This is a genomic window from Roseobacter sinensis, from assembly GCF_025755255.1.
GTDB lineage: Bacteria > Pseudomonadota > Alphaproteobacteria > Rhodobacterales > Rhodobacteraceae > Roseobacter > Roseobacter sinensis.
The window spans coordinates 1-57,138 of record NZ_JALIEB010000014.1; the positions used below are offsets into that span (position 1 = coordinate 1).

At 62.4% G+C, this 57,138-nt stretch carries 52 protein-coding genes; 10 read left to right on the forward strand and 42 right to left on the reverse strand.

Going from position 1 to position 57,138, the window contains the following annotated elements:
* Positions 1–858: 858 nt before the first annotated feature.
* The 12 genes from MUB52_RS17885 to MUB52_RS17940 form a co-directional block, all read right to left on the reverse strand.
* Positions 859–1,590 (reverse strand): Crp/Fnr family transcriptional regulator, encoded by a 732-nt coding sequence (locus MUB52_RS17885; RefSeq protein ID WP_263845520.1) that lies wholly within the window; start codon positions 1,588–1,590, stop codon positions 859–861.
* On the reverse strand, positions 1,587–2,171 hold the full coding sequence (locus MUB52_RS17890) for a c-type cytochrome (protein WP_263845521.1): 585 nt from the start codon (positions 2,169–2,171) through the stop codon (positions 1,587–1,589). Before MUB52_RS17890 ends, MUB52_RS17885 begins: the two co-directional genes overlap by 4 nt.
* Positions 2,155–2,604 carry a copper chaperone PCu(A)C gene (locus MUB52_RS17895; protein ID WP_263845522.1) on the reverse strand — a complete coding sequence of 150 codons (450 nt, stop codon included), beginning with the start codon at positions 2,602–2,604 and terminating at the stop codon, positions 2,155–2,157. Before MUB52_RS17895 ends, MUB52_RS17890 begins: the two co-directional genes overlap by 17 nt.
* Positions 2,604–3,197 (reverse strand): SCO family protein, encoded by a 594-nt coding sequence (locus tag MUB52_RS17900; protein ID WP_263845523.1) that lies wholly within the window; start codon positions 3,195–3,197, stop codon positions 2,604–2,606. Before MUB52_RS17900 ends, MUB52_RS17895 begins: the two co-directional genes overlap by 1 nt.
* Positions 3,194–4,027: an ABC transporter ATP-binding protein gene (locus MUB52_RS17905; RefSeq protein WP_263845524.1), complete on the reverse strand. Its 834-nt coding sequence runs from the start codon at positions 4,025–4,027 to the stop codon at positions 3,194–3,196. The genes MUB52_RS17900 and MUB52_RS17905 overlap by 4 nt, the downstream gene beginning before the upstream one ends.
* A complete protein-coding gene (locus MUB52_RS17910; RefSeq protein WP_263845525.1) occupies positions 4,020–4,685 on the reverse strand; it encodes a hypothetical protein in 666 nt (221 codons plus the stop codon). Before MUB52_RS17910 ends, MUB52_RS17905 begins: the two co-directional genes overlap by 8 nt.
* Complete coding sequence (locus MUB52_RS17915; RefSeq protein WP_263845526.1) at positions 4,685–5,569, reverse strand: ABC transporter permease; 885 nt, start codon at positions 5,567–5,569, stop codon at positions 4,685–4,687. Before MUB52_RS17915 ends, MUB52_RS17910 begins: the two co-directional genes overlap by 1 nt.
* A gap of 69 nt (positions 5,570–5,638) precedes the next feature.
* Positions 5,639–7,009, reverse strand: a complete 1,371-nt coding sequence (locus MUB52_RS17920; protein ID WP_263845527.1) for an ABC transporter substrate-binding protein — start codon at positions 7,007–7,009, stop codon at positions 5,639–5,641.
* Positions 7,010–7,326: 317 nt separating this feature from the next.
* A complete protein-coding gene (locus MUB52_RS17925; RefSeq protein ID WP_263845528.1) occupies positions 7,327–8,280 on the reverse strand; it encodes a HEAT repeat domain-containing protein in 954 nt (317 codons plus the stop codon).
* Positions 8,281–8,285: 5 nt separating this feature from the next.
* Positions 8,286–8,528, reverse strand: a complete 243-nt coding sequence (locus tag MUB52_RS17930; protein WP_263845529.1) for a 4Fe-4S dicluster domain-containing protein — start codon at positions 8,526–8,528, stop codon at positions 8,286–8,288.
* Between the two features lie 5 nt (positions 8,529–8,533).
* Positions 8,534–10,282: a fumarate reductase/succinate dehydrogenase flavoprotein subunit gene (locus MUB52_RS17935; RefSeq protein ID WP_263845530.1), complete on the reverse strand. Its 1,749-nt coding sequence runs from the start codon at positions 10,280–10,282 to the stop codon at positions 8,534–8,536.
* A gap of 69 nt (positions 10,283–10,351) precedes the next feature.
* Positions 10,352–10,633 carry a DUF971 domain-containing protein gene (locus MUB52_RS17940; RefSeq protein ID WP_263845531.1) on the reverse strand — a complete coding sequence of 94 codons (282 nt, stop codon included), beginning with the start codon at positions 10,631–10,633 and terminating at the stop codon, positions 10,352–10,354.
* Positions 10,634–10,754: 121 nt separating this feature from the next.
* On the opposite strand from MUB52_RS17940, the gene fdxA reads away from it, so the two are divergent.
* A complete protein-coding gene (fdxA, locus tag MUB52_RS17945; RefSeq protein WP_263845615.1) occupies positions 10,755–11,096 on the forward strand; it encodes a ferredoxin FdxA in 342 nt (113 codons plus the stop codon).
* Positions 11,096–11,884, forward strand: coding sequence for a ferredoxin--NADP reductase (locus MUB52_RS17950; RefSeq protein WP_263845532.1), 789 nt, complete (start codon positions 11,096–11,098; stop codon positions 11,882–11,884). Before fdxA ends, MUB52_RS17950 begins: the two co-directional genes overlap by 1 nt.
* On the opposite strand, the gene MUB52_RS17955 is transcribed toward MUB52_RS17950, so the two are convergent.
* The 3 genes from MUB52_RS17955 to MUB52_RS17965 form a co-directional block, all read right to left on the reverse strand.
* Positions 11,874–12,488, reverse strand: a complete 615-nt coding sequence (locus MUB52_RS17955) for a DsbA family protein (protein WP_263845533.1) — start codon at positions 12,486–12,488, stop codon at positions 11,874–11,876. The genes MUB52_RS17950 and MUB52_RS17955 overlap by 11 nt on opposite strands.
* Positions 12,489–12,864: 376 nt before the next feature.
* Positions 12,865–14,127: an OmpA family protein gene (locus MUB52_RS17960; protein WP_263845534.1), complete on the reverse strand. Its 1,263-nt coding sequence runs from the start codon at positions 14,125–14,127 to the stop codon at positions 12,865–12,867.
* Positions 14,124–17,879, reverse strand: a complete 3,756-nt coding sequence (locus MUB52_RS17965) for a lamin tail domain-containing protein (RefSeq protein ID WP_263845535.1) — start codon at positions 17,877–17,879, stop codon at positions 14,124–14,126. The genes MUB52_RS17960 and MUB52_RS17965 overlap by 4 nt, the downstream gene beginning before the upstream one ends.
* A gap of 529 nt (positions 17,880–18,408) precedes the next feature.
* Here MUB52_RS17965 and MUB52_RS17970 point away from each other — a divergent pair.
* From MUB52_RS17970 to MUB52_RS17980, 3 genes are read left to right on the forward strand one after another with little or no spacing between them, the layout of a single operon-like run.
* Positions 18,409–18,762: a MerR family transcriptional regulator gene (locus tag MUB52_RS17970; protein ID WP_263845536.1), complete on the forward strand. Its 354-nt coding sequence runs from the start codon at positions 18,409–18,411 to the stop codon at positions 18,760–18,762.
* Entirely contained in the window at positions 18,759–19,358 is a 600-nt protein-coding gene (locus tag MUB52_RS17975; RefSeq protein ID WP_263845537.1) for a short chain dehydrogenase, read from the forward strand. Before MUB52_RS17970 ends, MUB52_RS17975 begins: the two co-directional genes overlap by 4 nt.
* Positions 19,359–19,368: 10 nt before the next feature.
* Entirely contained in the window at positions 19,369–20,076 is a 708-nt protein-coding gene (locus tag MUB52_RS17980) for a transporter substrate-binding domain-containing protein (RefSeq protein ID WP_263845538.1), read from the forward strand.
* A gap of 279 nt (positions 20,077–20,355) precedes the next feature.
* Here MUB52_RS17980 and MUB52_RS17985 read toward each other — a convergent pair whose 3' ends face one another.
* The 7 genes from MUB52_RS17985 to MUB52_RS18015 are packed head-to-tail and all read right to left on the reverse strand — an operon-like array spanning position 20,356 to position 26,446.
* Positions 20,356–21,618 (reverse strand): ABC transporter substrate-binding protein, encoded by a 1,263-nt coding sequence (locus MUB52_RS17985; protein ID WP_263845539.1) that lies wholly within the window; start codon positions 21,616–21,618, stop codon positions 20,356–20,358.
* A 17-nt stretch (positions 21,619–21,635) separates the two neighbouring features.
* Positions 21,636–22,586, reverse strand: a complete 951-nt coding sequence (locus tag MUB52_RS17990; RefSeq protein ID WP_263845540.1) for a branched-chain amino acid ABC transporter permease — start codon at positions 22,584–22,586, stop codon at positions 21,636–21,638.
* Positions 22,583–23,497, reverse strand: a complete 915-nt coding sequence (locus MUB52_RS17995) for a branched-chain amino acid ABC transporter permease (protein ID WP_263845541.1) — start codon at positions 23,495–23,497, stop codon at positions 22,583–22,585. The genes MUB52_RS17990 and MUB52_RS17995 overlap by 4 nt, the downstream gene beginning before the upstream one ends.
* The gene (locus tag MUB52_RS18000; protein WP_263845542.1) at positions 23,494–24,225 is read right to left on the reverse strand and encodes an ABC transporter ATP-binding protein; all 732 of its coding nucleotides are present in this window, start codon (positions 24,223–24,225) and stop codon (positions 23,494–23,496) included. Before MUB52_RS18000 ends, MUB52_RS17995 begins: the two co-directional genes overlap by 4 nt.
* On the reverse strand, positions 24,218–24,991 hold the full coding sequence (locus MUB52_RS18005; protein WP_263845543.1) for an ABC transporter ATP-binding protein: 774 nt from the start codon (positions 24,989–24,991) through the stop codon (positions 24,218–24,220). Before MUB52_RS18005 ends, MUB52_RS18000 begins: the two co-directional genes overlap by 8 nt.
* The gene (locus MUB52_RS18010) at positions 24,984–26,066 is read right to left on the reverse strand and encodes an aldo/keto reductase (protein ID WP_263845544.1); all 1,083 of its coding nucleotides are present in this window, start codon (positions 26,064–26,066) and stop codon (positions 24,984–24,986) included. Before MUB52_RS18010 ends, MUB52_RS18005 begins: the two co-directional genes overlap by 8 nt.
* Positions 26,063–26,446, reverse strand: a complete 384-nt coding sequence (locus tag MUB52_RS18015; RefSeq protein ID WP_263845545.1) for a TIGR04076 family protein — start codon at positions 26,444–26,446, stop codon at positions 26,063–26,065. The genes MUB52_RS18010 and MUB52_RS18015 overlap by 4 nt, the downstream gene beginning before the upstream one ends.
* A gap of 108 nt (positions 26,447–26,554) precedes the next feature.
* Here MUB52_RS18015 and MUB52_RS18020 point away from each other — a divergent pair, with 108 nt between their 5' ends.
* Genes MUB52_RS18020 through MUB52_RS18030 form a run of 3 tightly spaced genes read left to right on the forward strand, consistent with a single transcriptional unit; the run spans position 26,555 to position 29,544 of the window.
* Entirely contained in the window at positions 26,555–28,030 is a 1,476-nt protein-coding gene (locus MUB52_RS18020; RefSeq protein WP_263845546.1) for an aldo/keto reductase, read from the forward strand.
* Between the two features lie 37 nt (positions 28,031–28,067).
* Positions 28,068–28,205, forward strand: a complete 138-nt coding sequence (locus MUB52_RS18025; protein ID WP_263845547.1) for a hypothetical protein — start codon at positions 28,068–28,070, stop codon at positions 28,203–28,205.
* A gap of 43 nt (positions 28,206–28,248) precedes the next feature.
* Positions 28,249–29,544, forward strand: a complete 1,296-nt coding sequence (locus MUB52_RS18030) for an NAD(P)H-dependent oxidoreductase (RefSeq protein WP_263845548.1) — start codon at positions 28,249–28,251, stop codon at positions 29,542–29,544.
* A 45-nt stretch (positions 29,545–29,589) separates the two neighbouring features.
* On the opposite strand, the gene MUB52_RS18035 is transcribed toward MUB52_RS18030, so the two are convergent.
* From MUB52_RS18035 to MUB52_RS18050, 4 genes are all read right to left on the reverse strand, one after another.
* Complete coding sequence (locus tag MUB52_RS18035; RefSeq protein WP_263845549.1) at positions 29,590–31,734, reverse strand: xanthine dehydrogenase family protein molybdopterin-binding subunit; 2,145 nt, start codon at positions 31,732–31,734, stop codon at positions 29,590–29,592.
* Positions 31,731–32,198 (reverse strand): (2Fe-2S)-binding protein, encoded by a 468-nt coding sequence (locus MUB52_RS18040; protein ID WP_263845550.1) that lies wholly within the window; start codon positions 32,196–32,198, stop codon positions 31,731–31,733. Before MUB52_RS18040 ends, MUB52_RS18035 begins: the two co-directional genes overlap by 4 nt.
* A 126-nt stretch (positions 32,199–32,324) precedes the next feature.
* A complete protein-coding gene (locus tag MUB52_RS18045; protein ID WP_263845551.1) occupies positions 32,325–32,897 on the reverse strand; it encodes a hypothetical protein in 573 nt (190 codons plus the stop codon).
* 66 nt (positions 32,898–32,963) lie between these two features.
* Positions 32,964–33,803: a LysR family transcriptional regulator gene (locus MUB52_RS18050; protein WP_263845552.1), complete on the reverse strand. Its 840-nt coding sequence runs from the start codon at positions 33,801–33,803 to the stop codon at positions 32,964–32,966.
* Between the two features lie 182 nt (positions 33,804–33,985).
* Here MUB52_RS18050 and MUB52_RS18055 point away from each other — a divergent pair, with 182 nt between their 5' ends.
* The gene (locus tag MUB52_RS18055; protein WP_263845553.1) at positions 33,986–34,975 is read left to right on the forward strand and encodes a helix-turn-helix domain-containing protein; all 990 of its coding nucleotides are present in this window, start codon (positions 33,986–33,988) and stop codon (positions 34,973–34,975) included.
* Positions 34,976–35,121: 146 nt separating this feature from the next.
* Complete coding sequence (locus MUB52_RS18060) at positions 35,122–35,697, forward strand: hypothetical protein (protein ID WP_263845554.1); 576 nt, start codon at positions 35,122–35,124, stop codon at positions 35,695–35,697.
* A 386-nt stretch (positions 35,698–36,083) separates the two neighbouring features.
* Here MUB52_RS18060 and MUB52_RS18065 read toward each other — a convergent pair whose 3' ends face one another.
* The 16 genes from MUB52_RS18065 to MUB52_RS18140 all read right to left on the reverse strand — a co-directional run bounded on the left by MUB52_RS18065 (position 36,084) and on the right by MUB52_RS18140 (position 57,033).
* The gene (locus tag MUB52_RS18065) at positions 36,084–36,464 is read right to left on the reverse strand and encodes a hypothetical protein (protein WP_263845555.1); all 381 of its coding nucleotides are present in this window, start codon (positions 36,462–36,464) and stop codon (positions 36,084–36,086) included.
* Positions 36,465–36,727: 263 nt separating this feature from the next.
* Positions 36,728–37,480 carry a DUF1028 domain-containing protein gene (locus tag MUB52_RS18070; RefSeq protein WP_263845556.1) on the reverse strand — a complete coding sequence of 251 codons (753 nt, stop codon included), beginning with the start codon at positions 37,478–37,480 and terminating at the stop codon, positions 36,728–36,730.
* 12 nt (positions 37,481–37,492) lie between these two features.
* On the reverse strand, positions 37,493–39,283 hold the full coding sequence (locus MUB52_RS18075; protein WP_263845557.1) for a gamma-glutamyltransferase family protein: 1,791 nt from the start codon (positions 39,281–39,283) through the stop codon (positions 37,493–37,495).
* 15 nt (positions 39,284–39,298) lie between these two features.
* On the reverse strand, positions 39,299–40,162 hold the full coding sequence (locus MUB52_RS18080; protein ID WP_263845558.1) for an ABC transporter permease: 864 nt from the start codon (positions 40,160–40,162) through the stop codon (positions 39,299–39,301).
* Positions 40,159–41,103: an ABC transporter permease gene (locus MUB52_RS18085; protein WP_263845559.1), complete on the reverse strand. Its 945-nt coding sequence runs from the start codon at positions 41,101–41,103 to the stop codon at positions 40,159–40,161. Before MUB52_RS18085 ends, MUB52_RS18080 begins: the two co-directional genes overlap by 4 nt.
* A gap of 54 nt (positions 41,104–41,157) precedes the next feature.
* Positions 41,158–42,666, reverse strand: a complete 1,509-nt coding sequence (locus MUB52_RS18090) for an ABC transporter substrate-binding protein (RefSeq protein ID WP_263845560.1) — start codon at positions 42,664–42,666, stop codon at positions 41,158–41,160.
* Positions 42,653–43,774 (reverse strand): ABC transporter ATP-binding protein, encoded by a 1,122-nt coding sequence (locus tag MUB52_RS18095; protein ID WP_263845561.1) that lies wholly within the window; start codon positions 43,772–43,774, stop codon positions 42,653–42,655. The genes MUB52_RS18090 and MUB52_RS18095 overlap by 14 nt, the downstream gene beginning before the upstream one ends.
* Positions 43,771–44,778, reverse strand: a complete 1,008-nt coding sequence (locus MUB52_RS18100) for an ABC transporter ATP-binding protein (protein ID WP_263845562.1) — start codon at positions 44,776–44,778, stop codon at positions 43,771–43,773. Before MUB52_RS18100 ends, MUB52_RS18095 begins: the two co-directional genes overlap by 4 nt.
* Positions 44,775–45,479 carry a FadR/GntR family transcriptional regulator gene (locus MUB52_RS18105; protein ID WP_263845563.1) on the reverse strand — a complete coding sequence of 235 codons (705 nt, stop codon included), beginning with the start codon at positions 45,477–45,479 and terminating at the stop codon, positions 44,775–44,777. The genes MUB52_RS18100 and MUB52_RS18105 overlap by 4 nt, the downstream gene beginning before the upstream one ends.
* Positions 45,480–45,840: 361 nt before the next feature.
* Entirely contained in the window at positions 45,841–48,066 is a 2,226-nt protein-coding gene (locus MUB52_RS18110; RefSeq protein WP_263845564.1) for an aminoglycoside phosphotransferase family protein, read from the reverse strand.
* The gene (locus tag MUB52_RS18115; RefSeq protein WP_263845565.1) at positions 48,011–49,858 is read right to left on the reverse strand and encodes an ABC transporter ATP-binding protein; all 1,848 of its coding nucleotides are present in this window, start codon (positions 49,856–49,858) and stop codon (positions 48,011–48,013) included. The genes MUB52_RS18110 and MUB52_RS18115 overlap by 56 nt, the downstream gene beginning before the upstream one ends.
* Entirely contained in the window at positions 49,858–51,018 is a 1,161-nt protein-coding gene (locus MUB52_RS18120; RefSeq protein WP_263845566.1) for a glycosyltransferase family 4 protein, read from the reverse strand. Before MUB52_RS18120 ends, MUB52_RS18115 begins: the two co-directional genes overlap by 1 nt.
* Complete coding sequence (locus tag MUB52_RS18125; RefSeq protein ID WP_263845567.1) at positions 51,018–52,253, reverse strand: glycosyltransferase; 1,236 nt, start codon at positions 52,251–52,253, stop codon at positions 51,018–51,020. The genes MUB52_RS18120 and MUB52_RS18125 overlap by 1 nt, the downstream gene beginning before the upstream one ends.
* A 20-nt stretch (positions 52,254–52,273) precedes the next feature.
* A complete protein-coding gene (locus tag MUB52_RS18130) occupies positions 52,274–53,344 on the reverse strand; it encodes a glycosyltransferase family protein (protein ID WP_263845568.1) in 1,071 nt (356 codons plus the stop codon).
* 591 nt (positions 53,345–53,935) lie between these two features.
* The gene (locus MUB52_RS18135) at positions 53,936–55,807 is read right to left on the reverse strand and encodes a DNA/RNA non-specific endonuclease (protein WP_263845569.1); all 1,872 of its coding nucleotides are present in this window, start codon (positions 55,805–55,807) and stop codon (positions 53,936–53,938) included.
* Positions 55,808–55,872: 65 nt separating this feature from the next.
* Positions 55,873–57,033 carry a LeuA family protein gene (locus tag MUB52_RS18140; protein ID WP_263845570.1) on the reverse strand — a complete coding sequence of 387 codons (1,161 nt, stop codon included), beginning with the start codon at positions 57,031–57,033 and terminating at the stop codon, positions 55,873–55,875.
* Between the last annotated feature and the right edge of the window lie 105 nt (positions 57,034–57,138).

A 57,138-nucleotide genomic window follows, 5' to 3' on the forward strand; every position in this document is an offset into this window, starting at 1 on the left:
CCGATGTCCGAAGGTCTTCCTCTCCGCAATCGCTCTCGCAGCAACAGTCATCTATTGGTTATGAGTCCTGACCCTAGTGCCCGCGGGTTTACAGGTGGTTCACAAGGCACCTGTTCATTAATGTTTCAGGCTCAAACCTTTTCGCGATCCAAGCCTGGTGGCGGTTTGCCGACTCAAAGTGATGCAAGTGCCCGGCCCAGCAACAAGAGTGTGTCCGTATTCCAGCTGGCAGGCGTTTTTCGGCCGACACTGCCGGCTGTAACTCTGCGAGTCCGGTCTGGCTCAGAAACGGCCGGCTGCAGCGAGAGGCCCGAGTTGGAAACCCGCTACACTAGGGCTTGGAAGATCAGCGTTGAGTTTCCGAAATATCCATAAAATCATGGCCTTGAGCCACTTTTGACCAGTCGACGGTGAGGGCAACTATGAAGCCGTTGTTTGTCCTCCCATGGTCAAAGCGGCGAACATCGAAATAGCGCTGAAGTATGCCGAAGGCGATAGCCTGTGAGCCCCGTTCGTACGCCGGTCCGGCAGGCGAAGCCGGAGGTCATTTTCTACATGCCGCCTAGCTGAACCAAAACTGAAACATGATCCCGAGGTCACTCACGCCGCTCTGCCCCTCAAACATAAATTGGATAAAATGTCGCAGATTCAATTTTCGCGCTATTGCCGCTTTTTTGGGCGAGGACAGCAATTCTCTCAGTGTGCCCGGGTGTGAATATCCTCTTCGGCGCTATTCCCGGAAATCTTGGAGAAATTCGTAGCAATTATGCACGCCTCAGAACCGTAGATTAGATCAGAGCTTCAATTGGTGCGCCCGGACTCCGGATTAGACGAATCTGCGACGACCCAGATTGGTCATCAGATTTCGAGGGCGTGGAAATCCCGAATGACGATTTCGGATCGCGTGATGTCCAGAACACCTTCTGCCCGCAGCTTGTCCAGTGTCTGGGTGACCCATTGGCGGGTCGCTCCGACCACAAAAGCGATTTGCTCGTAGGTAATGGTTCGGTCGATGATGATCGTGTCACCTTCGTGGCGACCGTGGGTGTCGGCGAAGATCACGAGGAACTGACGCAGACGTTCCGTGACAGAACGTGTGCCCAGCATCTGTATCAGCGCTGAATAGCATTTTCCTTTCGCAATCAGCCCGTGGATCACCGCAATCGCCACGTCGGGGATCTCACGGACAAGCTTTTGCAGGCTCATGCCCGACAGAAAGACCATCTCACAATCTTCAACCGCATCCGCGGACCAGACGTGGCGCCCGCGACCGAACACCTCCGGCCCACCGATGAAATGACCCGCTGTCCAATAGGCCAGGGTGATCTCGCGACCCGTCGGCCCCACATAATAGGTCCGCGCCTTGCCTTTCTCAATAATCCAGACACCGGTGTGGCTGGCCCCTTGCAGGAAGATGCTGTCCCCTTTGGCAAAGGTGCAGCGCGTCCCCATCTTGCGAACCGTTTTCTGGTCTTCGTATGAAAGTGCGGCCAGAAAACCCGAGCCTTCATTGATGTCCAGAATGTATTCCGAAAGGTAGATCGCACCCTCCGCGTTGTCCTGCAACGCCTCCTCACGCGGGTGGATCATGGCCGAGCCTCCGCAGCAAGATAGACCGCGATAGCGCCGATGTCGGCATCGGGGATCGAAAGCAGGTCTTTGTGCAGACCAGGCAATGCAGCGGCGTCGCGGCGTTCCTCGCGGAAATCCGTCATCTGCTTGATCAGATAGCCCGGATGCTGTGCGGTCAGGAACGGCACCAAGGGATCGCCGTCAACGGCGTTGTCGTGACATGTGTCGCACCCCAGCTCGACCACCTTGGCCCGGCCAGCGGAAGTCTCTAAAGCCGCGTAGGGCTCGGGTGGGTCTTGCGACGCGAACCAGTCGGTCACGTAAGGGATATCCTCGGGTTGTAACTCGGTCACGATAGCCGCCATCTGGCCGCCGTCGTTCGTGCGGTGCCCGCTCAGAAACCCGCGGATCTGAGCCTCGATATACGCTGGTTTCTGACCGCCGAGATTTGGAAACTTCGCCGTGTGCGAGACGCCAAACAACCCATGGCAAAGGGCGCAGGTTTCATAGGCCGGGTACTGCGAGGGGTCGTAATCTGCCTGAGCTGTCGAAGCCAGCAGGATAACGACGCCGGCGAGCCCCCTACGATCCATGGTCACCCTGTGATCCGTGACCACCATGTATCATTTTCACGACCTTGGCGCTGACCGCATCTGTCGAACCGTCCGAAAACTCAAGCGTCAGAGCGACGGTGTCCCCTACCCTCGCTGGCGCTTCGGGGTGCATCAGCATCAGATGCAGCCCTCCGCTTTCGAAGACCACGCTTTGGCCGGGCGCAATCTCCAAGACATCAACGGCCAGCATAGTGGCGACATCGCCTTTCACCTCCGTCTTGTGCATATGAGCCATCGCGTAGCCTTCGGCAGACACGCCGACCAGTTGCTTGACCACATCATCAGTGTTCGAAATCGTCATATATGCTGCATGAACCATCGCGCCGGGCGGTGCGAGCGGGATGATCGGCTTGTCGACCGTGATATCGGCGACGAGGCCCGTGGCCGGAACCAACAGCAAAGCAAGCGCCATGCGCATCAATTTGAAAGCTCCTTGCGATAGGTGATCTGCAGCCGCGCCAGAAACTCCGCCGTCGCGCCCGGATCGAAGGGCGGCTGCAGCTTTGCGCGCAGCGTTCCATCCGGCGCGATGACCGAGACGGACGAGCTGTGTTGCACTTCGTAATGTCCGGTGTGATCCGGTTTGAGCAGGCGATAGAAGCTGTCTGTCGCCTCGATCAGCGTGTCGATCTGTTCGCGATCGCCGGTGAAGCTTTCGAACTCGGGGTGGAAAAACTTGGCATACTCGCTGACGAATGCCGCGTCGCGTTCAGGGTCGACCGAGATGAAGACAACGTTCGGGACATTGTCGGGCCTCACCCGAAGACCGGTTTCGCTGATCGCGGCCTCGAGATTGCCGAGCGTGAAGGGGCAAACATCCGGACACGATAGGAAGCCAAACATCACGATGGTCCACTGGTCTTCCAGATCCTTGTCGGTGAATTCTTCGCCCAACTCGTTCGTGAAACCAAAATCCGGCAACTCGACTGGCGCATCGAGCATGACACCCTGGACTTGAGCGGCGGCAGGTGTCGCGACAAGCGCCAGGAGAAGTGCAGCAAGTTTTTTCATGCGTTCTGATCCTCGAAGGCTCTGCGGCTTTCGGCCTTGATTGTGTCGAGGCAGAATTGCCGGGCTTTGATGTATTCGGAGGTTGCAGCCAGGTCGGTTGTGCGCGGGCGGGGCAGCTCGATCTTGACGTCTTCGATAATGCGCCCGGGGGCCGCACTCATGATCAACACACGGTCGGCCAAAAAGACCGCTTCGTCGACGTCATGGGTCACAAACACGACCGTGGTGCCGAAATGCTTCCAGATGTCCAGAAGACTCTCCTGCATCATCAGCCGGGTTTGTGCGTCCAAGGCACCGAAGGGTTCGTCCATCAGCAGGACGGAAGGGTAGTTCGCAAGCGCACGGGCAATGCCCACGCGCTGCTGCATACCGCCCGAAAGCTCGGCCGGGTACCGGTTGCCGAACTTCTTCAGACCGACCAGTTCCAGGAAGGTGTTTGCCGTTGATCCAGCCGATGTCCGGCTGGCGCCTGCCATCTTCGGCCCGAAAGCCACGTTTTCATAGACGGTCTTCCACGGCAGAAGCGAATATTGCTGGAACACCATGCCGCGATCCGGGCCAGGCTTTTCGACCATCACGCCGTCGACGATGACCTCGCCGGTTGTGGGCTTCACATATCCCGCGACCGCGTTCAGCAGCGTGGACTTGCCGCAGCCGGAGGGACCGAGGATACAGACGAACTCGCCGGCTTTGATCTCGATCGAAGTTGTCTCCACCGCCAAGTGCGCGTCGGGCCCCGTCCCGAAGGTGATGGATACCTCGTTGACGGAGATATGGCCCTTTCCCTTAGACGCCGCCTTGGGGTCCTCGAACTTCAAGACATCAAGCATTGGCCGGTTCTCCTTCCGATACGGGCGCCGGCCGGCATTTGCGCCAAGCCAAGACCAGGATCAGAGCAAACAACAGTCCGAAGCCCGCGCCAGAGAGCACCGGCCCCATCGTCTCAAGCGCAAGCGACGTGGACACGCCCAGCCCCAACATCGCGAGGCCGACAACCCAGCTGGGTGTTGCGCAGCAGACGACCCAACTCATCGTGGCGTTGGTCATCGCGACGAGAAGCGCGCCGAAGCCGGTCGTGGCGCGCAAAGTCGTGGAGGCCCCAGCCTCGCAGCTGTCGCGCCTCAAGAGCGCCAGGCACAGCGATACCATCGCGCCCAATGCAAAGAGCACCAGCAGACGCGACGGCACCACATTCAGGCTCCACTCGGAGATTCCGGTGCCGTAGTCGTAGTTCATTTTGCCGATCTCGATCAGCCATTCCTCCCAAATGATCGGGAGGATGTCGCTCCAAGCCGGGGTGGATTGAACGATCCAACTGACGTTGCCGATCCAGTCGTAGAAGGTCACGTAATTCGGAAAGGCCTGAAAGCGCAGGATCAGGGCCAGCATCATGAAGACCTGAAAGACCAATGCAAAGATCAGGCCGTGCACAACCATGGTTTTCCAATTGGCGCGCAGGTCGGTCCAAAGGGTACGGAGAAGTGCCATCAGCGCGTCCTTTCTTGCCATTTCAACATGGGCCGGGTGATGGCTCTTACCGCCGCGGTGGAGGCGGTGCCGAGAAGGCCGATCACCAGCATTCCGACGACGATGTCTTGATAGTTGATCAGGCTGTAGGCATCCCAGGTGAAGTAGCCGATGCCGTACTGGCCCGAGATGATCTCGCCCGCCAGAAGCGAGAACCAGCTCACACCCATGCCGATGGCGAGCCCGGCGGCAATGGACGGCAGGGCAGCCGGGATCACCACATGCCGGAACACGGCCCAGCGAGACGCACCAAGGGATTGAACAGCGCGGACGAGAACCTCAGGCGTCTGTTCGACGCCATGCAACGTGTTGAGGACAATGGGGAACAGAGCTCCGAGAAACGTGATGTAGATGATCGAGCTTTCTTCGGTCGGCCACATCAGGATGGCCAGCGGGATCCAGGCAACCGCTGGGATGGGCCTGATCACCTCGATGTAGGGCATGATAAAGGCGCGGGCGAACTTGGATCGCCCCATGATCAATCCGATCCCGATCCCAAGGACGACGGCAATCGAGTAGCTGATCAGAATGCGGCGCATCGAAACGCCGATGTGGGTCCAGAAAATCTCGGTCTGGATGTGAGCGACGAAGGCCATAAACACCTTCGCGGGCGACGGCACATTCGAGAAGTTGATGTAGAAGTCGAGATTGACCGACGTCACCAAATGCCACAGCAGAACACCGATGGTGAGCGACAAACAGGCAATGCCGAGGCTGGAGAGCTGATCGCGGGTCAGGGTCGGAAGCTTGGGTGCCGACACCGCATCCTTGTGCGCACGCGGGACCGCGTCGGGACGGCCCTTTGCCGCGGTTTGCGGCGCCTCGGCCTTCAGTGCAGTTTCCATCGTCTTGCCTTTCCCGTGCGGTGAGCCGAGGCGCGCAACCTCGGCTCCTCTTGCTTGGTGCGGTCCGCTTCAGCCTTCAGTGATGAAGTCGGCGATCGCCTCGTCAAAGCTGACGAGTGTGCCATCGTTGGCCGAGGCAAAGGCTTCTGCTTCCCCCTTGCGCAGGAAGGTCGCATAATCGTCGCCCGCCTTGACCCAGAAGGCCGTTTTGCCGAACAGCTTCAGCCCGGTCTCGACGTCATAGACATACGTGGCATTGAGGAGCGCGCCGGTGCCCTGCATCTCGGCAACAGCGGTCAGGAACTCGGGCAGCGACGGGTAGGTAGAGACACCGTCTCGGGCGTGCCAGATCTCCATCGGCAGGCCTTTGTTGGCGACGACCGGGTCGACGACCGTAGCCTTGTCAACCTCATAGTCGATGCCAAGATCCGCGTAGGCGCTCTTGATATAGTCTTCCGTGATCCAGGCATCGAAGTCGAGCGGCGGGATCGCCTTTTCCTTGACGAGAACGCCATGGTTGAACTTGAGCGCATCGACCCATTCGGTCTTGATCGATGGCTCCAGGGTCAGGTGACCGCCTTCGGAGAAGTAGAGATACAGCACCTCTTTCTCGACTCCGGTCCAGCCTTCCATCAGCGACACCGCTTCCATGGGGTCCTCGCGGATCCACTCGCCGGCTTCCCAGACCGCCTTGATAAAGGCCTCGACAACCTCGGGATACTCGACCGCAAAGTCCTCGCGCACAACGACACCGTGCAGATACGGGACGCCGGTCTCCGAGCCGTCATAAATCTTCCGTCCGGTGCCGCGGAACTCCATAATCTCGGACCAGGGGCAGAAATCGCTGTGCGCGTCGATCTTGCCGGCTGCGATATTGGCCGCGCCAACGGCCGGGCTCTGGTTCTTCAAGACGTACTCGGAGGTCGGAATGTTATTGTCCTGCATGGCTTTCAGCAGCATACCCCACGCCGCCGAACCGACCGGCGTCGACACCTCTTTGCCTTTCAGGTCGGTGATCGAGTACATGTCGCTGTCGACAGGCACGACAATCGCGTTGCCGGAGCCTTTGAGGTTGTACCCCGTACCCGCCACGTAAAGTGTGCGCAGGCTTTCCGTCTCCTGAAACTTGGCACCGTTCACGATCAGCGGATAGTCACCCATCACACCAAAATTCAGCTTGTTGGCCAGCATCTGGTTGGTGATCGGACCACCCGAACTGTAGTCCGCCCAGGTGACGTCATACTCCGCATCGGCGTATTTGCCATCGGTGGGCAGGTACTTCTCAAGAAGACCCAATTCCTTGACCACGATGCCGGCGGTATAGGTGTCGGTACACATCGACTGGTGTCCAATAGCGATGCTGATCTTTTCCGCCGATGCCATCCCGGCAATGGGCAGAAGCGCTGCAGCAAAGAAAGCGCTCTTGGTGAGTTGCTTCATAACTAGCCCCTGTTGTGTTTTTTGAGTTCTGTTACTCAAGGCCAGTGTCGGCGCATTCATTCCGGCTTCAAAATCCGTGAGGCGTATTTTTTATTAAAAAATCGTTCACTTTTCGCATTGCCTGTTTTTGAAGCAGGATTTGCGACTGTTTTGTCGAAAAATGGGGCAGCCAGAGTGAGCTGTCAGGCGAATCGATTCGAGGTAAAAATCTTTTTATTTCAAATATTTAAGGTGGCACTGGAGTGCAAGATCCACCCCTCGAACTGAGGTTCGAGGGGTGGATTGATCAGAATGATCCGGGGCGAAACAAACCCCGGTTAAGCGGCCAATTTCTCCAATGCCCAGCGGACATTCTTGCGAACATCCGGGTCACGGTCATCGGCGTATTTCTCGAGAAATTGTGCCGTTTCAGGCACCGCCAATTCGCCGAGCGCTGCCGCACATTCCTTTCGAAGATTTGGCACCGGCACGTCCATCATGGGTCCGATTTCCATCGCCGCTTCGGTTGCACGAAGCTTGCCCAGGGAGCGCACCGCCTTCAGGCGCACCTGCCAGTACTCGTCTCCTAGCACGCCCCGCAGCGCAGCGATACAGGACGCGCCGCCGGTCTTCGCCAAGGTCTCGGCCGCAGCTTCACGCACCATCCATTCCGGATCGGCCAAAGCGTTGACCAAGGTGGCCTCGGCATGGTCCGACTTCGAAAATCCAAGCGCGGACAGGGCTGTCCGCCGCACTTTCACGTCGGCGTCTTTCGCCGCGTCGCGCAAGGCAGGCAACGCGCTTTCATCCTGCAGCCAGCCGATCACGCCAACAGCCTGCTCCCTTACCTCGGCCGAGACATGTTGCAAAGCCGCAATCGCAGGCCCCATCGCTTCGACCCGGCGCAGCTCCTTTATGCCGGCCAGGCAGGCTCTCAGCTTCACGTCATTCGCGGCACTCAGATGCGGCAGGATCGCGCCGCCGGATTTCGGGTCCTTCAGCTCTGTCAGGCTGCGGGCCGCCGCGTCGATCACGGCGGGGTCATCGTCGTCCAAAGCGCTGACCAAGGCCGCAGCCGTCTCTACGCCATCGAAATCGGTGAGAGCCTGCGCCGCCTGCTTCCGCACGCCGGCGTCGTCGTCGGTGATAGCCCTGGCAATGAACGGAATCGCGGCGGGATCTGCGGTATCGGCCAGTTCAATCACCGCCATGATGCGCGCGCCAGGCGACGGATCATCCAACCCCTCGGCCAGATCCGCGATATCGTCAAAGTCTTCGAACAGTTGGTCCACGGCGGTCACTTCAGCAGATAAGGGAGATTGACGGTCACCGCATCCGTTGGGCAGTCGGCCTCGCAAGGCATGCAATACCAGCACTCGTCATACTTCATGTAAGCGGTCTTCTTGCCGTTGTCTTTCTCGACGATGCGCAGCACATCAAGAGGGCAGACATCGACACAAACGGTACAGCCCTTGTCGGCGATGCAGAGGTCGTCGTTGACAACGACGGGCACGGTTGTGGCGGTTTGAGCAAGGGGCATTGGCGTTACTCCGCGGCAACCGAAGACGTCGCGCCGACGCGCTGCTTGTAATAGGCGTCTTTCTCGTCTTCAGCGATTTCAACAATGTAGGGTTTGACATCCTGCTTTTCGTGCGCCGGCTTGCCGTCTTCGCCCTTGGTCAGCATCGTGTGGCAGAACCAGTTTTCATCGTCGCGTTCATATTCCACCCGGTTGTGATAAAGACCCCAACGGCTTTCCGTCCGATACATGGACGCAGCGGCCGCCATCTCGGCGCAATCGAGAATGGTGGAGGCTTCGAGCGCGCGCATCAGCTCATGCGCATCGCGGACATACATGCCGTGTTGCATGTCGTCGCGCACCTCCTCGAAGCGCTGCTGCGCCAACTCCATTTTCGCGGTGACTTTCGGCGGTTGCAGATAGTCGTTCACCAGACGGCGCGTCTTGTACTCGATCTGATTGGGCGGGACGCCGTCGTCCCGCTTGGTCGGTGCCATGACGCGGGCGCGCTCGGCGTCGACCTCACCTTTGTCAAAGGCCGCAAAATCCACATTTGCGACGAAATCGGCAGCATCCAGGCCTGCAAAGGCGCCGTTGGTAAAGGCGCCGAGCATGTAGTTGTGCGGAACGTTGGCCATGTCACCCGCGGCGTAGAGACCGGGGATCGTGGTACGGGCGTGTTCATCGACAAAAACGCCCGAGGCCGAGTGGCCGGAACAGAAGCCGATCTCCGAGATATGCATCTCGATCATCTGCTTGCGATAATCCGTGCCGCGCCCTTCATGGAAATGGCCCCGCGTCGGACGCTCGACGATATGCAGAACACGCTCGATTTCCGAAATCGTCTCTTCGGCAAGGTGGTTGAGTTTCAGGTACACTGGCCCCTTCCCGCCTTGAAGCTCGTCGTAGAATTCCTGCATCATCTGGCCTGACCAGTAGTCACATTCGATGAACCGCTCGCCCGAGGCGTTGGCGGTGTAGCCGCCCATGGGGCCGGCCACATATGCGCAAGCCGGACCGTTGTAATCCTTGATCAGCGGGTTGATCTGATAGCATTCGAGGTTCGCGAGGCCCGCACCGGCGTGATAGGCCATCGCATAGCCTTCGCCGGAGTTCGACGCATTCTCATATGTGCCATAGAGATAGCCGCTTGTCGGCAGGCCCAACCGTCCGGCCGCGCCGAGGCCCATGATGACTGCCTTGGCGCGCACCACGAGGAACTCCGCCGAGCGGGTATTGACGCAGATCGCTCCGGCCACGCGACCTTCGCCAGTCAGAAGCCGCGTCGCCATAAAGCGGTTGATGATGTTGATCCGTGCCTTGCGCAGTTGCCGGTAGAGCGCCTTCTTTACGGTGTCGCCATTCGGCATCGGAAGAACGTATGTGCCGATATGGTGCACCTTCTTGACATCATATTCGCCGTTCTGATCCTTCTGGAACCGGATCCCGAAGCTGTCGAGTTCCTGGATGATCCCGTAGCACTCCTGCGCATAGCGATACACGGCGGCCTGGTCGCAGATGCCGTCATTCGCAATGGTGATTTCCTTGGTGTACTGCTCGGGTGTGGCGTAACCGGGGATGACCGAATTGTTCAGCCCATCCATCCCCATGGAGATTGCGCCGGACCGCTTCACATTGGCCTTGTCAAGCAAGACAACATTCGCCTCGGGGTTCTTGCGCTTAGCTTTCAAGGCCGCCATCGGCCCGGCGGTACCCCCACCGATGACCAGGATGTCACAGTCGATCTGTGTCAGTCCGTCGAGTATTTCGTCCATGCTTCACCCCTGGATACCGCTTGCCCCCGATCCTGCGCCGCAGCGCAGAAAGGGAATGTCAATTAATTGTCACGCGCGCTCGGAAAGTTCGCGAAGATACGGAAACGGGTAGATCGCCTTTTCGTGCCCGTCGGAGAAATGCACATTCACGCCATTTCCAACCTGTCGCAGCTCGGTGATCGTGATCCCCGGCGCCACGGCCACCTCACCAAAGTCCAGTCGTTGACGAATCGACCAAGCATCCTTGGCCTCGCGGCGCAGGTAGGCTGCCGAGAAGACGCTTGTCTCGCCAGTGTTCCAGATCACCGTCAGGTGCTGGGCGTCCGCGCTTGCAGTCAGACTCTCGATCATCTTGGGCTCCCATCGTCTGCGAGCAAATTGCAGAACCCGGAGCGCCGCAAATAGCAATTAGTTGACGGACACCCCCGCTGCATTGCGGCAGGAAGAGCGAAACATCGAGGAATGTCGCGCCATGACTTATGTCGTCACTGACAACTGCATTGCCTGCAAATACACCGACTGCGTGTCTGTTTGCCCAGTCGACTGTTTCTATGAAGGTGAAAATATGCTGGTCATTCACCCGGACGAGTGCATCGACTGTGGCGTTTGCGAACCCGAATGCCCTGCGGACGCTATTCGGGCGGATACCGAAGCCGGCATGGGCAAATGGGTGGCGTTCAATCGAAAGTACTCGGAGCTCTGGCCTGTTATCCTCGAGGCCAAGGAGCCCTTGGCGACCGCGGACGCGCTCGACGGCACCGAAGGCAAGCTCGAGACGCACTTCTCTGAAAAGCCCGCAGCCGAGGCCGCCTGATGAACGTCCGCGCCAAAGTCCTGCCCGATGCGCAAACCGTCACAGCGGTCACGCATTGGACCGAGACGCTGTTTTCCTTCCGGGTCTCGCGCCCGCGATCTCTGCGCTTTCGGTCGGGTGAGTTCGTCATGATCGGTCTTCTGAAGGACGACGGCAAACCGCTTTTGCGGGCTTACTCCATCGCCTCGCCCTCATGGGATGACGCGTTGGAGTTCTATTCGATCAAGGTGCCTGACGGCCCGCTGACCTCGCGCCTCCAGAAAATCGAACCGGGCGACCAGATCATTCTGCGCCCCAAGCCCGTCGGTACCCTTGTCCTTGACGCGCTCCTGCCCGGCAGACGCCTGTGGATGATCTGCACCGGCACGGGCATTGCACCTTTCGCGTCGCTTCTGCGCGATCCCGAAACCTGGGAGAGCTATGAGCAGGTGATCGTCGCGCATACCTGTCGCACCCAAGCAGAGCTCGCTTACGGGGCGGCGATTGTCGACGCCCTCCCGCGCGATCCGCTGATCGGCGAGTTGGTCGACGAAAAACTGCACTACTATCCAACGACAACACGCGAAGCCTCCGATATCGAAGGGCGCGTCAGCGATCACATTCGCGATAACCGCATCTTCAGCGCGCTTGGCATGCCCAGATGGTCCGCCGACGCCGACCGCGTGATGATATGCGGCAATCTTGCGCTGAACAAAGACGTGATGGCTCTCTGCGAAGAGCACGGTTTGGAGGAAGGTGCCAACTCCGATCCCAAACACTTCGTCGTCGAGAAAGCCTTCATCGACTGAGCCAAACCTCCGACAGCGCCTCGATATCCGTCGAGCCGAAGACGACACTGTCCGGTGTCACAAAGGCCGGCGTGCCCAGAACTCCCAGCGCAATTGCCACATCACGGTTGTAGGTTATGCGGGATGTCACGGCCTCGCTCTCCATGACTGGCGCGATCTTCGCAAAGTCGAGGTCGAGCGTCCCGGCAATCCGCTGAAAGCCAGCGGTGTTCAATGGACCCCGCACATCCCACAACCTGTCGTGGACCGCACGATATGTCTCGTCGCCATAGATCTCGCGGCTGGCCAGGGCAAAGCGCGCCGCCCGCTCGGAACCGGGCGTGAGGATCGGCAACTGCCGCATTTCGAGCCGCACCTCCGGATGCGCCGCAACAAACTCCACGAGGGCAGGATGGATCGTTTTGCAGGGCACGCATTTGTAATCGAAGAACTCGACAATCCGGCGCGGCGCCGCCACATCTCCCTCTCCCAGTCGTGCAGCGTCTGCGAACAACTCCGGATAGGCCGCAAGCCGCGCCTGCGTCTCGGCCCGCGCTTCGCGCTCCGCGAGGATTTCCAGCGCTTCGACAATGATTTCTGGGTTATCGAGAATGAACGCACGCACCCTGTCTTCAAACGAAACGCCCTCGGCTTGCGCAGGCCCAAGAGACAGCGCGACCGTAGCGGCAGAGAACAAAATCCCAAAAAGAAACTTCATTCAGAAGAAAGGGCGCTGCTGGCGTTGCGGTCTCAAGCATTCTTTATTCTCAGCTTTCACAGCAGAACATATTGCCCAAAAATGTCCCACCTCTGATTGCACCTGATCAAATCTAGAACAGTTGCAGGACACCTTCGTCCGACTAGATGGTCGTTCTGGGTCGCAGCGCCGAAGAAAGCTGGGCCGTCTGAAACGCACGCGGAAAGGGAGGCGTCCGCCCCGTCGACCGCATCGCAGGAAACGGCACTCACCCTCACGCCCGATCGGTGCAAAACCCCTGTCTCTACGGCGCCTCGAAGAACAGCCAGAATTGCCTTTTGACGGCGGCGCCCGGCACGAAGGAGAAGCCGGTGTCATAGGACAGGCCAGCTGTAATCCTGCCCAGGATGGGGAATTTCGTTGCTTCCGCCGCGCCCGCATGTCCTGCCAGACCGGCGCCCAGGCTCTCGGTCACCAGAAGCGTGCCGTCGAAGTCATCGAATTCCAGACACTGCTTGCGACCAAAAATCGCCCAGGTGTCCACAAGATCTGTCGACAAAGATGCAACCGTCATCATGCTGGAGAGCGATGAAGCCTCTATGATCTTCTTCACCTTGGTCACGGCCTCTGCAATCTGTTGGACTTCCTTGGAGAAGGCCAAAGGGTCAAAATCCGCAACGGCCCCGCCGCCGACGGCCATGAACCGGCGCGTTTCAGCAACGCGGCGGGTCTGGTCGTCCAGACGGTCGGGATCCAACCGGTTCAGGTCGAAGACCCGCATGGCAATCCCACCGCCTAGGCCAATGGCGCCCAGCACCGGGATGGTGATATCGAGCGCGATCTCGCCTTTTTGATCCAGCGCCCAATAGGCCGACCCATTGCCGCTGCAATGTATCCTCGGTCTCGGTGTGGGCGTCGGGATCTCGACCTTCTTGGGCGGCGTGTCATCCGGTTTGCGCAAGGCGACCGAGAAGGTGACAATCACGTTGCGATTGAGCGGTTCTTCGAGGCCGTCGGGATGGCCGGTGCGGTCAATCACCGGTCTGGCGGAGCCAAAACTCGCCGAATGGATGTCCCCCGGCTTGACCCCCAACTCAAACACCAGCCACGAGGCCACAACAGCAGCCCGCTCAGACGACAACGCGGCATTCCCCGGGCTTGTGGCGGTTCCCGCTTCTGGCCCGGTCTGGCTCGCGCCTCCGATGATGCGCTCAATCCTGAAGTCATTCCCGATGGCCTTGGGCACACGCAGGAGCGTCAGCATCCGCTGGTGGCTGTCCTCGAGGTCGGTCTTTCCAATCGCGAAGCTGTGCAGCAGCAGATGCACGCGCTGGCGCCCTGCACTGGGGGCTTCGGCCGAATAGCCCGCGATGGCCAGATCTGCCGCCACAAGCGGCGACAGTTTGTCGGGTTCCGTCCCCAGGCGGGCGTCGCCCGCTTTGGGAAACGTGTCCTTTGCCACGGCCACCGCGCCGCGCGCGACATTTTCGGCCGATCCCTTGATCGCCTTCCACAACATCCGGCGCAGCGTCTCAGGATTGGCAATGCTCGGAAGATTGAGAGTCATCGCGTGGGCCTCCTGCGCAGGATCGAGATGTCTTCATTCGCAGTCGGTGGACCGGAAAAGAGTTGAGAAACGATGCGACCTTGTGCCGTGCGCAGCAAAAGCCGTTCCGCATCGTTGTTCAGAAGAGCAATCGGCCCGCGGCCGTAGTCCTCGATCCAGTTCAGTTGGCCGGCTTCGCTGCTCTTGCCGATGACCACGGAGATCCGCTCTCCCGCAGCCAGTTTTATGCGCGGCGGGAAACGGAAAGTATGCCCGCGCGCATCTTCGATCTCCCAGTCGGCAAGCTCCGTGCTGACACTGTCTGAGCGGTTGTGGATCACGATCACCTCGCGATCATCAGGGCGGCCGCCACGGGCATCCTGATGGTCGTCCCCTTTTGAGTTGATCACAGTTGCCGCCCGATCAAAGCCGATCGTGTTGGACGGCCGGTCAAAGGAGTTGGCGTCTCGCAGGAAGGCCACGTGGTGCATGATCGGTGGCCCCAGACTGAGCGCAGGCGCGGCGTAGACCACAAGCAGGGCGTGGTTGCGCCCGGGCCGCAGCAAATCCTGCGGCAAGGTTCCGGAGAGCCGGGTGCCCTTGCGCTGCATGTCCTTTAGCGCGAGTTCTTCTCCGTTGACGAAGAAACGAATATCGAAGAGCGGCGCATTCTCCACATCCAAAATCGCTCTGTCCAGAAGGCTGCGCATGTTGTCCGCGCCGGATGCGGGTGCGCCAAACCGGTCGATGCTCAGATCTTGGAACGGCAGGTCGAGCGCGTCGTCTATGAACTCTACGGGAAAGGGGCCAAGCTCGATCTCCACATGCACATGTGGTCCGTAAATCGGGAGATCGGCGGGGCGTTGACCGGTATCAGGCGCGGGGTCCGCAGAGAGCGGCGCGTTAAATCGGATCGACGGCGCCGCTCTCATCGCAGCGCCGGCATCACGGGTCTGTTTGAGATGACGGGCGCGTTTGGCCAGCATCGCGGCGCGCAATTCGGTCTGACTGCCGATCTGCAAATGCTTGGATTCAAGCGTGACAATCTCATTCTCGATGACCTGCCGCGCTGCAACCATGCCGCCAAACTTGCGATCTCCCGCATCCTCGAAGGACACACCCGCACGCAGCGGCAACGCGTGCATCAGGTCTTGTTCGGCGGAGGAGAATATCCCGGCCCGCACAGCACGATGCGCGGCCAGCATATCTGCAGTATTGCCGTGGCGCGATGCCAGCGCTGTGGCCTCCAGATCCGCGAATGCCGCAGGCGCCAGGCGTGAGGTCAGCGCCGATTTCACCCGGCGCAGTTCAGCGCGCGCGGCGGCCTCGTTGTCAATCGGGTTGGACGCCCCGAGCAGCTCGGTGACAAAGTCTGCAATCGCTTCGAAGATACTGTCAGCCGCAAAATCGAGCGCTGCCAAAAGGTCATCGATCACCGCCTCCGCCCAGGCCAGGGTGGCGCGCCGCAGATCTTCAACGCCGTCCTTGATCGCCTCAATTGCCGCGTCCAGTTCCTGCTGCAGCCGTTCCAACGCAGCCTCTGCCTCGTCCAGCCGGTCCTCCGCCCATTGCAGGGCCGCGGCAACCCCATCGGCGATCACGTCAACCGCCTCCTCGCCCACGGCAAACACAAGTTCGCGCCCCAGCGCGGGAAGGTGGTTCGCGATGATGCCCGGGACATACAGCAAGAAGATGCGCGCCTGGGCCACGCCGATCTCAGCAAGGTCCTGTCCGACGTCTTCCACAGCGGTCTTCAAGCTGCCCACCAAAGGCGGGCAATCCGCCAGCGCATCGATCCTGCGCCGCAGGTCCTGCGAGGACAGTCCGGCCCAGTCAATCCCGCCGTCATCGGCGCCCGTGGTCAGGGTCAGCAGCGCGCCTGACAAACGGTCAATGCGCGCTTCCGACCAGGTTTGCGAGCCGAATGCGATCTGCGAGGCATCGCAGAGCTGCAGCATAAAGGACCGGACAATCCGCAACATCTCGGCCCGCCGCGGCGTGCGTCGCAAATCGTCTCCTGGCAGGCAATCGGCAAGGCTGCCGAGGATCGGATCAACCAGCCGTTCGGCAAAATCCGACGCCGGAGCGGTGACCTCTCGGCGGAGCTGATCAATGCGACGCTCGAAATCCTTGACCGATGATTTCAGGAAGACGGCACAGATTTCACTGATCTGCTGCACCATGAAGGTCGCGGCCATTTGCGTCGCGTAGTGGCCAAGCTTTTGCTGAAGCGCGAACCTTTTCTTGCCGTCTGTTTCCTGGGCCAGTTCGGCAAGGACCGGGATGATGAGCTTCGATGTCCCGTGCAGCAAGGCGTGCATCAGGTCCGCAAGGATGGGCGGCAAGGCACCGTCATCTTCGAGCGTCTGCAGCGCCCGCGTCGCATCGGGCACGAACACCTCGGCAATCACCCGTTGAGCGAAGTTCGATGCGAGTGTGTTCAACGTCTCCTGATCCGGAGTTTGACCGGCGAAGTAAGCCCCGAGGCCAAGGCCCGCATCGTTGAGCGAACCGAGCAGCGCCTTCATCACCAGGTCGAACGGATGTGCCAGCCGTGCAATCTGCGCATCCAGGAACCCACCATCCAGAAGCGCGATGGCCTCAAGGGTGTTTGTGAAACGATCCGCACCGGCCGGTAGATTGGCCTGCCGAATGACATGCGCCGGGAGCGGCCGATCAAACAGCGCATCCGCCGGGTCTATCACAAAGACCAGCGCATGGAACGCAGCCGACATGCGTGAAATGGGACGTTCCTCTTGGCCTGCCGCCGGCGGCGTACCAACCTCGGCAAACTGCGAGAAGATGCCAACCAGCGTGGCCAGGTCCGGCAGGTCGGTCCTCTCGGCAAGACTGGCAAGGTCCTGTTGCAGCGCTGCGGGAACGACTGCAATCTCCCCCAAGGCAGCCGAAAGAGCCTCGTCCAGCGCCGTTTCAATCACGGACTCCAGCGCGGCCCCGGCAACCGCGTCCAACATGTCGATCAGGGCTTCGGTGCTGTCTTGCTCCTTGGCTTTCTCCTCTGCCACCATCCCGGCCACAACGGCCCGCCCGGCGGCGGTCAGACCGGCAGCCAGGATGCGCGATGCGGCATCGTCCTGTTGCGACGTGATCTCGCTGGCGACGATAGAAACCGCATCATCAAGGTAGTCTTTCAGGCTCGGCAGCCTGCCCCGCATGAAAACAGACAGATCCTTGCCATAGAGGAACCCCGCCCCCGCGTTGACACGCAAATCGAACCCGGGCTCGTCGTTTTCACCCGGCTGAAGGTTTATACGGGCTGCGATCTCAGCGGCGGCGGAAACGGCAATCTCGGCGCTGGCCTCGACGCCCATCTCGAAGGCGATCTTGTCGACCAGCGCCAAAAGCAACCGGTCCTCCAACCCCAGGTCACCCTCTCGATTGCGCAGGGCGTTTCCGATCACCTCTCCAAGCGAGAGGCCAACGGCCAGACGCGCGCGAATATAGGCCTTGAGTTGCGCTGCCGCGACCACATGCAGACCGAAGACGCCGGTCACATCAGGTGACAGCTGCGCGGCGAGTTCCGCGCGAAGCTGAGCGCCGGCCTCAAGCTCAAGGGTGGCTTCTATGAAGTCGGCAAATTCGACACCTGCGCTGCCTCTGGCGGCAAAATTGGCACCAAGTGCGACCCGAAAGCCGCTGCATATCTCGGCCCCCAGCGTAACGCCCGCATCATAACCCAGCTGTGCATAAGCGGTATCTGACGCCGTTCCGATGTCGCCGCGGCTGCGTAGATCAAGAATTTGTCCAGTCATTCGTTACGTTTCTCTCTATGCGCTTTTGGTCTTCACACGGAAGACCGTGCAGGTTTGGGCAGGTTCTGGTTCAGTGCGGAGATCTCGGCACAGGAGGTTGAAAGCCGCCAATCCAACAGAGATCGCCGGCAGCAGGTGGCGTGTGCGAGCCTTTCGCTGCGATTCAGCGGTCAGTGGTTTCGGCAAGGGTTCTCGAGCTCTGGCAACATGTTACTTTTTCTTTTTTTCAAAAAGGAGTGAGCTCGCTTTGAAATCGGATGGTGTGAGATCTGAACTTCATCTTAAAATTGTCAGTCATTACAACAACACACACAAAGGTAGCATTGCCAGCCGTGCATCCATCCCGGCAAAAAAGGGAGTGTCGGCTCGGGCACATGTTCTTACCGTCCGGTGTTGGAACACCTGTATCACGTCATCCGAATGGACCCTCCAGGTCCACGATGCGCACCGTTCAAGCCATTTGCGGGATTTCCCTTGACCTAGAGTAACTCGAGGCCGGTATCTCATATGGAATTGGGAGAAAGCCGCCATGCGCATTTCCGAGGCTGCAACCGCATCCGGGCTCAGAGTTGATACGATCCGCTACTACGAGGCGACCGGCCTGGTGCCGAAGGTCGCGCGCGGATCCGATGGGCATCGTCGGTTTTCGCCGGAGAATGTGGAATGGCTGAGCTTGCTCTACTGGCTGCGCGAGACCGGAATGCCGATGAAGGTCATGAAACGCTTTGCCGAGCTCTACGCCGCCGGGAACGAGACGATCCCCGAACGCAAGGCCATTCTCATGGATCATTCCAAACTGCTCCAGATGCGTCGCGAAAACCTTGATCGATGCGAGGACGTCCTCGCGCGCAAGCTCGAAATCTATGAGGACTACCTGACATGAAGATCATTCTGGTTGGCGCGTCTGGTGATGTGGGCCAAGCCGCCTACAACGCATTGTCGGAGCGCCACGAGATCATCCGCGCCGGCCGCCGAACGGGAGACGTGCACGTCGACATCGGCGACAGGCTGTCAATTGCTGCCATGTATGACACGGTCGGCGCCTTCGATGCGCTTGTCTCTGCGGCGGGGAACGTGCATTTCGCGCCGCTCGGCGACCAGACCGAAACCACCTTCAAGCTCGGGTTGGACAGCAAGGTCATGGGGCAAATCAATCTGGTTCTGGAGGGTCTCACGCGGATCGCGGACAAAGGATCTTTCACGTTGACGAGCGGCGTTCTTGATCGCGACCCTGTTGTCGCTGGAACCGGAGCGGCAACTGCGAACGGAGCTTTGGCCGGCTTCGTTGCAGGCGCGGCGATCGAACTGCCGCGGAACCTTCGGATCAATGTGGTCAGCCCTGGCTTGCTGAAGGCGTCTGAAGAGCGGTACGGCTCATTCTTTCCGGGCCACGAGCGTGTTTCGTCGAACCGGGTCGGTCGCGCCTTTGTCAAATGTGTCGAAGGGGCGATCACCGGGCAGGTCGTGATTGTGGAGTGAGGCGCGGCGCATGAAGGTTGCATATCTCATCGAACCGCCCTTCAACGACCGGGATGCGGCCGGAGCCGTTACGGGGTGCGACATAGAGCTTGCACGGCAGGTTTTTCGCAGGCTGGGGCTGGACGAGCCGATTTTCGTGGAAACGGAGTTTGCGGATCTCCTGCCAGGTCTGGAGCGGGGCGCTTGGCAGATGACCACCGGGCTTTTTGCGACCGAAGAACGACGGTCGCGCGCCTTGTTCAGTCGGCCGATCTGGGCCTTACCGGACGGCCTCTTGATCCGAACTGCCGATCGTCATCGTCTCACTGGCTATGGAAGCCTGGTCAGAGATCGAACTCTGCGCCTCGCCACCATACGCCATCAGGCCCAGTACAGAAGTGCCATCGAGATCGGCGTGCGCCCCGATCAGATATCCACTTTCGACCGGTATCGCGAGGCCGCGGAGGCGGTCCGTGATGGTCGGGTCAGTGCATATGCCAGCGTTGCACGGGCTCACGAGGGGTTTCTGAGAAGAAACCCGGGTTCGGAGATGACCTGGCTCGTCGTTCCAGCCTCCGAGAAACCGGCGGCGTTCGGCTGCTTTGCGTTTGCCAAGGCCAACGCAGGCCTGAGGGATGCCGTTGACGGTGCATTGAATGGTATGATTGGCAGCCAGGCGCATCGCGAGTTGATGGCAGGCTTCGGGTTCTCCGACGATGAGGTCGATCTTCTGACCTGACGACCCATCTCATCCATTTGACCTCGACCCGACGCCCAATGGTGCGGCGTGACCCCATCAACGGCGCGAGGATTTTCGGTCATCATCGCATCTTTGGCGACGTTGCTCATCGCCCTCGCCAGTTCTGTTTCGGCAGAGTATCACCACGGTACGGCCACGACGTCGTTGTCGCTCCGGGCCTTTCACTGCAAAGCGAAAGACCAGATCGATAGGCTGTAAGATCCTAAGCTGCCCATCGGCTGCCCTTCTGGAAACCGATGGGGTTCGACCTGCGACGGATCAGTTCAGCGACGCGATGAAACTGTCGACTTCGTCCAACGAGAGATATTCGACCTCTTCCGTGCCGCTCTCCGTGAAGGACCAGATCACCGCGGGCGCGGAGACGTCGCCGTTCGCATCGAAGCGCACATTGCCTGTGGCCCCCTGGTACATCACCGTGCCACCGCCTGCGAGGACCTCCTTGGCTGTCGTAAAGCCCGCCGTGTCCGCCGTGATGGCCGTCCCATTGGGGTCGGTGACCTTGCGCACGGCGGCAGCGATATCGGCACCCGAGGCATCCTTGCCCGCCGCTTCCATCGCCAGCAGCGCAATCATCGTGGCGTCATAGCTGTTTCCGAGGCCGGGGCCGTTGGGCTCGCTCTCAAACCTTTCGACATAGGCGGCGCGGAAGGCGTCGGCGCTCTCAGAGCGCGGCGACGCGGTATCGGTGCCGACGGTCTCTCCGAGGTACTGCAGCCCGACGTTTTCGCGGAATTCATCGGACTTGAGCGAATTGGCCAGGATCATCTTTTGCGTCCCGCCGAGCGAAATCCACTCGCGGACCGCTGCCGTGCCTTCCGCCGGATAAAGCGCGAGGTAGAGCGCATCGGGCTGGGTGCCGAGCGCCTCGGTCACCTCGGCGCGGTAGGAGGGCTGACCGTCGTTGATCGCAACCGAGGCCGTGACGGCAACGCCAACGGCTTCGAAGTCAGCCGCGATCAGGCGCGCCATGTCCTGGCCCCAGTCGTCGTTCTTGTAGAGGATTGCGACGGAGCCGTAGCCCTTGTCCTGCGCGATTTTCGCGCCCATGGCGGATTGCACCGCCGTGGTGGCGAAGGTGCGGAACCACAGACCCTCGGTCTTGCCCTCTTCGGCCAGGTTCGTGAAGGCGGTGGAAGAGGAGCAGCACGACATCTGCATCACACCGCCGGGTACCGTGACGGAGGTGAGGATCGGCATGGAGACACCGGAGGAGACCGCGCCCAAGAGCACCTTCACGCCTTCCAGATCGACCAGCGCCTTGGCGGCATCGACGCCGACCTTCGGGTCCACCTGGGTGTCGCGTAGCACCATCTCGATCTTGCAGCCCCCGGCACCACCGGCGGCATTGACCTGATCGACGGCGAATTGCGCCGTCTCGGCAATCGGGCGACCCCAGTCGACGGAGGTGGGCAGCACCGTGCCGATCTTCGTCGTGCAGTCCTGCGCCAGCGCAGAACCCGCCATCAAGGTCAGGCCAACGGCCACGCCCATCCCGCCCGCGAGATGTCTCAGCAATGTCATATCAATACTCCCTGTCGTTATTCTTTTGATCCCCGCTGCGAGACCACCAGCCGTTCCGGCAGTAGCCCTTGCGGGCGCCACATCAGCATGCCGACGATCACCACACCGATCAACACAAACTGCATCGATCCGGTGTAGAGTTGGGCCTCGACCGGCGCGAACCGCGACAGTGCCCAACCGGACGCCGTCCAGGCGCCCCAAATGAGGAACGCGCCGAAGATCGCGCCGCGATTGTTGCCCGCGCCGCCGACGATGAGCATGGCCCAGATCTGGAAGGTGAGCGTCGGCAGCACGTCCTGCGGGCTGACGAAGGCGTAGAAGGTGCCGTATAGCCCGCCTGCGAGCCCAAGGATGACGGAGCCGGTGATAAAGGCCGTCAGCCGGATGCGGCTGGGGCTCTTGCCAAGGGATGAGGCGGCCTCCTCGTCTTCACGGATGGCGCGCAGCAGACGGCCGAAGGGCGATGCGACGAGGCGTTCGAGAAAGAGGTAAACGGTGATAAGAATGATCAGGACGGTGATGAAAAAGGCGATGTTGTAGAGAAACCCGTCCCCCAAAGCGTCGCGCAGCGGGCGCTCGAACCCGCGCACACCTTTCGCGCCGCCTGCGAGCCACTCGGCGTTGCGCATCAGGTTCTCGAAGGCGACGGCGACGCCGAAGGTCGCGATGGCCAGATAGTCGTGCCTCAACCGAAGTGTCAGCAGCCCAACGATCCAGGCCATGACGCCCGCAGCGGCCATCCCGCCGAGAAGGGCCAGCGGATAGAACAGCCCATATCCGCCCAGATGCCCGTCCTGCGGCGTGCCGCCCAGGATCAGGGTGCCGTAAGCACCGGCGCCGAAGAAGGCCACGACACCGCCGTTGAAAAGCCCAGTGTTGCCCCATTGCAGATTCAGCCCCAACACAGCGATGGCGAGGATCGAGGCGGTGGTCGCGAAGAACACCAGATAGGAGATCGTCCCGATCACGCGCGCGCTTCCCCGAAGAGCCCGTGGGGCCGGATCATCAGCACGATCAGGATCAGCATGAAGGGGATCGAGGGCGTGTAGCCCGAGGGCAGCACCACCAGCGCCAGATTGCCCGCGATGCCGACGATGAACCCGCCCAGCACCGCGCCATAGACGCTGCCGATGCCACCAACGATGGTCGCGGCGAAGATCGGCAGCACGAGGTCGCGGCCCATGACCGGGATCACCTGATGGCTGAGGCCGTAGAAGACACCCGCCACCGCGGCAAGGCTTCCGCCAATCAGCCAGACCGCCATGACGGTGCGCGCGAGGTTCACACCGTTGACCTGCGCCAGCGACGGGTTCTCGGCCACCGCGCGCAGCGCGTAGCCGAAGGTGGTGCGCGAGAGGATCAGGTGCAGGACAAACATCAGCGCAAGGGCCGCAACAAGCACAAAGACCTGATCGGGCTTCACAAGGATCAGCGGGTCGCGGCTCAGGATCATCGCAAACGCGATGTCCTTGGAATAAAGCTCGGGCGAGAGGCCGAAGATCAGGCCGATCACGTTGCGGATGATCAGCGCCATACCGAAACTGGCGAAGACCATCGACAGCTCCCACCCCTTCTCGCGCACCCGCTTGAAGACCAGCCGGTCGATGAGCACGGCGGAGAGGCCGGTCAGCACCATGGAAATGAGGATGGCGAACAAAAGCGCATAGGTCAGGGATAGGGGCCCCAGCTTCGTGGCCAGCACGGGTGCCAATGCCGTGACCAGCGCGTCGAAGACGAGGGCCGCGTAAGCGCCGAGCGACAGCAACTCCGCATGAGAGAAATTGGCAAACCGCAGGATGTGCATCACCAGCGTGAGGCCAATCGCGCCCAACGACAGGTAGGAGCCCGTCAGCACCCCGTCGATCAGGTTCTGAATCATGCGGCGCCCATCCGCCGCCCACCAAGGTAGATCTCGCCAACCACCTTGTTACCGATCAACTCGGCTGCGGGGCCGTCCACCTGATTGCGCCCCTCCGCGAGGATATAGCAGTGATCGGCCAGCTTCATCGCCTGGCTGACATTCTGCTCGACCAGCAGGATCGAGACGCCATCGGCGGTCAGCTTGCGCGCGTGCTCGAGCACCTCCGCGGTCGCCTTGGGGGACAACCCCGCGGAGGGCTCGTCCATCAGGATCAGGCGCGGTGCCCTGGCGAGCGCCATGGCAATGGCGAGAAATTGGCGCTGGCCGCCCGAGAGCGTGCCGGCCCTGTCGTGCTGCTTGTCGGCGAGCGCCGGAAACTGCGTCAGCAGTTGGTTGCGTCGGGCCGCGGCATCTCCACCCGCCCGGCGCAGCGCCAGATCGAGGTTCTGACGGATGGTCAGGCTGCGAAAGATGTTGTCGGTCTGCGGCACGTAGGCGATGCCGTACGCAGCGAGCTGATCGGGGCGGATGTGCGTGACGTCCTGCCCGTCCAGTGTGAGGCGACCGGCACTCACCGGGATGAGACCCGCTATCGCCTTGATCAGAGTTGATTTTCCGGCACCATTCGGGCCAATGATGAGAGTGATCCGACCCCGTTCCGCGGTCAGCGACACCCCATGCAGGATCGGCAGATCGGGTACATACCCAGCCGTGACGTCACTGACTTGCAGCACCGGATCAGGCATGGAGCGGCGTCCCGAGATAGGCGTCGAGCAACCCGGCGTCGGTCATCGCCTCGTCCGCACTGCCCTGGAATACGATCCGCCCCTCGGACAGCGCAATGATCGGATCGCAGTGGCGCATCACCAGGTCCATGTCGTGCTCGATGATGACAAACGTCGTGCCCTGCCGGTTCAGCTCCTCGATCTTGCCGATCAGCGTCTCGGTCAGCACCGGGTTTACTCCTGCTGCGGGTTCGTCGAGAAGGATGAGTGCGGGATCGCCCATCAGCACGCGTGCAAGTTCCAGGAGCTTCATCTGGCCACCTGATATCTTGCCGGCAGGGTGATCCGCCAGCGCACCGAGGGTCACGAACTCAAGCACCTCCATTGCCTTGTCCCTGATCTGCCGCTCCTGATCCCGCATCTGTTTGCGCGACAGGAATGGGCCCCAGACCGTCTCGCCCACCTGGCCCGTCGGCGCCAGCATGACGTTTTCAAGCACGCTCATGCGCGCAAAAGGGCGGGGGATCTGAAAGGTGCGGCCCATGCCAAGCTCGAACAGCCGCGAGGGCGGCAGGCCCGTGATGTCTTGACCGGCCAGCGTGACCGTTCCCGCATCCGGTGCCAGCGCACCGGTCAGCAGGTTGAAAAACGTGGATTTGCCCGCGCCGTTGGGGCCGATGAGCCCGGTGATGGTGCCCCGTGCGATCTCCAGCGACACGCCGTCCACCGCCTTGAACGGGCCAAAGCTGCGGCTCAGCCTATGCGTCGACAGCACCGTCTCAGCCATCAGCGTGGCCCAGCACCTTGTCGTCGGGGCGGGTGTTGAGGTTGTACTTCATGATCCGTCCGTGCCGCCCGGCGCGGTCCCGCTCCAGCCTGAAGACCGGCCCTTGCGGGCCCGGGGCGTCGTCGAGCAGGCCCTGGATGGCGGTCCGGTCGTCCTCGTCGAGGGCGAAGCGGAACACCTCCAGCGTCATCGGTAGGTGACGCGCGGTGCGTGCCCCGACGATGGCGGCTCCGACCTGGGGCTGATCCAGCACCCAGCGCGTGGCTACGGACGCGAGCGACACGCCGTGCTTGTCCGCGATGTGCTGCAGCGTCCGCAGCAGGTCCTGAAACCGCTCCCAGGATCCGAATTCGTCGATGATCAGCCGGTATTTGACGAGGCTGCGGTTCTCAAAGGCAAAGCCCGGATCGGGTGCGCCCAGCCATGCCTTTGTCAGGAAGCCGCCTGCCAGCGTGCCATAGCACAGAAGCTGCATGTCGTTGGCCGCGGCCCAGTCAGCCAGCCCGGCGGCAGGGCGGCGGTCAAGCACCGAATACTGGACCTGCGTCGACACCAGATCAAAGCCCGCGTCGATGAAAGGCCGGGTCTCGACGATGTCCCAGTTCGTGGTGCCGAGATGGGCGATCTTTCCCTTCCTCTGACAGTCCTTCAGCACCTCGAACCCCTCCTGCGCGTTGCCTTGCGCGAGATCCCACCAGTAGAATTGCACCAGATGCAGCTGTTCGATCTGGAGCCGCTTCAGCGAGCGGTCGATGATCGCCTCGACATCCGCCGCTGTGATGTCCGCGAGCAGCCCAAGGTCCGGCACCAGCTTGGTATGCACCTGGACACGGCTCGCCACCTCGGCGCCGCGGCGCTGTCGAATATCGGCGATGAACTCACCGATCATCTCCTCGACACCGGTGTAAATATCGGCGCAGTCGAAGGTGGTGATACCAGCCTCCAGAAACGCCTCCATGTCACGGATGGACTCCGCGCGGTCGACAGGACCGTGATCGCCCGCCAACTGCCAGCCGCCCTTGATCACGCGCGAAATCTCATAGCCCGGGCGCAGGGCCGTGGTTTCGACGCTCATGTGCCCTCTCCGCCCTGCCAGTAGGGCGTGCCGCGCGCATCGGGCAGGCCGGTGGTCGAGGCGTGCGAGAACCAGCGTTTTTTGGACAATCGCGTGATCCGGAAGCGACCGCCGCAATGCGGGTCTGGGCAGGCAATCTCGGTATCGGTGCTCATCCAGTCGTCGGGATCGGTCATGCGCTGCTTTGCCGGCAGCAAGGGCAGCAAGGCCGCCATCGCATACATGGAGACACGCGTTCCGGGGTCGAACACGAGGGTCTCGCCCTCAACGCTAAAGCTCTCGCCCTCGACATGGCGACACACGGGCGTGCGGCCATCCAGAACCGTCTCGACCCTCAGATCATAGAGCCAGAAGCCCCTCTCGCCGCTGTCGTTCTGCATCCCGCCCCTTCTGCTGGACGGGATCACCCGTCCGTCGTAACGATGTGCATGTTACCCAATGTGGCGCGGCCCTCAAGGACTATCGCGCGCAAGGAAGGATGCCCCGCCATGCCGATCCCCGACCGCCCGGACCGTATGCGATTGTCCGACACTCTCGAGATTTCGCGTGTGCTGACAGGGCTTTGGCAGGTCGCGGATATCGAGAAAGGCGGCGATGTGATCGATCCGGAAACGGGCGCCGGATGGCTCGCCGCCTATGCCGACCGGGGCTTCGATACATTCGACATGGCCGATCACTACGGTACGGCCGAGATCATCGCTGGCCGGCTCTTGGTGAAATCCGAAGGTTCCCGCCCGCTGGCCTTCACCAAATGGTGCCCCGCGCCCGGCCCGATGACGCGCGAGGTGGTCCGCGCGGGGGTGCAGGAGCGGCTGGACCGGCTGGGCGTGGATCGGGTGGACCTGCTGCAGTTCCACTGGTGGGCGTTTCAGCATCCCGCGTGGCTGGACGCGCTGCACGAACTCACAGCCCTGCGCGACGCGGGGCTGATCGCCGAAATCGGTGTCACGAATTTCGACGCAGCCCATCTGGCCCTGGCACATGCGGACGGGGTACCGCTGCTGACCAATCAGGTGTCCTTTTCCCTTGTCGACCGTCGCGCGGCGGGCGCGCTCTCGGCGCTGTGCGGGCGGACCGGGATGAAGCTGCTGGCCTACGGCACCTTGTGCGGCGGGTTCCTGTCGGAGCGCTGGCTGGCACAGCCGGAGCCGGTCGAGATCGCCGATTGGTCCAAGATGAAGTACAAGCGGTTCATTGACACAGCCGGCGGTTGGGCAGCGTTCCAGGGCATCCTAGAAGCGGCAAACGAGATCGCGCGCAAACATGGCGTCTCCATCGCCAACGTGGCCACGCGCTGGGTGCTTGAGCACGAAGCTGTCGCCGGTGTGATCGTCGGTGCGCGCTTGGGCGAGCGGGTGCACGCGGAGGACAACCTGCGGCTCTTCTCCTTCGCTTTGGACGCCGAAGACGATGCACGCCTGGCCGAGGCCTTCGCACAGATGCAGCCGGTCCCCGGGGACTGTGGCGACGAATACCGCAGACCGCCGTTTCTGACGGCGTCCGGCGATCTCAGCCACCACCTCGATACGATGCCCTTGCCCTTTGATGCCGAGCCCAATCCGCTGCGCGCAGGCGGCATGCGCGTGATGAGCGGGTCGAAATGGGAAGACATCGCCGGCTACGCGCGTGCGCAACGGATCGGGAACCGCATCCTGGTCTCCGGCACGACAGCGACGGCGGGTGAGGATCGTGTCGTTGCCCCGGACGATGCGGGCGCGCAGACCACTTACGTGATCGACAAGATCCTCGCGGCTCTGGCCGCTTTTGGAGCCTCTGCCGAGGACGTGGTGCGCACGCGCATCTACATCACCGACGACGCCGACGTCGAAGCGATCTCGCGCGCGCACGGCCGCGTGTTCGGAACGGTGAAGCCCGCAAACACATTGGTTGTCGTGGCGGGGTTGATCGGCGGCTACCGGGTGGAGATCGAGGCCGAGGCCATTTTAAGAGAGGGCGTGTCTTAGCGCTCTCGCAAGTACGACGACCGATGGAGCGCGATCCATGATGCCGCTGATCACGCAGCGCCGCGCATTGACCATGAGCAAAGCCTCCTCGATGGCCATCGTCTCGGGCCCTTCTCAGGTCTTGGTCAGGTGCGACGCCGCCGACAAAAGTCTGGCTGCGCGGGGTATGGGCTGACGCACCCTTTCCGAATAGGATCCGGCAAAAAGGGGAGGTCATCATGAACCTGGCACGGCTCGGCTTGGAGGCCGATCAACGCGGCGCGCCCGTCAAGGCAGGGCTTGTCGGATCGGGGAAGTTCGGCTCCATGTTCTTGAGCCAGGTCCCGAGCATTTCCGGTCTGGAGGTCACCGCTGTTGCAGATCTGGACCCGCAAGGAGCCCGCAACGCTTGCCGGACGGTCGGGTGGGAGGAGGACCGCATCGGCGCAACCGAGTTTCTCGAAGACGGCGCGGCGCTGGCTGAACTCGATCAGGTCGATGTGGTGATCGAGGCGACCGGCGATCCCCGTGCAGGCATTGCCCATGCCGAGGCCGCGATCCGGTCCGGCAAGCATTTGGTCATGGTGAATGTGGAAGCCGACGTTCTGGCCGGGCCGGTTCTTTCCCGAGAGGCCGAGGCCGCCGGGGTGTGCTATTCGATGGCCTATGGCGACCAGCCAGCGCTTGTCGCTGAGATGGTGGATTGGGCGCGGGCCACTGGCTTCTCCGTGACCGCCGCCGGCAAGGGTACGAAATACCTGCCGTCCTATCATTCCGTCACACCGGACGACGTGTGGGCCCACTATGGGTTGACGCCGGAAGAGGCGCGCGCCGCCGGCATGAACCCACAGATGTTCAATTCTTTCCTTGATGGAACAAAGAGCGCCATCGAGATGGTGGCGATCGCCAATGCCTGCGGCCTTGATGTACCGCAAAATGGTCTGACTTTCCCGCCCTGCGGGGTGGACGATCTGGCGCATATCCTCCGCCCGCAGGAGGTCGGCGGTCAACTCAGCAAAAGAGGCATGGTCGAAACCGTGTCGTCACTGGAACGAGACGGGCGCCCGGTCTTTCGTGACCTGCGGTGGGGCGTCTACGTCGTGCTGGAGGCGCCGAACGACTACGCTGCTGCCTGTTTCAGGCAATACGGTCTGCCGACCGACACCACCGGGCGTTTTGCCGCGATGTACAAACCGTTTCATCTCATCGGCCTTGAACTTTCGGTCTCGGTTCTGAGTGTCGGCCTGCGGCACGAGCCCACCGGATGCGCGCGTGACATGCGCGGAACGGTTGCCGCCGTGGCAAAGCGCAGGCTCAATGCGGGTGAGATCCTGGATGGTGAGGGCGGGTCTTGCGCCTGGGGAAGGGCGCTGCCCTGCGCGCGGGCCGGCACCGCGCTTCCAATTGGACTGGCGCATCGGGTGAGGCTCAAAAAGGATGTCGAGATCGGAGAGCTGATCTCCGTCGAGCACGTCGACCTGGCAGAGAACGATCCCGCCTTGGCGCTTTATCGCGAGGCCATGCGCGGTTCCTAGACCAGAGATCGGACCAAGCCGAACGTGCTGCCTTTGATGCGCGGGCTACGATGCAACAAAGGGGAGCCGTCGCGGCGTTTGCCCCGTGAGAGCACGCAGCGCGTTGCCAACGGCCGGCGCAATGGGGGGCGTGCCCGGTTCTCCGATGCCGGTTGGGCTCAACCTGCTCTCGATGATCGCGACCTCCACCTCGGGCATCTCGGCGTTTCGCATAATGCGGTATGCGTCGTAGTTCCACCGATCCACGTCGCCGCCCTCCAGCAACCTGATCTCCTCGAACATCGCCGCCGACAGGCCGAAGCCGAGACCGCCTGCGACCTGCGCCTCGATGATCGAGGGGTTGATTGCGATGCCACAGTCGACAGCGGCCCAGACCTTGTGGATGCGGGGTTCGTCACGTTCGATCGACACATCGGCGATCATGGCCACAAAGCTGCCGAAACTCTTGTGCAGTGCAACGCCGCGCGCGATCCCATTGCCCGCATCCGGGCCTTGCCAGTCCGCGATCTCCGCCACGCGCTCCAGCACGCCGCGATGGCGGTCGGCATCCTCGGCGTCGAGCAGGTCAAGCCGGCCCTGCACCCGGTCCTTGCCGCCGCGCTCCAGAAGCTCGTCCAGGAACACCTCGGTCGCATAGGCTGTGTGCGTGTGACCAACGGCCCGCCACCACAGTACAGGCACAGAGCTTTCCATCGTCGCGAGCGCAACCCGCGCGTTCGGCAGCCTGTACGGCAGGCCGCGTGACCCCTCGACCGAGCTACCGTCGATCCCGTCAGCGATGAACTGCTCGAACGGAGAGTCTGCGAGAAGCGACTGGGTGGCGACGTTATTGCGCCAGGCGACGATATTGCCCTTCGCGTCGAGCCCGCCTTGCATGTAGTGGACGGTCAGCGGGCGATAGTAGCCGCCGCGCATGTCGTCTTCGCGGCTCCAGATCAGCTTGTAGGCTCCCGGCCCGGCGGCCTTGGCAATCTCCGAGAGCTCCGCTGTAAAGTGGTTGTCCGCGGTGGTGCGCCGTCCGAAGGATCCGCCCGTCAGCATCGTATTGATCGCGATGTTCTCCGGCGGGACACCGAAGCGGGCGGCGGCCTCGTTCTGATCGGAGGTCTGCCACTGCGACCCCATCCAGAACTCCGCCCGGTCCAGGGACAGTTCGACCACGCCGTCCAGGGGCTCCATCGCGGCATGCGACAGGAACGGGAACCGGAACTCCGCCTCGATGACCTCGTCTGCGCTGGCCATGGCGGCATCGACATCGCCCCGGTCTTCGGCGACAGCGGGTGCCGTCCGGGCGGCTTCGGCCCAGACCGTCATCATCTCGTCGGAAGAGCGCGTCTCCGCCCCGGTCTCATCCCACACGATATCCAGCGCGTCGCGCCCCCTGAAGGCGGACCATGTATCATCGGCATAAACTGCGACCCCGGTCGGGATCTGTTCGACCCGTCGCACACCGGGCGTTGCAAGGGCCGTGGCCGAGTCGAACTCGACGAGCCGCGCACCGAACTTCGGTGGCCGCGCGACCGCAACTGTCAGCATGCCGTCACGGACGACATCGATGGAGTAGATCGCCGTGCCATTCGACTTCTCCGGCGCGTCGATCCGCGGCACATCGCGGCCGATGAGTGTAAACTGGTCCGGCGTCTTCAGGATCGGGTCGGCCGGTGGCACCACGTTCTCGGTCAACGGCACCAGCTCTCCAAAGCTGGCCCGCAAATCACTCGACCGCCCCTGGTGCGCCACCACGCCCCTGCTGACCGTGATCTCTGCCCCGGGCACGCCCCAGGCGCGCGCAGCCGCCTCGACCAGAACCGCCCGCGCAGCAGCGCCCGCCTGCCGCATCGGCAGCCAGGAGGCTGGCGTTGCCGTCGATCCACCGGTTCCCTGCACGCCGAAGATCGAGCTGGCATAAAGCTGCACATTCGCGGGCGCGTTCTCGGCCCACATCTGCGCCCAGTCCGCATCGAGCTCTTCAGCGACCATGGTGGTCAGGCCTGTCCAGGTGCCCTGCCCAAGCTCGCTATGCTTGACGAGGACCTTTACGATATTGTCGGGTGTGATCCGGATGAAGGCATTCGGAGCGAAAGGCCAAGCCTCCTGTTTCGCCCGGCCCGGCAGCGGAATGGCCGCCGCAACGATCAGCCCGGCAGCGCTTGCGAGCACAGCGCGGCGGTTTGGTGTAAGGTCGGTCATGGCCGTCCCTCCAGGCTGTTGGCCGCCTGACGGACCGCTGCGCGGATCCGAGTGTAGGTGGCACAGCGGCAGAGGTTGCCATTCATCGCGGCAACGATGTCGTCATCTGTCGGGTTGGGGGTCTCGCGCAGGAACGAGACCGCCGTCATCACCTGCCCGGACTGGCAGTAGCCGCACTGAGCCACCTCGACCTCGGTCCAGGCTGCCATGACCGCCTCGGCTTCGGGCCCCTCGATCCCTTCGATCGTCGTGACCTCCATGCTCTCCACGCGTCCCGCCGGCGTGACGCAGGAACGCTGAGCGATCCCGTCGATGATGACGGTGCATGCGCCGCACTGAGCGACGCCGCAGCCGTACTTCGTCCCCGTCAATTGGAGATCCTCGCGAATGACCCAGAGAAGCGGTTTGTCCGGATCGACCTCGAGCTCCCGATAAACTCCGTTGACCGTGAAACCTATGGACATGGCGCGATCCTCCCTGTGGCGTTTGCTGACGTGCGACAGGAGGTGATATGGGGCGCTGGCAGCGCAGCGGCAGTGCCCAGAAATGAAACGGGGCTTTCAGCCCAGAAACGAGCGCGGAAACAGCGGCTATCGCCCGTGTTGCGGGATCGCATGCCCCATCAACAACTTCACGAAAAGCAGCGGCACGAACCATTCCAATCCATAGGTCGGTCCCGTGACGTAGAGCACAAGACCGGTCGCACCCACGTAGAGCGTCACCGCAAGCGGGGTCTTGACGGTCAGCGGAGCGGTCAGCACCACAATTGCCGACATCGCCAGCCAGCCCGCTATGACGCTCATGAAGAACAGATCGAACCCGGGGCCCCTGAACACCAGAGCGACGCAAGCGATGTGCAGCACATGGAGGCCGATGAAGACGAAGTGATCCTTCGACCGTTGTCCCTTGCGATGATACCACCGCTTCGTCGTGTCCGTCATATTGCAGACCGCACCGCCGATGATGTCGAACGCAATGAAAGCGCCCAGAGTGACGCGGAGCCAATCCATCCCGAGCGATTTGAGGTAAAGGCCGACGAAGCCGGCACTTGCAAAGCTCACACCCAGCACCAGCGTGTTTTCCGCAAGCGTCATCCCCGGCCCAACCAGACGGTCCCAAAGGCCGAGGGGGCCCGCACGCGGCTTTGGCAAAGATCGGGTCATGAGGTTGCTCCTTGCAGGGGGTCCATGGCCCAAGTCTCGCTCATCAGACCAGCGGGGTCACGGGTTTCATCCCGCAAAACGCGCGGCGTCGCGCGTGACGATAGAGACCAGCCGGTCGATCACTTTGCGCACATTGGGGCGGTGGCGATCTGCCTGATGCGTGACCATCCAGCTCTCTGATGCCAGACCCGTGATCGTATCGCTCACCCGCACGAGCCGTTCATCGGGATCGCCGATGAAACATGGCAGAACCATGCGCCCGACGCCCGCGAGGCAAAGCTGGAAGGCCGAAATGGGTGTGCTGGCACCGATCACCGTATCCGGGCGGTGGTGCTGCCGGACCCACCGCGCTGACGGTGTGTCAGCGCCCACCTCGATCCAGCCCCGGACATCCCGCCCCACTGCGTAAGCCGCATATCCCAACGGGCAAAGCCGTCGCATGACCAGATTGGCTTCCTCAGGTCGCTTGTTCCGAAACCCGATCAGCGCCTCGCGACGTCCAATATCGGCCCGGCGTTCCTCGGCGCTGAGATAGAGCTGGAAGCCCTCTCCAGGTGTGCAAATTTCCGAAATCTTCTCTGTCAGATAGGTGGTCATCCAGGTCCCGGCCGACACGTGGACGACTTCCGGGCCAGCCTCAAGGGCCGCCTCCTGTTTCGCCTCGATCACTCTCTGCTCGATCTCCTGAACGCGAGTCAGAAGCGACGCGCCATGGGCGGTGAGATCGTAGCCCCGCGCGTGGCGCTCGAAGAGCCTGACACCCAGCGATTGCTCCAGCCGATCCATTCTGCGACCGAGGGTCGGCGCACTCGCACCGGTCTTGTCAACCGCGCCCGCAAGGCTGGCAGCCTCGGCCACACCCAGAAAGAGACGCAGGTCGTCCCATGCGACATTGCCTTCATTCATGAAATGAACCTTTCAGTTTCAATTCATTACCGCAGCATCTCTTAGTGCTACAGTTTGGTCCACGTGAAAAATCAAAATCGGGTGTGCGGATGCCGGGCAATGGCCGTACCGAATGGACGATTCTGGCAAGGAACTCTCGTCTTGCGCAGTTCCGCCTATGGCTCCGCTGCCGAAGCGGTTAGATGTTCGGCATGCTGGATCGCTTCACCGTCCATCACAGCGATGACCTGGCGCACGCCCAAGCGTTTCTGCAGGAGAAACACGTGACGCTTCGGGCTCTCCGGAGCGGTGACGACAGCGGTTTCCGGTCACGGATCAACGCGATCTACGGGAAAGCCTCTTACGTCGGCTATATCGCCTACGGCGGCAAGGTCGTCGTCGAGACACCGGCGGAACGCCCGGACTTCAGCATATCCTTCCTGCTGCGTGGTCAGATGGCCTCGCGCGTGGGCGACGACATGGTGGCATCCAACGCCCAACGCACCGTCATCAGCTCGCCCGGCGACCCATCCGTGCAGGTGCTTGAGCAGTCCCGACGCTTGACCCTGTCACTGTCTGAGAGACTTCTCGCCGACAAGCTGGAACTCCTGAGCGGTGAACCGATCCGAAATGCGCTGCGGCTCGAGCCTATTCTGGATTTGAAATCGCCCGTCGGTGCAGCGCTGCTCGCTCACGCTCACATCCTTGTGGATGCAGCCGAGATCGCCGGGCAGCGCGGCGTCGACGGGCGGCACATGGATCACTTTGAGGATGTCGTATCATCCCTGCTCCTGCTGCATCATCCGCATTCCCACAGCTCGGTGCTCGACCGGCCGGCGCCCGGGCCGGCATCCGCGGATGTGAAGCGGGTCATCGACTTCATCGCCGCCCATCATGACCAACCGCTGACCCTCGCTGACCTCGTCGAGATTGCCGGTGTGCCGGGGCGGTCGCTGAACGCACATTTTCGGCGGTTCACCGGCCATTCTCCGGTGTCCTATCTCAGGCATGTCAGGTTGCAATGGGCGCGCGACCAGCTCGAAGGCGGTGCACCGGTCAGCATATCGGACATCGCGCTCGATTGCGGCTACAGCAATTTCGGGCGGTTCGCGCATCATTATCGGCGGGCGTTCGGTGAGCTGCCGTCCCAGACCCGCGCACGCGCGCAGCAGATCTTGAGACCCGTCCGGTAGCGTAACTTACCAGCCGAAACCGTCCAGCCCGACCAGAAGCGGCTATACGGAGATTTGCCGCACTGAAACACTCGTGAAAGACCGCGTAATCACGAGTGCAGGAGGATGGTGTGGTGTTCAAGTCCAAGGCAAGATATCGCAGATTGATGGACAGACTGGCCGCCGAACGCCCGAACCAATCCGCCATCGAACGCCTCTGTTCGGACTACGAAGCCGATATCGTCTTTGACCGGGCTGATTGGGTCAGTGCCTTGGTCGACACCGGCAATGTCGTTGAATTCAGCACCAAGAAGATGACGGCCACACGGGCCATGACACTGCAGGGCAAGCTGATCTGGTTGATCCGGTCCGCGCAGTACAGGCGCGCCTATCATTCATCCGAGACCGATGCCGCCTCCGCGGTCGAGGATGCACTGCGCGCCTGGAAGCGTCGGTCCGACATGCGGCGGTATCGCGACGATGTCCGCGCGATTGTCAGCGACCTGCGCTGGGGCCGCAAACGGTTCCGCATCCATGTGGACGATGCCTATGCCTCACCGCTCTGCAACGAGGGGGTGGACGGTTTCCTGAGGTCCATCGGCGTGGGGCGGTTCACCGATTTTCCGGGGTGGTTCATCGCCTGGTGCTTTGCGCTGGATCGACAGGTCGGGTTCGTCATCTGGGAGGCCTACAAGAGGACCCAGGCCGAACCCTGCGTTCCAACGGACAACACGGTCCGTTGAACTCGCCTGCGCAAGCGTCGTGCTGCTGACGCGGAGCCAAGTCCAGCGTTCGATGCCCCAGTGGCGTCTGATCACCGCACGAGATCCCCGCCCAGGCCGGACAGCGTGCGTGTGATCTGCAACCGAAGGCGCTGGCGCTTGATGGGCCCGACACACCGCGGCACCACGGCAAACAGCGAAAGCCAGACCGGTGCGGCTAGGCAATGCCGATGGCGCAAGACCATGTCCGGGCCGGAACAACAGCACAGAGGAGCCGCCACACGAAAGACAGATTCCGGCCAGATCCGGACAGCCTCTGCGAAAAGCGGATAGCGCCGCCCCTCATTGGCACTCAATCTCAACCGGTGAAAGTTGGTTTATGGCGAGGGTAAGATGCATAGAGTCAATCAATGGGTAGCTTTGGCTGTGATGATGGGGATTGCGGGGCCGACCACGGCAGCCACACTCACAGGTGACACGATCAGAATGGTCGCAATCAATGAAAGCAGGGTGTTGTTGGACACCATGATATTGGTCGAAGACGGCCCCGATCTTCTGGGAGGTGGCAATACGGTTTTTGACTTTGACACAGGATCCGCTGGCAACGAATTCGAGCTCTTCATGGAGCCGCTTGGAGAGTACGGAGGTGTCTTTTCCACGTTTGGCACGACAGAGATCACCTTGTCCGGTCTCGACTTTTCCGGCGATGAAAGGCTCTTTGACTGGGCGTTTTTGCAGGTTCCGCCCGAAATTCCGATGACCGCTGACCTGCTGAGCCCATCGTCCATCAAGTTTTCCTGGACAGAGAGCCGGTTTGTAGGCGGCACCTTTTTTCGGGGCCGATTCCTGACGCGGGGTGAGGAACCGGGGCCGATCCCCAGTCCAATCCCTTTGCCCGCGGGCGGTTTGCTTCTGATGTCCGCCGTGGGGCTGGCCGTCGGCCTAGGGCGCCGACACCGAACGTCACGGAGCGCCCACTAGCAAGCACAGGTCCACCGCGACCACGGCCAGCGTCGACGGGCCGTCAAAGCAGATGGTGCCGCGCCTCAGGTCACGACAATGGCGTCGCGAAAGACCTCGAGGCGTGGCCGTCTTGCGCCCGGCACTCTTCCTCCTCCGCGATTGCGGCGTCCAGTGGTGTTCGATCAGTCAGGCCCGAGAAATTGCCACGGGTCGGCATCACCTGCGCCACATGCAGAAAACGCTCCTGCGCGACGTCGTAGAGGCGGCGCAATTCCGGCAAGGGATCTGCGTGATCGTCGACACGCATATCGAGCCAAGGATAATCCTCGCCGCGATGGATCCGCAGTGCGGCCGACTGCTTGCCGCGCTTGTCGCCGCCAGCCGCTTCTCCGGCCTCCATCGCCGTCATCAGACGCTCGGCGAAGGGAAGATCGAGGTTCGACTGATAGGCCGCGAGGGTTTCCGTGATGACCGCCTGGCCGGCCAGCATGTTCCCCGCAACCGAAATCCCGTCGCCGGACACATGCCCGCACCAGTCGACGCAGTCTTCACCCGTATGGGAGGCGATGCGCCCTGCCGTGTCGATCATGTGGGCCTGCCGTTGCGCCTGACCGCCGTCCCGGGCGACAAGATCGTCCAAAACCGTCTGCGCTGCTTCGCCTGCCGCCAACCTGTCGGCGGCCTCGATGCCCCAAAGGGGGTTGACGAAGGCCTGCGTTGCGACGGCGCATTTCCCGCCGCGAATGTGCGGCACGAGCGCGCCAACGGCGAAGAAGCGCGAGGCGACGGCGATACCGAGGTCGCCGCTGGCTGGGTCTCGGGCCACAATCGAATAGGTCATCTTCGTGCTCCTCTATCGTCCGATGGCGTAGGCCTGCATCATGCGGGGCGTGGCCGCAGCGCTCAACACACCATCCGACGCGCGGCTGGCTGCGGTCAGACGGCCGACGGTCCATGGCTCTGCCACCTCCACATCATGTCCGCGCGCCGTGAGGTCGTCTATGACGGCCTTGCCAAAGGCGGGTTCCAGCATCAAATGGCCGGGCCTTGCGGTGCGCGGATAGAAGGATGACTGGACATGGCCGGTGTGGAACAGCGGCGCGTCAATCGCTTCTTGCAGGTTGAGATCCCCGTGCACGAGCCGCAGCAGGAGGATCAACTGCCACTGGTCCTGCTGATCGCCACCCGGTGTACCGAAAGCGTGCCGCGTGCCATCGGGCGCTTCGGCCATGGAGGGGGAAAGGGTCGTGCGGGGACGCCGGCCCGGCGCGAGCGCGCTGGGCAGCCCCTCCTCCAGCCAGAACATCTGGGCGCGCGAGTTAAGGGGCATGCCGAGACCGGGCACAACCGGCGAAGACTGGAGCCAGCCGCCCGACGGCGTGGCGGATACCGCGTTGCCCCACTGGTCGATGACGTCGATATGCACCGTATCGCCGCGCCGTTCGGTCAGATGGGCCATCGTCGGCTCACCGGCGCCAACGCCGGGGCCTGTGGCATGCGAGGCAGAGGCGCGGGCCGCGGCAGCATCCGCCCACTGCTCGTACCCGTCGATCCGGCCTGGCCGTTGCGCCTGCGAGCACGTTGGACCGATCAGGTCCCGCCGGCCCTCGGCATAGTCGCGCGCGAGAAGCGACGCGGTCGGGATGTCGCTGTGCAGCGGATCGCCGTAGTAGGCCTCGCGATCCGCGTAGGACAGTTTCATCGTCTCGACGACGTGATGCACGAATGCCGCGCCTGTCGGATCCATCGCGCCAATGCCGCTGCCCTCGAGGATCCTGAGCGACTGCAAGAGCGTTGGGCCCTGGGTCCAGACACCGCATTTCCAGACCCGCCACCCTTCATAATCGACATCGAGCGGTTTCTCGTAGGTCGCCTCCCATGTGGCAAGGTCCTGCCCGGTCAGCACGCCTTTGCGACGCCCACCTGCGGCATCCATGACGCAGGCGTCCCGCATCCAGCTGTCAATCGCTTCGGCGATGAACCCCTCTCGGAAGGTCCGGCGCGCCGTCTCGATCTGCGCTTCGCGTCCGGTTGTGGCTTCGGCCTCGGCAAGCAGCCGATCCCAGGTGTCGGCCAGCGTGGGGTTTCGGAAAAGCTCGCCTGCGGCAGGGGCCGATCCGTTCGGCAGCCATGTCTCGAAAGACGTCGGCCATTCCTCGCGAAAGAACTCGGCGAGCCCTGCGATCGTGCCGGCCACACGCGGCAGAACCGGGTGACCGTGGCGGGCATAGTAGATTGCAGGCGCCAACACCTCCCGCAGCGGCAACCGCCCGTGGTCGCGCAGCATCAGCATCCAGGCATCGAAGGCACCCGGACCGACGGTGGCCAGCAGCCCGGACCCCGGAATGAGATCCAGACCTTCGGCGCGATAGTGCTCAATCGTGGCGCCCGCCGGTGCAACGCCCTGGCCGCAGACGACAGTTGGTGCCGCGTCCCCTGCGAGCCGGATCAGGGCGGGCATGTCGCCCAAGGGGCCGTTCAGATGTGGCTCGACCACGTGCAGTACAAAGCCCATGGCTGCGGCAGCGTCGAAGGCCGAGCCTCCCTGCTCCAGCAGTTTCATACCCACGGCCGAGGCTATCCAATGTGTCGAGGCGCAGACACCGAAGGTGCCCTTGATCTCGGGTCGGGTTGTGAAGCGCATTGCGGGCCCCGATCTCTATGTGTCGCGGGGATCGAGCGCATCGCGCAACCCGTCGCCCAGAAGGTTGAACCCCAGCACCACGAGGAAGATCGCAATGCCGGGATAGAGCGCCATCCAAGGCGCCTGTTCGAGGAAGTTCTTGGCGATGTTCAACATCGAGCCCCAGGAGGGGGCAGGTGGCTGCTGGCCCAGCCCCAGAAAGCTCAGCGACGCCTCCGCGATGATGGCTGTCGCAATCGTCAGGGTGCCCTGAACGATGATGGGCGGAAAGATGTTGGGGAGGATGTAGCGCCAGATCAGTGCAAGGTGGCCCACACCGATGGCCCGGGCACTTTCGACGTAGTCTTCCGTCATGACCGAAAGGGTCTGCCCGCGCGCGAGCCGGATGAAGATCGGCATTGCGGAGATGCCGATTGCGATCATCGCATTGGTCAGGGACGGCCCGAGAAACGCCGCGAGCGCAATGGCGAGGATAAGAAATGGCGCGGCAAGCAGGGCTTCGGTCACCCGGCTGATCACCGCATCGGTCCAGCCCCGCCGGTACCCGGCCAGCACACCCAGCGGAACGCCGAGTGCAACCGCGATCATCACGGAGACCACACCGGCAAGCAGTGACGCCTGCGCGCCCCAGATCATGCGGGATAGCACATCGCGCCCGATCTCGTCCGTGCCGAAGGGGTGCGCGTCGCTTGGGGCCTTGCGGACCGCGGACCAGTCCGTCTCGACCGGTCCGGGCACGGGAAGCAAGGGGGCCAGGATCGCGATCAGGATGAAGAAGATCACGATTGCCCCGCCCAGAAGCGCGGAGGGGCTCTTGCGGAACTTGACCCAGGCGCGGCTCCGCCGCTTGGGGAGAACGGGGTCAGCGACGGCGCTCATGCGTCCCTCATGCGTGGGTTCAAAACGCGGTAGGCCGCGTCAGCCAGGATATTCATGAAGATGAAGGCAATGCCGGTGCAGAGCACAATGCCCTGCACGACAGCGTAGTCCCGGTTGAAGACGGCATCGACAACCAGTTTTCCAAAGCCGGGGATGGTGAAGATCTGCTCAGTCAGAACCGCGCCGGCGAGCAGTTCCCCGAACAAGAGGGTGGTCACCGTGACCACAGGCACAAGCGCGTTCCGCAAAGCGTGCTTGACGAGCACTGTGCGCTCCCGCAGCCCCTTGGCACGTGCGGTGCGGACGTAGTCCGACTGCAACACACTCAGCATCGCCGAACGCGTGTGCCGCATCAGCGTCGCGGCAATCGCTGTTCCGAGGACAAAGGCCGGCATCAGCATGGTGCGGATCGATTGCAGCGGATCCTCCGAGAGCGGCTGGTAGCCGGAGGCTGGCAACCAGCCCAGTTTCACGGAGACCAGCAAGATCAGCATGATGCCGAGCCAGAAATTCGGCACGGACAGGCCCGACAGGGCGATGAGGTTCGCGAGCCAATCGACCCAGGTCCCCTTTTTGTAAGCGGAAAGCACGCCGGCCGGGATACCGATCACCATCGCGATGATCAGCGCCATGATGGCCAGCTGGAACGTGACGGGCAGCTTTTCTCCGATCAGCTGGAGAACCGGTTGATTGGTGCGCAGGGAGACACCCAGATCGCCCTGAAGCGCGTTCCCGGCCCAGGCGACATACTGCACAGGCAGCGGGTCGTTGAGCCGGTACTTCTCGCGCAGCGCCGCGATGACCTCGGGATCACGCTCTTCGCCTGCCATCACGAGCACCGGATCCCCAGGCAGCAGCTTTTGCAGCGAGAAGACGAAGATCGAGATCAGGATGATCGTCGGGATCGCGATCAGGACGCGGCGGGCGAGAAAACCGAGCATGGATCAATGGGCTCCAAAATGTGGCCCGGCCTTCCGACCGGGCCGTTGCGGCACTCAACCCTTGCTGACGCCATGCAGCCGGATCATCCCATCGGGATAGGCCTGGAAGCCCGAGACACTGTCGTCCAGCGCCCAGATCCACACCTGGTGGTAGAGGTAGATGACTGGCATATCTTCCTGCTGCAGCGCGACCGCCGCGTCGTAGCTTTGCTTACGCACGGCAGGATCGGTCGACAGGCGCGCCTCGTTCAGCAGCTTGTCCATCTCGGGGTTGGAGTATTTGGAGTCGTTGATGCCGCCGCCCGTGGTCATAAACTGATGGATGTTTCCGTCCGGGTCGACACGACCCGACCAGCCGACCTGGCTGGCGGTGTAGTCGCCCGCCGACTGGTCCGCAAGCAGCGTCGCGAACTCCTTGGCTGCGAGTTCAATCGTGATCCCCGCCTCACTGGCCATGGCCTGAACGACCTGCATCACCTGGGTCTGAACCGGGTTGTTGGCAACCTGAACCTCGATGCTGACCCCATCGGCGAAACCGGCCTCGGCGAGAAGGCCCTTGGCGGTCTCCACATCACGCTCGGGCACGGGGAAGTCGGCGTTGTACCATGGCGACGCGGGCGAGAATGGCTGGTTCCCCGGTGCGAAGGCCCCTTCGAACACAACCTGGTTCAACGCCGCACGGTCAATCGACAGCGACAGCGCCTTGCGCACGAGATTGGACTGGCCCAGCGGGTTGTCGGCGCGATCGCCATTGCCGACGTTGATCGTCATGCCCTGATAGCCGAGGGATGTCGCACGCTCGAGCAGCAAGCCGTCATCGCCTTCGACAGACGCCACATCTGTGGCCGCCAGGCGCTCAAGCATGTCGAGATCGCCGGCGCGCAGGTTTGCCAGACGCACGGTTGTGTCCGGGATGGGCAGGAAAGTCACCGTGTCAAAACTGATCTCATCCGCCCGATAGTACTCGGCGAATTTCTCCAAAACGATGCGGTCCTGCTGAATGCGCTCGACAAACTTGAAGGGGCCAGCGCAGACGGGCGCCAAACCAAAGTCATCGCCCGCGGCTTCGAAGGCTGTCGGGGACAGCATCATGCCGGACCGGTCCGCGAATTGCGCGATCAGCGTGGCATCCGGGGCCGAGAGTGTCATCTTGATGGTGAACTCGTCCACCACCTCCCAGCTCTCGATCGAGCGCACCTCCGACTTGCGGCGCGAGGTCTCGAGGTTTTTCGACCGGTCGATGTTGGCCGCGACGGCCTCCGCGTTGAAGGGCGTGCCGTCATGGAACACCACGTCCTCCCGCAATGTCATCGTCAATTCGGTGCCATCGGCGTTCCATTCCCAGCCCGTCGCGAGAGCCGGGACGATCTCGAGGTCTGGCGTGATATCGACCAGCTTGTCGCAGAGCGAGGCATAGACGATGCGGCCCACGAAGGTGCGGGACTGATCGGGGTCGAGAACGTCGGGGTCTTCCTGCAATCCGATCTTGAAATCCTGCGCCTGCGCAAGGCTTGTGCCGAGCGCCAGAAAGGCGGCGGCTGTGAGTGTTCTACCGATACGCATGGGGTTTTTCCTCTCTGCTGGATGAGTGTTGGGTCTTGGCTGGGTCGGTCCGGGCGCGCGCCGCGCTGTAGACGTCGAACCGTCGGGCGGCGGCCGGTGTGCGGCGCAGATCCCCGGGTTTGATGCGCTTGAGGGTCAGATCGCCTGCAAAATGGCAGGCCGCCTGATGACCGTCCCCCAGATCTCGCAGCACCGGTTCTTCGGTGCGGCAGGTGTCGATGGCATAGGGGCAGCGGGTATGAAACCGGCATCCCGACGGCGGGGCAATGGGGTTTGGGAGGTCCCCCTCGATGGCGACATGGGCCTTGCGGGCGCCCACGGTCGGGATTGGAATGGCCTCGAGAAGCGCTTCTGTGTAGGGATGCGCCGGGCTCCGGAACAGCGCATCCGTCGGGCTGACTTCGACAATCTTGCCAAGGTACATGACCGCAACCCGATCCGACATATGCCGGATCACCGCGAGGTCATGCGCGATCACGATCAAGGTCAGGCCGAAGGCGTCTCGCAGGTCTTCGAGGATGTTGATCACCTGCGCCTGGATCGAAACGTCCAGCGCGCTGACAGGCTCGTCACCGATCACGACCTTCGGGCCGGAGACGAGCGCGCGCGCAATCCCGATCCGCTGCCTTTGCCCGCCAGAGAACTCATGCGGATACCGGTCAGCATGCTCGGGCCGGAGCCCGACGCGTGTCAGAATGCGGGCCACGGCTGTGCTGCGCGCCTCCAGAGTGCCGATGCCATGGGTCCTGAGCGGCTCCTCGATCAGCGCTCCAACGGTCATGCGGGGGTTCAGCGATGAAAACGGGTCCTGAAAGATGAACTGCAGCTCCGCCCGCAGATCGCGCAGGGCTTGCTCTGACAGATCGCCAATGTCGTTGCCCTGATAGGCGACCTGGCCTTCGCTGGGTTCGATCAACCGCACCAGCAGCCGCGCGAGCGTTGATTTCCCGCACCCGGACTCCCCCACGATAGCGAAGGTTTCCCCTTCGCCGATGGTCAGGTCGACCCCGTCGACCGCCCGCACCACAGTCGGGTCGCCGAAAAACGGTGCCTTGGTGACGAAGTGCCGCTTCAGACCGCGGGCCTGGAGGATCGGTGTGTGGCTCATGCGATCCGGGCCTCCGTTTCAGTCACCGCATCCTCTAGCGGCGCGCGCCAGCAGGACACGCTGTGTCCGGACGAGATCTCGCGCGCTGCTGGCGCTTCTGCGCAGTCGTCACCGACAAACGGGCAGCGCGCCGCAAACCGGCAGCCGCGCGGCATGTCAATCGGGCTGGGAACAGAGCCCGGAATCGTGACCAACCGCTCGCGGCTGCCGCCCAGCGACGGCATCGAGCTCATCAGGCCAAGCGTATAGGGGTGTTGCGGGTCGTCGAAGATCTGCTGCGCAGATCCGGCCTCTGCGACGCGGCCCGCATACATCACCGCGACCTTGTCCGCCATCTCGGCCACCACGCCCAGATCATGCGTGATCATGATCAGTGCAGTGCCGCTTTCCTGCGAAAGCGATCGCATCAAATCGAGGATTTGCGCCTGAATCGTGACATCCAGCGCCGTTGTCGGTTCGTCCGCGATCAGGAGCGAAGGATCATTGGCCAGCGCCATCGCGATCATCGCGCGCTGCCGCATGCCACCCGACAGCTGATGTGGATATTCGTTCAAGCGCTTTTCAGCCGCGGGAATGCGCACCCGCTCCAGCATCTCAAGTGCCCGCAGACGCGCCGCCTCGAAGCCGAGGCCCTGATGCTCCCGCACGGACTCGGCGATCTGCTCTCCAATCTTCAACGCCGGGTTCAGCGACGACATCGGTTCCTGAAAGATCATCGCCATGCGCCCGCCGCGCACCCGGCGCAGGGTCTCTCGCGGCATCTTGAACAGGTCCTCCCCCTGGAATTCGGCACGCCCGCCGGACTGTTGCAGCGGCGGGCTCGCCAGAAGTCCCATCAAAGCAAGTGCCGTCAAGCTCTTGCCGCAACCGGACTCCCCTACAATGCACAGCGTTTCCCCGGCATTGAGCGTGAACGAGACGCCGTCGACAATCGGCTCCGGCGCGTTTCCTATTCGGAGTTCGAGATCCTCGACCACAAGAACAGGAGGCGCCGGCGTGTTCATTCTGTTGAACTTTCCATGGAGGTCTTGAGGTTCTCCGAGAGCGCCTCGAGATGGGCGCGCATCGCCGTGGAAGCGGCCTGCCCGTCCCGACGCTCGATGGCATCGATGATGTCGCGGTGTTGACGGTCATAGAGCGTCATGGTCTCCGGTGAGCGCGCGCGGTGCCGCTTCTCCTGCCAGTCCGAGCCCATTCTGACTTCGTCAAGCAGCGCGAAGGCCGTCAGCATGACCCGGTTTGCGGCGATCCGTGCAATCGCCCGGTGAAGCGCCCCGTCCCAAAGCTCTGCCGTGTCGGCATCGAGAGGCTGGGAGGCCCGGTGCGCCAGCTTTCGAAGCTTCTCGACATCCTCGCCGGTCGCACGTTTGGCGCAAAGATCCGCGAGCGCCGGCTCGATGCAGAGGCGGGCTTCCATCACCACAAGGGGGTCGGCATCCGGCGCAATCTCCGCCGCCAAAGCACCGGTCGGGTCAGGCGGCTGCCCGGCGAATGTACCGCTTCCCTGCTTGCGCCAAATCAGCCCTTCGGTCTCCAGCGCGTCGAGCGCGCGCCGCACGATGCGCCTGCCGCAGCCGAGTTCTGCCGCCAAGTCCCGTTCAGTTGGAAGGCGGCCGTTCGCAGGCAGTTTTCCCGTCTCGATCATCTGTCGGATCGCAGCGAGCGCCGCGGCAGCGTTGTCGGTCGAGTTCAGCGCGTAGTTCAAGTGCCCCCACCTTGCGGTCGTATCATTCCGTCATTGGTGCCGAACCATTAAGCTATTGGTCCATGCACGCAAGTCAAGCGCAGATCGCGATCTGGCACGGTGAGAACATCGCGAAGTCGTTCTTTTGACCCAGGAGAAGCGGCCCCACAGCGTCTGAAACACCTTTCGCTTCGACGCGCCCGCGTCCGGACAAGTCAGTTTCGACCCCTGTCGGCTCCGCAAGTCGGGAAATGATCGCCAATTTGGTGCGGCGGAGGCTGGTCTGCCTGAACAGGCTGAGGCAATTGCAGAAGATGCACCGTTTGGAGCCGTTGCTGAGCGCAAGTGAGACGCCGTTGAGCCACGGCGAGAGCTTCGCCGATCAAATGGCGCGCGCATCCAGCCAAGGTAAGTTGAGCAGGATCGACGTCGTGTGGTGCCGGTCCTCGAAGCGCCGGGAGATATAGATGTGGCGCATCAGTGAGATGGCGCTCATCGTCTCGACGCTTCGACGCGGCAGGTCAAAGCCGGTGCTCTGGTATCCGCTCAGAAAGGCCGCTTGCAGCGGCTCGGCGGCATCGGCTGTGCCTGTCTTGCGAATGGCGTATTCAGCCAGATGAGCCAAGAAATTCCCCACGTCGATGGCCGGATCACCCAGGGCAACCAGATCCAGATCGATCAGCCAGACCAGCCCTTCATCGATGATCACCTGATCGGGATAGAAGTCCCTGTGGATGGGTGCTGGCGGCTGAGCCGGAAGGTCGCCCAGCGCATCTTCGGCCTGTGACAGCAGCTCCTTCAGTCGCGACGCTTCGCTCGGCAACATCCGTTCCGCCTTGCCAAGCGCGTGAGCCAGAACAGCCAACTCCTGAGCGCGCGACCACGATCTGCCTGGCACCACAGCGCTCTTGTGGAAATGGCCCAGCGCGGCGCCGGTGCGAAAGAACGGCTGGGTCTGGCCATCGTCCTGCAGATCCCGCAGGCAAGTACCCGGCACCTCTTCCATGAACCAAAGGGCCAGCGCATTCTCGATATCGATCACACGTGGTACGCCGGTCTTGTTGGGGCCTTCGCCGTCTAGTCCAGCCGCGCGCAGGGCGGACTGCATCGCGGGCGTGCGCCGGTCCGGCCCCTTGCTGCGCATCTTGCCCAAAAGAGTGCAGGCGTCACCGGCTGGCGTCTGGCACTCGTACCGGACAAGCGCGCGCTGTCCGGGTTTGTGACGGGTGAGCAGGGGCGGCGATGTCAGGGCCAGTCCAGTCTGGTCCGTGATGAGCGGCCCCATAACCTCGGCAGAGAGGGCCTTGGTCAGATAAGGCAATGCTTCGTCTGTCGGCATGACCGCGCTCGGAGACAGCAACGCCTCGATGTGCGTCATGAGGGTGACGGTCAGCGCATGCCAATCTACGGCTTGTGTCCGGAACGGTTCGGTCAGCAGCAGTACCAGATGACAGATATGCTGGGCCTTGTGGCTGCCCGGCAAAACCCGGCAGCTCCGATACCCCTCCAGAAACGCGACCCGCAGTTCGTCGGCCTGCGGCGCGGAAATCAGCCCGCCCAGCCGCTGCATATCCAGCCGCGCCAGGAAGCAGCCAAGGTCACGGCCCTGATCGCCCGTCGCGGTGCGGTCCCAGTCGATAATGGAGAGCTCGCCGTTCTCAGCGATCACCTGATCGGCGCTGAGATCCCCGTGGATCAGCCCCGTCTGAGCGCCCTGCCGGAGAAGCACCGCCTTTGCCCGGGCTCCGATCTCCGCCAACCGGTCGGCGTGATCTGGCAGGAGCGTGGATACGTCCGACACCACCCGCCGCAGCGCCTCGACCTCCGAGGCGCGTGACAGGATCGGCGGGTCGCAGGGCGACCGGTGGTGCTGCGCAATGCGGGCGCCGGCCAGCCGGAACAGCGCATGGTCCGCCTCACCGTTGACAGGGCAAAGCGATACGCCGGGCAACCACTCGGTCGTGATTGCGCCACGCCTTGGCTCAACCGCCAGCACCTCTGGTCCGCCGAACTGACGGGCGATCTCGGCGCCGCGCTTTGCGGCGTCGAATGCGCCGGGCCGCTGTATTTTCAGGAGCGCCTTGGGTCCGCTGACCCCGTCGGTGACCTGCGCAACAAGGCGCCGGTTCGGTTTGTAGCGCATGATGTGCAGGTCCGGTGCCGAGAAGACGCGGCCGGTGATCTTCGCCAGCCTGTCAGATCTGTGGTCCGGATCCAGCAGCCTGTAGAGCCCCTTCAGCGTCCGGTCGAGCTGGGGCGGGATCAGGGCGACGCGCTGGTCCTCGATCATGCGCACGCGCCAGGGCCCGGTATGCCAATGGGTCCGCTGCTTGATCTGCTCGAAGCGCTCGGCCGTGAAGGCCTTGGCACAAAACCACTGCTCGCCCCAGTCCGTCGCAACCACACGCAGCCCGACAACGCAGCTGACCCCGGGCTTGTAGCGCAGATCGACGCGGGTGACCGTTCTCGCGCCCAGCTGGCGCGCAAGCGCCGCCTCGTCCAGCAGGAGCTTCAGCCCGGGCAGTGCCGGGTCACGCTCTGCAACGGCACGGCTACTCGGCTGCAAGGACATCGCCGGGCTTCCGCTGCTGCGCCCAAAGACGTGCATAGGGGCCACCTCGTTTCACAAGATCGGTATGTTTGCCATCATCGGCGATCTTGCCGCCCTGCAGGCACAGCACCCGATCCGCCTTGGTGGCCAGGCGCAGATCATGCGTGATCAGCAGGGTCGTGCGCCCCTTGGCAAGCCGCCAGATCGCGTCCGACACCGCGGCTTCATTGGCGCTGTCCAGCCCGACGGTCGGTTCATCCAGGATCAGGATCGGACTGATCCGCAGATAGGCGCGCACCAGCGCGATGCGTTGCCGCTGCCCGGCAGAGAGCGTGCCACCCCGTTCCGTCAGCTCGGTCTCGTATCCGTCGGGGAGCGCCATGATGAACTCATGCGCATTGGCGATCCGTGCCGCAGCCTCGATCGTGGCATCCGCCAGCGGCCGCCCTGCCCCAAGGGCTAGGTTCTCGCGCACGCTGGCCCGGAACAGCAGCGTCTCCTGAGGCACGAAGCTGATCTGGCGGCGCAGGCTGGCAAGCTCGACCGCCCGCAGATCGGTCCCGTCAATCGTGATGCACCCCTTGTCGGGATCGTAGAGGCGCATCAGCAGGCTGACGAAGGTGGACTTGCCCGTCCCCGATGACCCCGTGATCACGACGCTTTGCCCCGGTTCGATGACGGTGGAGACAGCATCGAGAACGGCGGCTGACTTGGGCTCGTAGCCGAACGTCACATCCTTCAGCTCGATCCGTCCCTTGGTGATCACGGCCGGTTTGGCGTCAGGCGTGCTGGCAATCGTGACGGAGGTATCAAGCAGCTCGATCACCCGCTCGCCCCCTGCCGTCGCCTTGGACAGGCGCGCGACGTATTTGGCGTAGTTCCGGACGGGTCTGAACATGTTCTTGAGGTAGGTGATGAACACCAGCAGATCGCCGGGGGTCATCCGCGCATCGAGCACGAAGAGCGTGCCGAAATAGAGGATCAGCGCGATGGACAGTGCAGTCAGAACATCGACGAACCGCTCCAGCCCGGCGGACAGGCGCTTGACCTTGACGCCGGCCTTCATGCTCTTGGCATTGTCGCCTTCGAAGGTCGCTGCGATCTCTTTTTCCACACCCAGCGCCTGCACCGTGCGCATCGCTGTCATGATCTCGGCAGCGGTTGCGGCCATATCGCCTTCGTTGCGGCGCTGCTTGCGACTGACGGTCTGGATCTTCCTGCCGGTACGACGTGAGCTGAACCACAAGAGCGGCAGTGGCATCAGTGCGATCAGGGTGAGCTGCCAATTGATCACCAGCATGACGGTCACCATGCCGAACAGGATCAGAGTGTTGACCGCAAGCGGCAGCGCCGCGGTGACGGCGGTTTCTTTCAGGATGCCGACATCGCTGATCAGACGCATGGTCAGATCGCCGGTCTTGCTGCGTGAATGAAAGGCCATGGGCAAGGCAAGCAAGTGGCGGAACAGATCCGCGCGCACACGGGTCAGCACCCGGTTTCCGGCGAGCGCAAAGGCGATGGCGGCGCCGTATTCGCAAAGCGCCCGAACCGCGATGACCGCAACGAGGCCGACCGCGCAGACCAGCAGCAAGGTCTGAAGCGACAGGCCGTCCAGAAACGGGCTACCAGTGCCGGCAACTCCGTCGCCGACCTGAACCACGTGATCGATAACGAATTTGAGGGGCCAAGGCTCCAGCAACTTCGCGAGAACTGAGGCCACCAGGGCGGTGCTTCCGCCCGCCACGAGCATCCGATGCTGCCGCAGATAGGGCAGCATGCGCATCACCACGCGGCGCAAGCCGGGCAACGTCTCCCGCAGGGTCGTCTGGCGATGGCCGCGTTTCGCCATCACGCAGCCCCTTTGGCCGGCTTGAGGTCAAGGCCCGTGCGCAACAGCACCCGCTCGGCCACGTGATCCCAGGTCTGAGTGGTGAGGACGCGGTGGCGCGCCTCATGGCCCATCCTCCGGACCAGATCGGGATTGCGGGCCAGTTGGCCCAGGGCCTCGGCAAGCGCCTCGGCACAATCCGGCGGGACGCTGACGCCGGTTTGTCCTTCGTTAATTGCCTCCACCAGATTGCCGACCTGACTCACCACCGAGGGGATGCCTGCAGCCATGTACTCGTACAGCTTCAGTGGGGAGAAGTAGAAGGGGTCATCGCCACGGTAGGTGGCCAGGCCGACATGCATGCGAGCAAGCCAATCGGGCACCTCTTCTGGAGGCACCGCGCCGGTAAAGCGCACCGCCGCGCTGACGCCAGTAGCCTCAGCTTGCCGCATAAGATTGGATCGTTCGGGGCCATCGCCAACGATCAGCAGTTCCGCGTCGGAGACGCCCTGCCGAAGCAGAGCGAAGGCTTCGAGGATCAGGGCGACATCATGCCAGGGCTTCAGTGTCCCCAGAAAGCCGACACGGAAGGGGCCCTCGAAGCGGGCCGCTTCAGGAAAGCGCGCGGGGTTCACCGCATTCGGTTCGACCTGAATGCGCGCCACGTCGGCGCCCAGACCTTCCGCATAGGCGGCAACCTCGGGGCTGACCGCCACGATGTGACTTGCCGAGACAAAGGACCGACAGGCCAGAAGGATCGCATCATCGAGCCGTGCAAGCGATCGATGCCGGGTTTGCTCGTCGATCAGCGGCGCATTGACCTCGAGGACAGACGGGATCTGCCGGGTCCGGGCATAGTCCATCGCCGCGCAGGCAAAAAGCGCATGACGCTCGTAAATCAGATCAAAGGGGCCGAGCGCCTCCAGCGCCTGTGTCACCTGTCTGTTCAGCGAGATCTGCTGGGTCGCGCGCGCATCCGGTGCACCTTCGGGACGCGGCAGCGGCTGCCGGATGACGTTCTGCAAGTCCTCCGGCGGGGCTTCGTCCATACGCGGAGATATCAGCGTGACCTCCGCCCCTCTGGCCAAGAAGGCACGCAGCATCTCCTGAACATGAATGGACGCCCCCTTGCACCCGAATACAGGGATACCCGGGTCCGTCGATACATAGGCAATCCGCATCAAACCACCCCCTTGATGGGTTCCTGCGCGACGGCTGCCTCGTCAAAGACCTGCCGCAGCGCCGCTGCACTCCGCAGGATATCGAACTCCTTTTCGATCAGCGCCCGCGCTTTCCTGGACACCCGTGTCCGCAGCATATGATCGTTGATCATGCGGGAGAGGGCCGCGGCCAACGCCGTCGGGTCTCCCTCGGCCACGCAAAGGCCAGTATCGCCATCGCGGACCAGCTCCGGAATGCCGGTGACCGCGGTTGCAACACAAGGTGTGCCAAGCGCCATGGCCTCCAGCAGAACGGTGGGCAGGCCGTCCCGATTGCCGTCGCGCCCCACGATACAGGGACAGGCGATCACGGCAGCTTTCTGCATCGCGATGATCACGTCGCGCTGGGGCATCGGGCCGCTCAGCGTGACCGCATCGGAGAGGTGGCTTGCCGCGATCTGCGCCCGCAGGTTCTCTTCTTCTTCGCCTGCGCCGATGATCGTGCAATGCGGCGTCTCGCCTTGCTGGCGCATCAGGGAAATCGCCTCGAGCAGAATGTGAAACCCCTTCTTTTCTACGAGGCGTCCAACGGCCAGGAGCTCGGTCGCGCCGGGTTTGGGCGGGGCATAGGCAAAGCGCCCCAGATCGATACCGTTGTAGATGCGCCGCACATTCGTCGCGCCATAGGCCGCGCGCAGATGACCGAGATTGTAGTCCGACACCGTCACCACGGCAGCAGCATCGCGCAGCTTCAGATCCATCCGGGTGGGCGAGGCATAATCGTGATAGATATCCTTGGCGTGCGCGGTAAAGCTGTAGGGAATGCCGGCGATTGCGCCTGCAATCCGAGCAACGGTCGTCGCACATGTGCCGAAGTGTGCATGCAGATGCGTGATCCCGCGCTCCCCGCAGGCCAAAGCGAGGACGATCGCCTGCGCCACGTCATGCGCATCTGCGTGCTCCATCGCGAGAAGCATCGGAGTGCTGTCTGGGAACTGCACTTCCGCCTGCCGGATCAGCTTCCATAGGTCCTGCGGCTGCTTGAGCTTTGTCGGTATATGGGTGACGGGCGAACGAACCTTAGAAATCTGGTCCTGAAAGTGGGTCTCCTCGACAGTGCGCAGCGCGAAGATCTCGAGCGCGAGGCCCGCGGCCTCATGCGCAAGGATCTCGTTGACGATGAAAGTTTCGGAGAACCGCGGGTATCTTTTGCAGACGTAGGCGACCTTGCTCTGAAATCTGTGGTGGTGTGTCATATGCGTTCTTCTTCTTGTTGTTAGGCCGCGAGGGAGGCGCCTGGGGTGTGGGCGGGGTCGAGGATCTCGGCGGCCAGGGTCTTGAAGCGGTCGAGGCCAGCCAGATCGAGCGTCCTCTTCGCCCGCGGTGCAGGCGTGGGTTGCACCATCCAATCGGACAGCGCAGCGGCCGTCAGCGCATCGGGTGTGATCATGTCGATCAGCCCTGCGGACGCCAAACGCTCGGCTCGGAGGATTTGTTCAAGCCGGGGTGCTACACGCGGCACGATCAGGGCCGGCCGCCCCAGAGACAACACCTCGCAGACCGAGTTGTAGCCACCCATCGCGACGACGCGCGCGCCGTTTTGCATGAGGCCAACAGGCTCGGGCAGGAAATCGACGACCGTGAGGTCCGGGTTCCGGCGGGCCAGCCTTGCGACTTCGGCGCGACCCGCGGCGTCCAGCTGTGTGCCGGTGATCAGAATGCCGCGGTGACCCGGGGGCAATCCGGCCTGCGCGAAGGCGCGGCACACCGGGAGGCCATCACGCCCACCGCCCACCATGCAAAGCACATAGGGCCGCGGATCATTGCCTATGACACGCTGTTGCGATTTGCGGGCCTGATCGGCCACGTCGGCCACCTCGCGCTTAAGGTATCCGGTAAACCGCGTCTTGGCCCCGACCAGATCGCCAAGCCCGTATTCGTCAACGAGGTTGTAAAACTGCGGGTCCCCATAGATCCAGATGTCGGAATAAAACGACGAGATCGCCTCGAAGCTGCGGTTCTTGAGCCATTGGCGCCGCACCTTGTCGCAGGTGTCGATCACGTCGCGCAGCCCGAGGACAACGCGCGCAGTCGTCTTATGGGCCAGCCACGACAGGGTCGGATCAAGCTCTTCCTGAGCGCCGCGCGGAACGTTGTCGACAATCATCAGATCGGGGCGGAACGCTTTTACGGCGGACCGTATCATCCGCGCGCGCATGGCCGTCAGCTGCCGCAACCCGATGGACAGGCGCCGCGATTGATAGCTGCCGTCGCTCTGCTTTGCGTAAGCGGGCAGAGTGATCAGGTCGACGCCGTCCGGGATATCAAATGACCCCGCCTCATGCATGCCGGCAATCAGCAAGACGTCCGGGGCGCATGGCAGTGACCTGAGGGCCCGCGCAAGCAACAGGTTTCGGCGCAGATGACCAAAACCGAGCGTGTCGTGCGAGTACAGCACAACCCGGGGAGCATGTTTCTCTAGGTCTTCGTTACAATGGTTTAGGGCGGTGTAGTGCATCATGACTTTCACGCTTCTCTTTGGAGGCGTCCGCATCTGGCGGCCACCATTCCCGTAAAACTAGAGAAGAGAGCAGCGCGCTGTCATAAAACCGTGATGAAAATGCTGTATAGGCAACATGAACGGCAGATGAACGCGCGCGCGGTTGTCCGGTGCCGATGCTGCTGTTCATCTCTCGCAAACCGCGCGAATGGCGCAGTGGGCCAACAGCTTGAAGCAATGGGCGCCAAGACCTCGTATCTGAACAGATTTTCAGAAGAGAACGCGCGACCTTTGGCCAATCTAATCACCGCCCGAGATCCATCCGGACCGGCAGGATAGCCTCGGCACCTGTTTCCAAGTGATCGCGATTGCCCCGACATCTCACGTGCATGGTTGCAGGTGGTAGATGCTCTCCACGTCAAGACACCAAAGCGCGACCTAGAAGGCAATCTCGCGATGATGCGTGATCTCGCGCGGCCTGGATTTGATGTTCATGCTTGCGAGGCGCTCGGCAGATGTGTCGCTCAGCAGTTTTGAGTTTTGCGTGACGTCGGCAGGGCCATAAGCGTCGAATCCCATACCGGTCCGGGTTGCGAGGTCCGGGACCGAGACCTGAAACAGCTGGAACGGGTCAAGATCGATCCCCTCGATATCGTGCAGCAGGTCGCGCTGCGACAGAACGAAACAGGCAGCCCGGAGCGCGTCATCCGCGCCACGGTAGGCAATCAGCTTCCAGAAGCTGCGCGGGATCAGCGTATTGCGATAGCTGGGGTCGTCATCGGCAAAAATCGGGCCGGCGATACAGGAGATACGGATGCCCTTGGCGCCGGCCTCTTCCAAGATCAGGTCTTCCAACCGACCCCAAATACCACCCCGTTTGGACTGGTTGTAGCTTTCATGCTGCGGGGCGATGTTGGTGAAGAAGAACGACTCCCGGTTGGCCCGCCGGGCCTCGTCGACCGCGCCCCAGGCCAGATCGGCGCGGCGCGCGATATGTCCGCGGTCGAGCTTGTTATCGGCATAAAGCGTGTCATCCAGTTGATGCTTCTCTGCAATTCGATCGTCCAGCCGAAAGTCGTGGCGACCAAGCTGCACCTTCCGCGCCGCATCCGTGTTCCAGGCAACGAAGCGCGCCAAGCGCCGCTCCGCGCTCAGGCAGACTGAAAAATGCGTGTAGGGGATCGTCTGCGCCCTGCCGAAATTCACCGCATCACGCTTGAGCGCCAGAGAGAGCTCCGGCATCGGTGCCGGCCGGCCGAGGAATTCAGCGTCATAGCCACGCCGGGTCTCCTGCGTCGTGGCGCTGCCTTGCGCGGTGGTGGCGTTCGGCGGGGTCAGTTTGAATCGAAGCTTGCTCTGGATTGAGCGGGGGTAGCAGGCCAGCGCATGTTCATCTGCGCTGTTGCCGCTCTCGCCCGCGAAATGCAGACCAGCAAAGACGTCGGTTGCGCTTTCGCCATCCGAGATGATCCAGACGGAGCCCGAGTCGCCACCCATGCTGATCTCTCCGTCCACCGCCGGACGGTCCGGGTTCGGCCCGATCTCGAAGCACCCGATGTTCTGACTGCCTGCCGTCTCTCCAAAGTCGATCTGAACAATGACATCCGTGCGTCGGACGACGCCATAGGTGGTCGCGGTCGTGCGTCCGGTCTTCACGACCGTATCGCCCAGCTCCACCTCGGCCATCTGCGCCGGAGCCGTGTCGAGACCGTGGATTGCGCGTTCAAAGTCGCGGTCTTCGATCCGTGCGAGGGCACAGTCTCCGGCGATGCCGAGGTGGCTGCGCAACAGCGTGCCGCAGGTGTTGGCCGCTATGTTATTGTCGTCGAACGGGCCTGGCTGGACGACCTTGTCGCCGATCTGCCCCGTCTCTCCATGCAGGACGTGCCAATTCGACAGGATGCAGGCTGCGCCGGTCTCATCGTCGAAGACGATCGCGCCAAGGGTGCCCGCTGTGCCATCCGGGTGGCTGACACTCGCACCCGGCACCAGTGGGTCCAACCGCGTTTTCAGCACAGAGGCCTGCTCATGTTCGACAATCCGGTAGGACGGGCTGTATCCTCGCTGAATGACATCCGTCGGCACAGACAGACCGTTCGTGTCGATGCGTTCCGGGATCAGCTGCGAGCCGAGGCTTTCCAGCGCGGAGGCCTCGACCTTTTCCCGCACGGTAAAGACAATGCTCAGAGCACCATCCCCATTCTTGTGCCCAATGCCGATGGAGGTGATGTTGGGATCTTTCAGATAGCGCGCGCCTTCCGAGCGAACAAAGCGCCGCAGATCGCTCATGAGCTTCTGAGTTTCAGACATCTTTGATGTGCTTCGCTTCTTGGTCATGAGGGTCTCTCCGATGCGAGGGGTCCGAGTGGCCGGACCTAGGGGCGATGCGTGGTGGCATCCGCCATCAATGACTTGGCAATCCGGCCCAGTTCGTAGTCGGGGATTGAGCCGGACTGCTCCGCGGCGCGCATGACATGTCGGTACAAGGTGTGCTGATCGACGTTCCTCGGGCGCATGTTCATCTTGTCGAGCCGGTCGAGAATTCCCGAGATGCCGCTGTGCCGCCCGATGGCGAATTCGATGCTGCGGCCGATTGTTTCGGGCGAGAACACGTCATCCATGACCGTCTTCGGAATCGATTGGTGAATGCCTGTTTCAACCAGAAAACTGATATCCCCGACCAAGGGCTTGTTCGGAGAGAAGCGCATGCCCGTCATGTCGACAAAGGCCTGGACGACATCTGCAAGCATTTCCGTTCGGCACCCGTTGGAAAACCGCGGATCGTCCGCTTCGAAATAGGCGGCATAGGCCAACACCTGCTCCAGAGCGGTGTTGCCGCCGCCATCACCGGTATTGCCGATGGTCACTTCGACCTGCGTTGCCCCTGCCCGCACGCCAGCGACCGAATTTGCGAGACTGAGACCAAGCAGGTTGTGACAGTGGACCCCCAGAGTGGTCTCAGGTGGCAGAGCCGATCTGATCCGGCGCACCAGATCGCCAAACCTCTGTGGTTCCATTGTGCTCAGCGTATCGGCCACCACGATCTGCGTGGCGCCCGCCGCCGCGGCGGCGGCGCTGAGGTCCATGAGAAACGCGGGATCGCGGTTGCCCGCGCATACCAGATAATACTGCGCTTCCGGAAAGTAGGTTCGCGCCTCATTCATGAGATCAACGGACCGATCAATGGTCTTGCTGCGAGCGCGATTGTCGCGGTCAGCCGAGGGTGACAGCAAATCGAAGGGGCGCGCCGACGTCGCGATTCGCGAGCGGTGTTCGGCGCCGCGCAGCGCCTCGAACGCACGTCGGATATCCTTCTTGATGGGACGTGACAGCACGCTCAGCCTGACCGCATCGGTCTGATCGACGACCCGTTTGACCCCTTCCAAATCAACGTCCGAGGCTGCGGGAAAGCCCGCATCGATGATATCCACGCCCAGTGTTTCGAGCTTTCTGCCCATGTCGCCTTTCTGCTTGGCCGTGAAGTGCAGGAACGCTTGCTGCTCGCCGTCTCGCAAGGTCGTCTCGAAGATTTCCATGGTCTCACGTCCTTTCGTTCGGGCGTCAACTGCGCACCTCGGGAGTGACGGATCACTCTGCGTCGCGATATGGGTGGCAGCGAACGCCTTTGGTCCTGACGCAGT

Coding starts and splice junctions, on each gene's coding strand:
- MUB52_RS18070 (WP_263845556.1), bottom strand. CDS start 37,480: ATGACCTATTCGATTGTGGCCCGAGACCCAGCCAGCGGCGACCTCGGT.
- MUB52_RS18135 (WP_263845569.1), bottom strand. CDS start 55,807: ATGTCTGAAACTCAGAAGCTCATGAGCGATCTGCGGCGCTTTGTTCGC.
- MUB52_RS18045 (WP_263845551.1), bottom strand. CDS start 32,897: ATGACCCGATCTTTGCCAAAGCCGCGTGCGGGCCCCCTCGGCCTTTGG.
- MUB52_RS18080 (WP_263845558.1), bottom strand. CDS start 40,162: ATGAGCGCCGTCGCTGACCCCGTTCTCCCCAAGCGGCGGAGCCGCGCC.
- MUB52_RS17985 (WP_263845539.1), bottom strand. CDS start 21,618: ATGACATTGCTGAGACATCTCGCGGGCGGGATGGGCGTGGCCGTTGGC.
- MUB52_RS18060 (WP_263845554.1), top strand. CDS start 35,122: ATGGACAGACTGGCCGCCGAACGCCCGAACCAATCCGCCATCGAACGC.
- MUB52_RS18125 (WP_263845567.1), bottom strand. CDS start 52,253: ATGACACACCACCACAGATTTCAGAGCAAGGTCGCCTACGTCTGCAAA.
- MUB52_RS18055 (WP_263845553.1), top strand. CDS start 33,986: ATGTTCGGCATGCTGGATCGCTTCACCGTCCATCACAGCGATGACCTG.
- MUB52_RS18030 (WP_263845548.1), top strand. CDS start 28,249: ATGAACCTGGCACGGCTCGGCTTGGAGGCCGATCAACGCGGCGCGCCC.
- MUB52_RS17950 (WP_263845532.1), top strand. CDS start 11,096: ATGAACGTCCGCGCCAAAGTCCTGCCCGATGCGCAAACCGTCACAGCG.
- MUB52_RS18075 (WP_263845557.1), bottom strand. CDS start 39,283: ATGCGCTTCACAACCCGACCCGAGATCAAGGGCACCTTCGGTGTCTGC.
- MUB52_RS17905 (WP_263845524.1), bottom strand. CDS start 4,027: ATGCTTGATGTCTTGAAGTTCGAGGACCCCAAGGCGGCGTCTAAGGGA.
- MUB52_RS18025 (WP_263845547.1), top strand. CDS start 28,068: ATGATGCCGCTGATCACGCAGCGCCGCGCATTGACCATGAGCAAAGCC.
- MUB52_RS17980 (WP_263845538.1), top strand. CDS start 19,369: ATGAAGGTTGCATATCTCATCGAACCGCCCTTCAACGACCGGGATGCG.
- MUB52_RS17900 (WP_263845523.1), bottom strand. CDS start 3,197: ATGAAAAAACTTGCTGCACTTCTCCTGGCGCTTGTCGCGACACCTGCC.
- MUB52_RS18090 (WP_263845560.1), bottom strand. CDS start 42,666: ATGCGTATCGGTAGAACACTCACAGCCGCCGCCTTTCTGGCGCTCGGC.
- MUB52_RS17935 (WP_263845530.1), bottom strand. CDS start 10,282: ATGGACGAAATACTCGACGGACTGACACAGATCGACTGTGACATCCTG.
- MUB52_RS17960 (WP_263845534.1), bottom strand. CDS start 14,127: ATGACTCTCAATCTTCCGAGCATTGCCAATCCTGAGACGCTGCGCCGG.
- MUB52_RS18100 (WP_263845562.1), bottom strand. CDS start 44,778: ATGAACACGCCGGCGCCTCCTGTTCTTGTGGTCGAGGATCTCGAACTC.
- MUB52_RS18000 (WP_263845542.1), bottom strand. CDS start 24,225: ATGCCTGATCCGGTGCTGCAAGTCAGTGACGTCACGGCTGGGTATGTA.
- MUB52_RS17965 (WP_263845535.1), bottom strand. CDS start 17,879: ATGACTGGACAAATTCTTGATCTACGCAGCCGCGGCGACATCGGAACG.
- MUB52_RS18115 (WP_263845565.1), bottom strand. CDS start 49,858: ATGGCGAAACGCGGCCATCGCCAGACGACCCTGCGGGAGACGTTGCCC.
- MUB52_RS18040 (WP_263845550.1), bottom strand. CDS start 32,198: ATGTCCATAGGTTTCACGGTCAACGGAGTTTATCGGGAGCTCGAGGTC.
- MUB52_RS18085 (WP_263845559.1), bottom strand. CDS start 41,103: ATGCTCGGTTTTCTCGCCCGCCGCGTCCTGATCGCGATCCCGACGATC.
- MUB52_RS18140 (WP_263845570.1), bottom strand. CDS start 57,033: ATGGAAATCTTCGAGACGACCTTGCGAGACGGCGAGCAGCAAGCGTTC.
- MUB52_RS18130 (WP_263845568.1), bottom strand. CDS start 53,344: ATGCATGAGGCGGGGTCATTTGATATCCCGGACGGCGTCGACCTGATC.
- MUB52_RS18110 (WP_263845564.1), bottom strand. CDS start 48,066: ATGCACGTCTTTGGGCGCAGCAGCGGAAGCCCGGCGATGTCCTTGCAG.
- MUB52_RS17910 (WP_263845525.1), bottom strand. CDS start 4,685: ATGGCACTTCTCCGTACCCTTTGGACCGACCTGCGCGCCAATTGGAAA.
- MUB52_RS18005 (WP_263845543.1), bottom strand. CDS start 24,991: ATGGCTGAGACGGTGCTGTCGACGCATAGGCTGAGCCGCAGCTTTGGC.
- MUB52_RS17940 (WP_263845531.1), bottom strand. CDS start 10,633: ATGATCGAGAGTCTGACTGCAAGCGCGGACGCCCAGCACCTGACGGTG.
- MUB52_RS18065 (WP_263845555.1), bottom strand. CDS start 36,464: ATGGACGATGGGCTCAGCAGGTCAGCGGTCATCGGAATTTCGGGCGGA.
- MUB52_RS18020 (WP_263845546.1), top strand. CDS start 26,555: ATGCCGATCCCCGACCGCCCGGACCGTATGCGATTGTCCGACACTCTC.
- MUB52_RS18095 (WP_263845561.1), bottom strand. CDS start 43,774: ATGAGCCACACACCGATCCTCCAGGCCCGCGGTCTGAAGCGGCACTTC.
- MUB52_RS17920 (WP_263845527.1), bottom strand. CDS start 7,009: ATGAAGCAACTCACCAAGAGCGCTTTCTTTGCTGCAGCGCTTCTGCCC.
- MUB52_RS18035 (WP_263845549.1), bottom strand. CDS start 31,734: ATGACCGACCTTACACCAAACCGCCGCGCTGTGCTCGCAAGCGCTGCC.
- MUB52_RS18015 (WP_263845545.1), bottom strand. CDS start 26,446: ATGCAGAACGACAGCGGCGAGAGGGGCTTCTGGCTCTATGATCTGAGG.
- MUB52_RS17895 (WP_263845522.1), bottom strand. CDS start 2,604: ATGCGCATGGCGCTTGCTTTGCTGTTGGTTCCGGCCACGGGCCTCGTC.
- MUB52_RS17915 (WP_263845526.1), bottom strand. CDS start 5,569: ATGGAAACTGCACTGAAGGCCGAGGCGCCGCAAACCGCGGCAAAGGGC.
- MUB52_RS18050 (WP_263845552.1), bottom strand. CDS start 33,803: ATGAATGAAGGCAATGTCGCATGGGACGACCTGCGTCTCTTTCTGGGT.
- MUB52_RS17995 (WP_263845541.1), bottom strand. CDS start 23,497: ATGATTCAGAACCTGATCGACGGGGTGCTGACGGGCTCCTACCTGTCG.
- MUB52_RS17930 (WP_263845529.1), bottom strand. CDS start 8,528: ATGCCCCTTGCTCAAACCGCCACAACCGTGCCCGTCGTTGTCAACGAC.
- MUB52_RS18010 (WP_263845544.1), bottom strand. CDS start 26,066: ATGAGCGTCGAAACCACGGCCCTGCGCCCGGGCTATGAGATTTCGCGC.
- MUB52_RS17885 (WP_263845520.1), bottom strand. CDS start 1,590: ATGATCCACCCGCGTGAGGAGGCGTTGCAGGACAACGCGGAGGGTGCG.
- MUB52_RS18120 (WP_263845566.1), bottom strand. CDS start 51,018: ATGCGGATTGCCTATGTATCGACGGACCCGGGTATCCCTGTATTCGGG.
- MUB52_RS17975 (WP_263845537.1), top strand. CDS start 18,759: ATGAAGATCATTCTGGTTGGCGCGTCTGGTGATGTGGGCCAAGCCGCC.
- MUB52_RS17970 (WP_263845536.1), top strand. CDS start 18,409: ATGCGCATTTCCGAGGCTGCAACCGCATCCGGGCTCAGAGTTGATACG.
- fdxA (WP_263845615.1), top strand. CDS start 10,755: ATGACTTATGTCGTCACTGACAACTGCATTGCCTGCAAATACACCGAC.